The organism is Klebsiella planticola ATCC 33531, from assembly GCF_000735435.1.
In the GTDB taxonomy this organism is placed as follows: domain Bacteria; phylum Pseudomonadota; class Gammaproteobacteria; order Enterobacterales; family Enterobacteriaceae; genus Klebsiella; species Klebsiella planticola.
This window is the reverse complement of sequence record NZ_JMPP01000021.1, coordinates 1-56,773: the sequence shown is the minus strand read 5'-3', so window position 1 is coordinate 56,773 and position 56,773 is coordinate 1. Positions and strand designations below refer to the sequence as shown.

Annotated in this window: 55 protein-coding genes, 4 tRNA genes and 1 pseudogene (1 of these 60 cut by a window edge); 31 read left to right on the top strand and 29 right to left on the bottom strand. The window is 56.9% G+C overall.

The window, feature by feature from the left end; genetic code table 11:
* The 4 genes in view from GRPL_RS15665 to GRPL_RS15680 are tightly spaced (at most 33 nt apart) and all read left to right on the top strand, a layout consistent with a single transcriptional unit that may run on beyond the window.
* A protein-coding gene (locus tag GRPL_RS15665) for a TonB-dependent siderophore receptor (RefSeq protein ID WP_228134573.1) crosses the window boundary here: on the top strand, positions 1-135 show its end. It extends 1,965 nt beyond the left edge of the window; 135 of the gene's 2,100 nt are visible here — the last part of the coding sequence; its start codon lies beyond the left edge, outside the window; it ends in the stop codon at positions 133-135.
* 2 nt (positions 136-137) lie between these two features.
* Positions 138-995 (top strand): iron-siderophore ABC transporter substrate-binding protein, encoded by an 858-nt coding sequence (locus tag GRPL_RS15670; protein WP_032698984.1) that lies wholly within the window; start codon positions 138-140, stop codon positions 993-995.
* The gene (gene fhuB / locus GRPL_RS15675; RefSeq protein ID WP_032691052.1) at positions 988-2,970 is read left to right on the top strand and encodes a Fe(3+)-hydroxamate ABC transporter permease FhuB; all 1,983 of its coding nucleotides are present in this window, start codon (positions 988-990) and stop codon (positions 2,968-2,970) included. Before GRPL_RS15670 ends, fhuB begins: the two co-directional genes overlap by 8 nt.
* A gap of 33 nt (positions 2,971-3,003) precedes the next feature.
* Positions 3,004-4,596 carry a cyclic peptide export ABC transporter gene (locus GRPL_RS15680; protein WP_032698983.1) on the top strand — a complete coding sequence of 531 codons (1,593 nt, stop codon included), beginning with the start codon at positions 3,004-3,006 and terminating at the stop codon, positions 4,594-4,596.
* Positions 4,597-4,672: 76 nt separating this feature from the next.
* On the opposite strand, the gene GRPL_RS15685 is transcribed toward GRPL_RS15680, so the two are convergent.
* The gene (locus GRPL_RS15685; protein ID WP_032698981.1) at positions 4,673-5,434 is read right to left on the bottom strand and encodes a transporter substrate-binding domain-containing protein; all 762 of its coding nucleotides are present in this window, start codon (positions 5,432-5,434) and stop codon (positions 4,673-4,675) included.
* Positions 5,435-5,750: 316 nt separating this feature from the next.
* Here GRPL_RS15685 and GRPL_RS15690 point away from each other — a divergent pair, with 316 nt between their 5' ends.
* Genes GRPL_RS15690 through GRPL_RS15720 form a run of 7 tightly spaced genes read left to right on the top strand, consistent with a single transcriptional unit; the run spans position 5,751 to position 12,698 of the window.
* Complete coding sequence (locus tag GRPL_RS15690) at positions 5,751-6,620, top strand: MurR/RpiR family transcriptional regulator (RefSeq protein ID WP_004866702.1); 870 nt, start codon at positions 5,751-5,753, stop codon at positions 6,618-6,620.
* Between the two features lie 37 nt (positions 6,621-6,657).
* Positions 6,658-7,242 carry a D-alanyl-D-alanine dipeptidase gene (ddpX, locus tag GRPL_RS15695; protein WP_032698980.1) on the top strand — a complete coding sequence of 195 codons (585 nt, stop codon included), beginning with the start codon at positions 6,658-6,660 and terminating at the stop codon, positions 7,240-7,242.
* Positions 7,243-7,244: 2 nt separating this feature from the next.
* Entirely contained in the window at positions 7,245-8,801 is a 1,557-nt protein-coding gene (locus GRPL_RS15700) for an ABC transporter substrate-binding protein (RefSeq protein ID WP_369974013.1), read from the top strand.
* A 54-nt stretch (positions 8,802-8,855) separates the two neighbouring features.
* Positions 8,856-9,875: an ABC transporter permease gene (locus tag GRPL_RS15705; RefSeq protein ID WP_032698978.1), complete on the top strand. Its 1,020-nt coding sequence runs from the start codon at positions 8,856-8,858 to the stop codon at positions 9,873-9,875.
* Positions 9,876-10,772: a D,D-dipeptide ABC transporter permease gene (gene ddpC, locus GRPL_RS15710; protein ID WP_032698976.1), complete on the top strand. Its 897-nt coding sequence runs from the start codon at positions 9,876-9,878 to the stop codon at positions 10,770-10,772. It begins immediately after the preceding gene.
* Entirely contained in the window at positions 10,769-11,755 is a 987-nt protein-coding gene (locus GRPL_RS15715; RefSeq protein ID WP_032691047.1) for an ABC transporter ATP-binding protein, read from the top strand. Before ddpC ends, GRPL_RS15715 begins: the two co-directional genes overlap by 4 nt.
* Positions 11,748-12,698 carry an oligopeptide/dipeptide ABC transporter ATP-binding protein gene (locus tag GRPL_RS15720; protein WP_032698975.1) on the top strand — a complete coding sequence of 317 codons (951 nt, stop codon included), beginning with the start codon at positions 11,748-11,750 and terminating at the stop codon, positions 12,696-12,698. The genes GRPL_RS15715 and GRPL_RS15720 overlap by 8 nt, the downstream gene beginning before the upstream one ends.
* A gap of 6 nt (positions 12,699-12,704) precedes the next feature.
* On the opposite strand, the gene GRPL_RS15725 is transcribed toward GRPL_RS15720, so the two are convergent.
* From GRPL_RS15725 to exaC, 5 genes are all read right to left on the bottom strand, one after another.
* On the bottom strand, positions 12,705-13,811 hold the full coding sequence (locus GRPL_RS15725) for a fimbrial protein (RefSeq protein WP_032691045.1): 1,107 nt from the start codon (positions 13,809-13,811) through the stop codon (positions 12,705-12,707).
* Positions 13,812-13,828: 17 nt separating this feature from the next.
* A complete protein-coding gene (locus GRPL_RS15730; RefSeq protein ID WP_050500294.1) occupies positions 13,829-16,324 on the bottom strand; it encodes a fimbria/pilus outer membrane usher protein in 2,496 nt (831 codons plus the stop codon).
* Between the two features lie 77 nt (positions 16,325-16,401).
* On the bottom strand, positions 16,402-17,067 hold the full coding sequence (locus GRPL_RS15735; protein ID WP_032691043.1) for a fimbrial biogenesis chaperone: 666 nt from the start codon (positions 17,065-17,067) through the stop codon (positions 16,402-16,404).
* Positions 17,068-17,156: 89 nt separating this feature from the next.
* The gene (locus GRPL_RS15740) at positions 17,157-17,753 is read right to left on the bottom strand and encodes a fimbrial protein (protein WP_032691042.1); all 597 of its coding nucleotides are present in this window, start codon (positions 17,751-17,753) and stop codon (positions 17,157-17,159) included.
* A gap of 758 nt (positions 17,754-18,511) precedes the next feature.
* Entirely contained in the window at positions 18,512-20,032 is a 1,521-nt protein-coding gene (exaC, locus tag GRPL_RS15745; RefSeq protein WP_032691040.1) for an acetaldehyde dehydrogenase ExaC, read from the bottom strand.
* A gap of 250 nt (positions 20,033-20,282) precedes the next feature.
* Here exaC and GRPL_RS15750 point away from each other — a divergent pair, with 250 nt between their 5' ends.
* Positions 20,283-22,079, top strand: coding sequence for a sigma-54-dependent Fis family transcriptional regulator (locus tag GRPL_RS15750; protein ID WP_032698971.1), 1,797 nt, complete (start codon positions 20,283-20,285; stop codon positions 22,077-22,079).
* A 7-nt stretch (positions 22,080-22,086) separates the two neighbouring features.
* Here GRPL_RS15750 and GRPL_RS15755 read toward each other — a convergent pair whose 3' ends face one another.
* Both GRPL_RS15755 and GRPL_RS15760 read right to left on the bottom strand, forming a co-directional pair.
* Positions 22,087-22,683 carry an undecaprenyl-diphosphatase gene (locus GRPL_RS15755; RefSeq protein ID WP_032698969.1) on the bottom strand — a complete coding sequence of 199 codons (597 nt, stop codon included), beginning with the start codon at positions 22,681-22,683 and terminating at the stop codon, positions 22,087-22,089.
* An 88-nt stretch (positions 22,684-22,771) separates the two neighbouring features.
* Positions 22,772-23,059: pseudogene (locus GRPL_RS15760) on the bottom strand (LysR substrate-binding domain-containing protein); the annotation flags it as partial.
* Between the two features lie 79 nt (positions 23,060-23,138).
* On the opposite strand from GRPL_RS15760, the gene GRPL_RS15765 reads away from it, so the two are divergent.
* The 3 genes from GRPL_RS15765 (at position 23,139) to GRPL_RS15775 (ending at position 24,242) form a co-directional block, all read left to right on the top strand.
* Complete coding sequence (locus GRPL_RS15765) at positions 23,139-23,438, top strand: ArsR/SmtB family transcription factor (RefSeq protein ID WP_032696791.1); 300 nt, start codon at positions 23,139-23,141, stop codon at positions 23,436-23,438.
* Positions 23,439-23,447: 9 nt separating this feature from the next.
* Complete coding sequence (locus tag GRPL_RS15770; protein ID WP_032698966.1) at positions 23,448-23,969, top strand: rhodanese family protein; 522 nt, start codon at positions 23,448-23,450, stop codon at positions 23,967-23,969.
* A gap of 93 nt (positions 23,970-24,062) precedes the next feature.
* The gene (locus tag GRPL_RS15775; RefSeq protein WP_015585895.1) at positions 24,063-24,242 is read left to right on the top strand and encodes a hypothetical protein; all 180 of its coding nucleotides are present in this window, start codon (positions 24,063-24,065) and stop codon (positions 24,240-24,242) included.
* An 84-nt stretch (positions 24,243-24,326) separates the two neighbouring features.
* Here GRPL_RS15775 and stpA read toward each other — a convergent pair whose 3' ends face one another.
* The gene (gene stpA, locus GRPL_RS15780) at positions 24,327-24,728 is read right to left on the bottom strand and encodes a DNA-binding protein StpA (protein ID WP_032696790.1); all 402 of its coding nucleotides are present in this window, start codon (positions 24,726-24,728) and stop codon (positions 24,327-24,329) included.
* Between the two features lie 716 nt (positions 24,729-25,444).
* Between stpA and alaE the strand changes: the two genes are divergently transcribed.
* Positions 25,445-25,894, top strand: a complete 450-nt coding sequence (gene alaE / locus GRPL_RS15785) for an L-alanine exporter AlaE (protein WP_032691030.1) — start codon at positions 25,445-25,447, stop codon at positions 25,892-25,894.
* Between the two features lie 86 nt (positions 25,895-25,980).
* Here alaE and GRPL_RS15790 read toward each other — a convergent pair whose 3' ends face one another.
* Positions 25,981-26,343, bottom strand: coding sequence for a DUF2002 family protein (locus GRPL_RS15790; RefSeq protein WP_032691029.1), 363 nt, complete (start codon positions 26,341-26,343; stop codon positions 25,981-25,983).
* A 150-nt stretch (positions 26,344-26,493) separates the two neighbouring features.
* Here GRPL_RS15790 and GRPL_RS15795 point away from each other — a divergent pair, with 150 nt between their 5' ends.
* Positions 26,494-26,820 (top strand): DUF883 family protein, encoded by a 327-nt coding sequence (locus GRPL_RS15795; RefSeq protein ID WP_004866763.1) that lies wholly within the window; start codon positions 26,494-26,496, stop codon positions 26,818-26,820.
* A 124-nt stretch (positions 26,821-26,944) separates the two neighbouring features.
* On the opposite strand, the gene pdxR is transcribed toward GRPL_RS15795, so the two are convergent.
* A complete protein-coding gene (gene pdxR / locus GRPL_RS15800; RefSeq protein WP_032691028.1) occupies positions 26,945-28,315 on the bottom strand; it encodes a MocR-like pyridoxine biosynthesis transcription factor PdxR in 1,371 nt (456 codons plus the stop codon).
* A gap of 111 nt (positions 28,316-28,426) precedes the next feature.
* Here pdxR and GRPL_RS15805 point away from each other — a divergent pair, with 111 nt between their 5' ends.
* From GRPL_RS15805 to leuA, 14 genes are all read left to right on the top strand, one after another.
* On the top strand, positions 28,427-28,858 hold the full coding sequence (locus GRPL_RS15805; protein WP_032691027.1) for a carboxymuconolactone decarboxylase family protein: 432 nt from the start codon (positions 28,427-28,429) through the stop codon (positions 28,856-28,858).
* 183 nt (positions 28,859-29,041) lie between these two features.
* Complete coding sequence (gene nrdH / locus GRPL_RS15810) at positions 29,042-29,284, top strand: glutaredoxin-like protein NrdH (RefSeq protein WP_004866773.1); 243 nt, start codon at positions 29,042-29,044, stop codon at positions 29,282-29,284.
* Entirely contained in the window at positions 29,281-29,691 is a 411-nt protein-coding gene (gene nrdI / locus GRPL_RS15815; protein WP_032691026.1) for a class Ib ribonucleoside-diphosphate reductase assembly flavoprotein NrdI, read from the top strand. The genes nrdH and nrdI overlap by 4 nt, the downstream gene beginning before the upstream one ends.
* On the top strand, positions 29,664-31,808 hold the full coding sequence (gene nrdE / locus GRPL_RS15820; RefSeq protein WP_032698964.1) for a class 1b ribonucleoside-diphosphate reductase subunit alpha: 2,145 nt from the start codon (positions 29,664-29,666) through the stop codon (positions 31,806-31,808). The genes nrdI and nrdE overlap by 28 nt, the downstream gene beginning before the upstream one ends.
* A gap of 10 nt (positions 31,809-31,818) precedes the next feature.
* Complete coding sequence (gene nrdF / locus GRPL_RS15825) at positions 31,819-32,781, top strand: class 1b ribonucleoside-diphosphate reductase subunit beta (RefSeq protein ID WP_032691024.1); 963 nt, start codon at positions 31,819-31,821, stop codon at positions 32,779-32,781.
* 356 nt (positions 32,782-33,137) lie between these two features.
* Positions 33,138-34,340, top strand: coding sequence for a glycine betaine/L-proline ABC transporter ATP-binding protein ProV (gene proV / locus GRPL_RS15830; RefSeq protein ID WP_004866784.1), 1,203 nt, complete (start codon positions 33,138-33,140; stop codon positions 34,338-34,340).
* Complete coding sequence (gene proW / locus GRPL_RS15835) at positions 34,333-35,397, top strand: glycine betaine/L-proline ABC transporter permease ProW (protein WP_032691023.1); 1,065 nt, start codon at positions 34,333-34,335, stop codon at positions 35,395-35,397. The genes proV and proW overlap by 8 nt, the downstream gene beginning before the upstream one ends.
* A 71-nt stretch (positions 35,398-35,468) precedes the next feature.
* Positions 35,469-36,467 (top strand): glycine betaine/L-proline ABC transporter substrate-binding protein ProX, encoded by a 999-nt coding sequence (proX, locus tag GRPL_RS15840; protein ID WP_032698963.1) that lies wholly within the window; start codon positions 35,469-35,471, stop codon positions 36,465-36,467.
* Between the two features lie 209 nt (positions 36,468-36,676).
* On the top strand, positions 36,677-37,405 hold the full coding sequence (locus GRPL_RS15845; protein WP_032691022.1) for an AzlC family ABC transporter permease: 729 nt from the start codon (positions 36,677-36,679) through the stop codon (positions 37,403-37,405).
* The gene (gene ygaH, locus GRPL_RS15850) at positions 37,395-37,736 is read left to right on the top strand and encodes an L-valine transporter subunit YgaH (RefSeq protein ID WP_032696787.1); all 342 of its coding nucleotides are present in this window, start codon (positions 37,395-37,397) and stop codon (positions 37,734-37,736) included. The genes GRPL_RS15845 and ygaH overlap by 11 nt, the downstream gene beginning before the upstream one ends.
* Positions 37,737-37,820: 84 nt before the next feature.
* On the top strand, positions 37,821-38,351 hold the full coding sequence (mprA, locus tag GRPL_RS15855; protein WP_004866799.1) for a transcriptional repressor MprA: 531 nt from the start codon (positions 37,821-37,823) through the stop codon (positions 38,349-38,351).
* Positions 38,352-38,481: 130 nt separating this feature from the next.
* Positions 38,482-39,654, top strand: a complete 1,173-nt coding sequence (emrA, locus tag GRPL_RS15860) for a multidrug efflux MFS transporter periplasmic adaptor subunit EmrA (RefSeq protein ID WP_032691020.1) — start codon at positions 38,482-38,484, stop codon at positions 39,652-39,654.
* Between the two features lie 15 nt (positions 39,655-39,669).
* Positions 39,670-41,208: a multidrug efflux MFS transporter permease subunit EmrB gene (gene emrB, locus GRPL_RS15865; RefSeq protein ID WP_032691019.1), complete on the top strand. Its 1,539-nt coding sequence runs from the start codon at positions 39,670-39,672 to the stop codon at positions 41,206-41,208.
* A 146-nt stretch (positions 41,209-41,354) separates the two neighbouring features.
* Positions 41,355-43,031: a 2-isopropylmalate synthase gene (leuA, locus tag GRPL_RS15870; protein WP_032698961.1), complete on the top strand. Its 1,677-nt coding sequence runs from the start codon at positions 41,355-41,357 to the stop codon at positions 43,029-43,031.
* Here the strand turns inward: leuA and GRPL_RS15875 are convergent.
* The 18 genes from GRPL_RS15875 to GRPL_RS15960 form a co-directional block, all read right to left on the bottom strand.
* Positions 43,010-43,777: an AraC family transcriptional regulator gene (locus GRPL_RS15875; RefSeq protein ID WP_032696786.1), complete on the bottom strand. Its 768-nt coding sequence runs from the start codon at positions 43,775-43,777 to the stop codon at positions 43,010-43,012. The genes leuA and GRPL_RS15875 overlap by 22 nt on opposite strands.
* A gap of 51 nt (positions 43,778-43,828) precedes the next feature.
* Positions 43,829-44,344, bottom strand: a complete 516-nt coding sequence (gene luxS, locus GRPL_RS15880; RefSeq protein WP_004866815.1) for an S-ribosylhomocysteine lyase — start codon at positions 44,342-44,344, stop codon at positions 43,829-43,831.
* 163 nt (positions 44,345-44,507) lie between these two features.
* Positions 44,508-46,064, bottom strand: coding sequence for a glutamate--cysteine ligase (gene gshA, locus GRPL_RS15885; RefSeq protein WP_032691083.1), 1,557 nt, complete (start codon positions 46,062-46,064; stop codon positions 44,508-44,510).
* Between the two features lie 198 nt (positions 46,065-46,262).
* A complete protein-coding gene (locus GRPL_RS15890) occupies positions 46,263-46,691 on the bottom strand; it encodes a YqaA family protein (RefSeq protein ID WP_004866820.1) in 429 nt (142 codons plus the stop codon).
* Positions 46,688-47,254 carry a fructose-1-phosphate/6-phosphogluconate phosphatase gene (gene yqaB, locus GRPL_RS15895; protein WP_032691016.1) on the bottom strand — a complete coding sequence of 189 codons (567 nt, stop codon included), beginning with the start codon at positions 47,252-47,254 and terminating at the stop codon, positions 46,688-46,690. Before yqaB ends, GRPL_RS15890 begins: the two co-directional genes overlap by 4 nt.
* Positions 47,255-47,375: 121 nt before the next feature.
* Complete coding sequence (locus tag GRPL_RS15900; protein WP_004866826.1) at positions 47,376-47,690, bottom strand: BON domain-containing protein; 315 nt, start codon at positions 47,688-47,690, stop codon at positions 47,376-47,378.
* Positions 47,691-47,917: 227 nt separating this feature from the next.
* A tRNA-Arg gene (locus GRPL_RS15905) sits at positions 47,918-47,994 on the bottom strand.
* Positions 47,995-48,220: 226 nt separating this feature from the next.
* A tRNA-Arg gene (locus GRPL_RS15910) sits at positions 48,221-48,297 on the bottom strand.
* 198 nt (positions 48,298-48,495) lie between these two features.
* A tRNA-Arg gene (locus tag GRPL_RS15915) sits at positions 48,496-48,572 on the bottom strand.
* A gap of 4 nt (positions 48,573-48,576) precedes the next feature.
* Positions 48,577-48,669 (bottom strand) — tRNA-Ser (locus GRPL_RS15920).
* Positions 48,670-48,994: 325 nt separating this feature from the next.
* On the bottom strand, positions 48,995-49,180 hold the full coding sequence (csrA, locus tag GRPL_RS15925; RefSeq protein WP_000906486.1) for a carbon storage regulator CsrA: 186 nt from the start codon (positions 49,178-49,180) through the stop codon (positions 48,995-48,997).
* Positions 49,181-49,418: 238 nt separating this feature from the next.
* Positions 49,419-52,046, bottom strand: coding sequence for an alanine--tRNA ligase (alaS, locus tag GRPL_RS15930; RefSeq protein ID WP_032691014.1), 2,628 nt, complete (start codon positions 52,044-52,046; stop codon positions 49,419-49,421).
* Positions 52,047-52,300: 254 nt separating this feature from the next.
* Complete coding sequence (gene recX, locus GRPL_RS15935) at positions 52,301-52,801, bottom strand: recombination regulator RecX (RefSeq protein ID WP_032691082.1); 501 nt, start codon at positions 52,799-52,801, stop codon at positions 52,301-52,303.
* 68 nt (positions 52,802-52,869) lie between these two features.
* Positions 52,870-53,934 carry a recombinase RecA gene (gene recA / locus GRPL_RS15940; RefSeq protein WP_032691013.1) on the bottom strand — a complete coding sequence of 355 codons (1,065 nt, stop codon included), beginning with the start codon at positions 53,932-53,934 and terminating at the stop codon, positions 52,870-52,872.
* An 80-nt stretch (positions 53,935-54,014) separates the two neighbouring features.
* Positions 54,015-54,512, bottom strand: a complete 498-nt coding sequence (gene pncC, locus GRPL_RS15945) for a nicotinamide-nucleotide amidase (RefSeq protein ID WP_032691012.1) — start codon at positions 54,510-54,512, stop codon at positions 54,015-54,017.
* A gap of 138 nt (positions 54,513-54,650) precedes the next feature.
* Positions 54,651-55,529: a metal ABC transporter substrate-binding protein gene (locus GRPL_RS15950; protein ID WP_032691011.1), complete on the bottom strand. Its 879-nt coding sequence runs from the start codon at positions 55,527-55,529 to the stop codon at positions 54,651-54,653.
* A 9-nt stretch (positions 55,530-55,538) separates the two neighbouring features.
* Positions 55,539-56,402: a metal ABC transporter permease gene (locus GRPL_RS15955; protein WP_032691010.1), complete on the bottom strand. Its 864-nt coding sequence runs from the start codon at positions 56,400-56,402 to the stop codon at positions 55,539-55,541.
* Positions 56,399-56,773: ATP-binding cassette domain-containing protein (locus tag GRPL_RS15960; RefSeq protein ID WP_032698959.1), on the bottom strand; the 375-nt coding region annotated here is incomplete at its 5' end. The genes GRPL_RS15955 and GRPL_RS15960, both read right to left, overlap by 4 nt.

Sequence of the window (56,773 nt, the reverse complement as noted above, 5' to 3'; positions counted from 1 at the left end):
CAGTGGCGTGAATGGGGCGTGGCGCTTAACGCCGCCAACCTGACGGATAAAACCTATCTCGCCTCGTGTCAGGATAACGGCTGCGAATATGCGATGAAACGCCAGCTGATTGCCACCGTGAACTACAAGTGGTAGCCATGCTGTCACGACGCAGGTTGCTCACTGCTGCCCTGCTGGCCCCCGCTCTGTCGTGGGCCAGCAGTTCGCCTGTGCCACAGCGGCTGGCGGTACTGGACTGGGGGCTGACCGAAATGATCCTCGCTCTCGGCATTACGCCAGCGGGGGTTTCGGCGCCGGACTGGTATCGCAAACTGATCTCCGTTCCGACTCTGCCGGCAACGGTGCAGGATTTAGGCCTGTTGTTTCAACCTAATCTGGAAACGCTCTATGCGTTGAAACCGGACACAATTGTGATCACTCCCCAACACGCCCTGTTAAAACCGGCTCTGGCGCAGGTGGCCCCCCTCGTGACGCTGCCCGCCCACGGCCTCAGCGCCTTTATTAGCGCCACGCAACAGCTGGGTATCGTACTTAAACGTGAACCCCAGGCGGCCGCGCTGATCGCCGGTCTGTCCCAGCGCATTATCCGTGCCCGCGGCTATGCGCAGAAACTGCTTCAGCCGGTCTTGTTCGCTTCCCCGGTGGATGCGTTACACCTGCGGTTGTATACCGCCGGTAGTCTGCCGGGCGATGTACTGGCGGCCTGCGGGATGCGCAACGCCTGGCGTGCAAGCGGCGGCGCCGAAGGCAACGTCCTGGTGGAGCTCACCCGTATCGCCACCCTCGATGCCCGACCGATCCTGCTGGTCGCGGCGGATCAGCGTGAGGCGGTAGCGCACTGGCAGCAAAGCCGGCTGTGGCGAAGCCTGCCGCTGACCTCACGCTATCCACTCGCGCTGATTGAGCAGCCCATCAGCAACGCCGGCGCACTGATCACCGCCGGGCGTTTTGCCGATATTTTCAGCCAGCTGATGGCGGGGTGGCGCGATGCATGAGCCCTTTTCCCGTCATCTCTCCTGGGGCGTTATCGGCATGCTGTGGCTGGCTTCTCTGCTGCTGGCGGTCGGCGATGTGCGGCATCAGGGCGGGTTTGCCGCGCTGTTCGATGCCCACAACGTACAGCCGACGGCGATTATCCTGCACAGCATGTGGCTTCCACGACAGGGGATGGCCATCGTAGGCGGCGCGACGCTCGGGCTGTGCGGCTGGCTGATGCAACGCGCGCTGCGCAACCCGCTGGCGGAGCCGATCACCCTCGGGATGACTTCCGGCGCAACCCTGGCGATGGGCCTGGCGTCGCTGTGGCTACCGGCGCTGACCGGCGGAATGCGGATGGGGATGATTATCGGCGGCGAGCTGGTCGCACTGCTGCTGGTTCTGCTTCTGAGCTGGCGCCAGCGCCTCTCTCCGCTGGTGATGATTCAGGCGGGAATGATGATTAACCTGTGGTGCGGTGCGCTGACCATGCTGATCGCCATTATCAACGACCGTTTCCTGCTGACCGTGCTGATGTGGGGCGGCGGTTCGCTGGCGCAGGAGGACAGCCATCTGCTGCTGGCGCTGCTGCCGTGGCTGGCGCTGTGCGTCGGGCTACTGATGCTGCTATTTCGCCCGCTGGAACTGCTGCAGCTCCCGGAAACAATGGTGAATAGTCTTGGCGCTTCACCGCTGCGGATTCGTGCCGCCGCGGTGCTGCTGGCGCTGGTGATGAGCGCGCTTATCATCAATGCCGTCGGCGTCATCGGCTTCATTGGTCTTGCCGCACCGCATCTCGCCCGTTTTGGCGGCGCGCGCACCTCGCGCCAACTGGTGTTGCATAGCGCCCTGACCGGCTCAGGCCTGCTGTGGTTTACCGACCTTTGCGTTTCACGTGTTTCCCTGTTTAACGGCCAGCTGCTGCCGGTGGGGATGTTAACCGCTCTGACCGGCGGACCGCTGCTGATCCTGCTGGCACGCTTCGCCCGTCAGCAGAGTCTGGATACCGCCCCGCCGCCGCAGATGTCGTCCCACACCAGCCGTTGGATTCCCTGGGCGGCAGTGCTCGCCCTCGCGGTATCCGTGGCTATCTCGCTGTTTTTCGGCCACGGTCTGACCCACTGGCACTGGGCGCATTCGGCTGAGCTGGCTCATCTGCTGCCTTTACGGCTGCCGCGTCTGCTGGCGGCCATTAGCGCCGGCGCGTTGCTGGCTGGCGCGGGGGTACTGATGCAGCGGGTTAGCGGCAATCCGCTCGCCAGTCCTGAAGTGCTGGGTATCGGCGGCGGCGCGGCGATGGGGGTGACCGTGTATATTTTGCTGTTTCCCACCCACGGCAGCACTTTTTTGCTGTTCAGCAGCCTCTGCGGCGCGCTTATCAGCCTGCTGCTGACGATGTGGAACAGCCGCCGCAGCGCCTTTAATCCGCAGCGGGTGTTACTCAATGGCGTCGCCCTCAATGCCCTGTGCCAGGCGGCGGTGAGCATGGTCATGCTCAATAACCTTGCTGCCAGCTCGGTGCTGCTGCCGCTGATGACCGGCAGTACCTATTACATCAGCGCCCCTCTGGCGCAGTGGCTGTTTATTGCCACCCTGATTTTGCTGACCCTGACGTCGCTGTTCCGCCGCTGGCTGGTGCTGCTGCCGCTCGGCGGGGTTGCCGGTTCTCTGGGGCTTTCCCTGCCCCGCGCCCGTTTCGGGGTACTGACGCTGGCGGCGCTGATGACCGGGCTCGCCACGCTGCTGGTTGGCCCGGTGTCGTTTATTGGCCTGCTCGGGCCGCATCTGGCGCGTAAAACCGGTGTCAAAGGCGCGCTGGCGCAGCTCTACACCGCCGCGCTGCTCTCCGCCTGCATTATGACCCTCGCCGACTGGCTGGGACGCAACGCGCTCTATCCGCGCCAGCTTCCGGTCGGACTGGTGGCCTCGCTTATTGGCGTCCCGCTGCTGGTCTGGCCGTTGATTCGCGCAAAGGGCCAGCGTGGGGCTGAATAACAGATAAAAAGCCATGAAAAAAAGGAATGCCGCATGTCGGTTTTGTTGATTTTATTTCGTATGGTCGGCGGCTGGCTGCTGCTGGCGGTTGTCGCCGGGTTAATCAGCGGGTTTAGCAATGCGTCGCTGCTGGCTATGATTAACCACAGTCTGACGCTGCCGCAGGAGAAAAGCGCTCTCGCTCCGGGAATACAGTTTGCGCTGCTGGCGTTGCTGATGCTGGCGACCCGGATTGTCTCGCAGACCACGTTTATGTTTCTCGGGCAGAAAGTAAAGGCGCACCTGCGCGGCGAGCTCACCCGCCACGTCAGCGAGACCCGCTGGCTGTCGCTGGAACGTGCCGGGATGGCGAAAACGGTGTCAGTGCTGACTCAGGATCTCGACACCCTGGTGGTATTTTTTGTCAGCCTGCCAAACCTGTTTATCTACGGCGCGGTCATTATCGGCTGCCTGATTTACCTCGCCACCCTCTCCGCCAGCGTTCTCGCACTGGCGCTGGTGGCGATAGCCCTCGGCACTCTGGGCTATCGCGCCGCCCACGGCCGGGCGATCGGCCTGCTGCGCCGGTCGCGACAGCGGGAAGACACCTTGATTCAACAGTGCAAAAAACTGTTCGACGGCGGACGCGAATACCGGCTTAATGCCGCTCGCCGCCAGCGATTTGTGTATGGCGAGCTGGCGGACAACATTGAAGCCGTCCGCCGGGAACGGACCCGCGGGTATGTCCTCTACGGGCTGGCCACCAGCTGGGGAAGTATTCTGTTTTTTGCCTTTATCGGCCTGGTGCTGTTCGGCCTGCGGGACTCCCTGACGCTGGATCCGGCAGCCATCACCGGCTACGTCATGATCTTTCTCTACATGATTGTGCCGGTCGAAGGCGTGCTGTCATCGCTGCCAACGATTGCCAGCGCCCGGGTGGCGCTCCAGCGGGTGCAGCACCTGCGTGACCATCTGCCCCCGGAACAGCCGCAGCGCCCGCTGCCTGCGGTGCCCTTCCGCTCCCTGACGCTGCAAGAGGTTCGCTATCAGTACCAGGGAGAAGATGGCGAACGCTTTACCCTCGGGCCGCTGAATCTGCAGTTTACGCCCGGGGAACTGGTGTTTGTGGTCGGCGGTAACGGCAGCGGCAAAACCACGCTCGCCAATCTGCTGGTCGGCCTTTATCCTCCGGATAGCGGGGCCATTTTACTGAACGGCAGCAAGATTGCCGCCGACCAGCAGGCAGGCTATCGCCAGCTGTTCTCTGTGGTTTTCAGCGATTTTTTTCTTTTTGACGACGTGGCGTTTATCCATGAGCGGACGCCCGCGCAGGTGGCGCATTTGCTGCATCTGCTAAAGCTCAGTCATAAAGTACGTTTCCAGAACGGCCGTTTTTCGACGACCGCCCTCTCGCAGGGACAGCGCAAGCGGCTGGCGCTGCTGCAGGCCTGGCTGGAGGCGCGCCCGTTGTATCTGTTTGATGAGTGGGCCGCCGATCAGGACCCGGAGTTTAAGGCCGTGTTTTACCTGGAGCTGTTGCCAATGCTCAAATCCGAAGGCCGGACCATCGTCGCGATCACCCACGACGACCGCTACTTTTACCTGGCGGATCGGATTATCAAGCTGGAGTTTGGGCAGGTTGTGTAGTCCGCGCGTGCTCCGCGCAGGGGCGCGATTTCGCGGAGATATCTTTACCCGTCGGTAAGGTTATCTCCGCCGGCACCTATTCGTGAATCTTCCATTTTTGTTTGAGGATATTTTTATCCTGACTGTCCAGCCAGTGGTTCACCTTCTCCAGCAGCGGCTGATTATCTTTGTTCATCATATAGACTTTAAAACTGGCGGTGCCCGGGAAGGGTTTATCCGTCGCGACGCAGAAGACACCGGGCTCTTTGTTCTCGTAATAGACGCCTTCAATCAGGTCGGTGACCATCATATCGGCGGTTTTCTGGCGTAACGCCTCGAGGTTATCGACGTTATTTTTGACCCTGATAATCTGCGCATGTTTGAGATGAGCATCGACGTAGCTCTGATTGGTGCCGCCCGGGTTAACAATCACTTTCACATTGGGGCGGTCAATTTTTTCCAGGCTGCCGAGTGCCGGGGCCGCCATGCAGTTCGCCAGGGCGATTTTGCCGTTGGCCACCACCGGATGGCTGAGGGCGAAATCTTTAGCCCGCTCCGGGGTTTCAGTGACACCGCCCATCGCAATATCAAACTTATCGGCCTTCAGATCGCCGGAAAGCGTCGGCCAACTGGTCAGCACAAAGGTGACCTTAAGCCCCAGCTTCTGCCCCAGATCCTTTGCCATATCCACGTCGTAACCGCGCAGTTCGCCCGCTTCGTTGTGGAACGCCAGCGGAGCATAGTCGCCCGGCACGCCCACTTTCAACTCGCCGCTTTGTTGAATCGCCTGCAGATCCCGCGCCTGGCTACCGCAGGTAATACTCGCGAGTACGAAGGTCAGACAGACCTTTAAGTTCATACCATCATCCTTATCAATACGTGGGTTTTGTGAAGGTTTTGCGCGATTCCGCCGCGCTTTATGCCCGGCCAGTTTGTTGCACAGATTGCAGCATTGTTAATCGTATGTTTTATTTTTGTGATGCACAACCAGGAAACGTTGCACTTTCTTTGTGCATATTCTGGCGAAAATATACGCTCTTTGTTCGCCTGCCTCGCGCATTTTCCCAGTGATACCGCAAAAAACGGTTTTCCGGAACAGATGGCATGCATCGTGCTTTGTTAGTTGAGTAACACAATGCGGGTTCATGAGAGAGAAATCTCATTGAGAGGCGGGTATGAACGATAACTCCAGGCTGTTTCGCACCATCGAGTCGATATTTAGTCAGCTGACGCCAAGTGAAAAACGCATCGGCAGCTGGCTGCTGAGCCATCGGGAACATATTCCCTATGAAACGGCCGATAGCATTGCGCTGGCGACCGGCACCAGCGGGATCACCGTCGGCCGCTGCCTGCGTAAGCTCGGCTATCGTAACCTCGACGACGTCAAAAACGGTCTGAAAGATCATACCCCGGCGCCCTATAAACACTGGGGCGTCATCGACCGCCTCGACTCCTGGGCGCAGCAGCAAACCCAGCCCGATCGCGCCAGCCTGTCGCTACAGATGGAGCTGGATGCGATCCGCTATGTTTATCAGTTGGCGCAGGAAGAGACCTTCGCCCGAGTCAGCACGCGGATCGCCCAGGCCGATACGGTGATTGTGCTCGGGATCCAGTCAACGCGAGGCATCGCCAACAGCTTTTTTAGCCATCTCGAATACCTGCGCCCGCGCGTGACCTATGCCGACGGCAGCTCCGGTAGCTGGCTGGAGTCGCTGAACTCCGAATACGCACACCCTTACATCATCCTGACGGATACCCGCGCCTACTCCAGCACCGCCCGCCAGTTCTGTCGGGTTGCCGCCGAGCGGCGCATTGCCACCGCGCTGGTCACCGATATCTGGTGTCCGTGGGCCCGCGACTATCCGGTCGATCTGCTGCAGGTCAAAACCGATACCGGTCATTTTTGGGATTCCCTCGCCCCAATCAGCTGTCTTTTCAACCTGCTGCTCTCCGCGGTCGTCGAGCAACTCGGCCCGACGCTATCGCGCCGGCTGGCCGAAAACCGGGCGCTGCAGCAGGAATTTGGTCAATTTGAACGTGAATAAGCGCCTGCTCGTCAGGCTCCAGGACAGGAAACAACAGATGAATCAGCAAGTCACTCTGGTCGATATCCGCGCGCGCTTTCCGGCGCTGGCTATCGATCTCAAGTACGCCAGCGCCGATAACATTACCGGCCAGCCCATCTATGCCGAAGCCCGCTGCCTGCTGCACCCGGATGCGGCGGCGGCGTTGGAGAAATCGCTGCGCATCGCACAGCTGGCGGGCCTGAATCTGCAGGTTCTCGATGCCTATCGTCCGCAGCAGGCACAGCAGTTGCTGTGGAACGCCTGTCCGAACCAGGACTACGTGGTGCCGATTGCGCTGGGTTCGAACCACAGCCGCGGTACCGCTATTGATGTGACGTTAATCGACGAAAACGGCCAGCCGCTGGATATGGGCACCGCCTTCGATGAGATGGACGATCTCTCTCACCCTTATCACCCGGCAGTTCCCCAGGCCGCCCAACGTAACCGCCTGCTATTGAACGCCATTATGTTTGGCGGCGGCTTTAAGGGTATTTCCACGGAATGGTGGCACTTCGAATTACCGGATGCGGCCGGTTATCCGCTCCTTGACGATGTTTTCGCCTGCCTGTCCCCCGCTCACACTGACGGAGTCATTCCATGAATATGAGTCGCACCTCTTTTACCGGTTTTCGCCCGCTGCTGTTGGCCGTTGCGCTGGCAGCGGCTATCGCCCCGGCTTATGCTGCCGTGCCCAAAGATATGCTGGTGATCGGTAAAGCCGCCGATCCGCAGACGCTCGACCCGGCCGTCACTATTGATAATAACGACTGGACGGTCACCTACCCGGCCTATCAGCGGCTGGTCAAATACAAAACCCAGGACGGGAAAGGCTCAACGGACGTCGAGGGCGACCTGGCCGAAAGCTGGCAGGTCTCTGATGACGGTAAAACCTGGACCTTTTCACTGCACAAAAACATGCAGTTTGACGACGGCACGCCGGTCACCGCCGAAGCGGTAAAACTCTCTTTCGAACGCCTGATGCGCATTAAGCAAGGCCCTTCGGAAGCCTTCCCGAGCGGGCTGAAAATTGAGGCCGTGGATCCCGCCACGGTGCGCTTCATCCTGCCGGACTCGTTCGCTCCGTTCCTCCACACCCTGGCCAATGATGGCGCGTCGATCGTCAACCCGGCGGTCCTGAAGGCCAACGCCGCCGATGACGCCCGCGCCTGGCTGGCGGAACACACCGCCGGCTCGGGAGCCTATATGCTGCAGCGCTGGCAGAAAGGCCAGCAGCTGGTGCTGGTGCCCAACCCGCACTTCAGCGGCACGAAGCCGACCTTTAAACGGGTGACGGTGAAAATTATTGGTGAAAGCGCCGCCCGCCGTCTGCAGCTGACCAAGGGCGATCTGGATATTGCCGATGCGCTGCCGGTCGACCAGTTTGCGGCCCTGAAGAAGCAGGATAGCGTGGCGGTGTATGACTATCCGGCGCTGCGCGTGACCTACCTGTATCTCAACAACAGCAAAGCGCCGATGAATCAGGTCGATTTACGCCGCGCCGTCTCCTGGGCCACCGATTATCAAGGGATGGTCAGCGGCATTCTCGGCGGCAACGGCAAACAGATGCGCGGCCCAATCCCCGACGGTATGTGGGGCTTTGACCCGAGCGCGATGCAGTATTCCCTTGATATGGATAAAGCCAAAGCCGCGCTGGCCAACGTCGCCGATAAGCCAAAAACCCTGTCGTTCCTCTACTCCGATAACGACCCGAACTGGGAGCCCATCGCGCTCTCCACCCAGGCAAATCTGCAAACCCTCGGCATCCAGGTGAAGCTGGAAAAACTGGCTAACGCCACCATGCGCGAGCGCATTGGTAAAGGGGATTACGATATCGCTATCGGCAACTGGAGCCCGGATTTCGCCGACCCCTATATGTTCATGAACTACTGGTTCGAGTCAGATAAGAAAGGGCTGCCGGGCAACCGTTCGTTCTATGCCAACCCGCAGGTTGACGCGCTGCTCAAACAGGCCGTCGCCACTACCGACCAGACAGAACGCACCCGGGATTATCAGGCGGCGCAGAAAACCGTTATCGATGAGGCCGCCTACGTCTATCTGTTCCAGAAGAACTATCAGGTGGCGATGAACAAAGAGGTCAAGGGTTTCGTCTTTAACCCGATGCTCGAGCAGATTTTCAATATTGCCGATATGCACAAATAGCGCAGCTTAACCTTGTCATGCCGGGCCGTAGCGGGCCCGGCAGAGGGCGTCATCATGAGTTTCTGGGGTTTAATTCGACAACGCAGTTGGGGGCTGGTCCTCGTCGTCGCCGGCGTCTGCGTGATCACCTTTATTATTTCGCACCTCATTCCCGGCGATCCGGCGCGCCTGCTGGCAGGCGATCGCGCGAGCGACGAAATCGTCCGCCATATCCGCCAGCAGCTGGGGCTGGATTTACCGTTATGGCAGCAGTTTTTCCATTATGTTAACGCCCTGCTGCACGGCGATCTGGGGACCTCCATCCGCACCGGTCGCCCGGTGCTGGAAGATTTAAAGACCTTTTTCCCGGCCACGCTCGAACTGGCTTTCTGCGCCCTGTTTATCGCGCTGGTGGTCGGCATTCCGCTGGGGGTGCTTTCGGCGGTGTATCGCAACCGCTGGACCGATCACCTGGTTCGCCTGATGGCGCTGACCGGAATCTCTACCCCGGCGTTCTGGCTGGGGCTGGGAGTGATTGTCCTGTTTTACGGCAAACTGGACTGGTTGCCCGGCAGCGGGCGCCTTGACGACTGGTTTGACCCGCCAACCCGCGTGACCGGCTTTTATCTGATCGATTCGCTGCTGGAAGGCAACATCGATGTGTTCTTTAACGCGCTGCAGCATCTGATTCTGCCTGCAACCACGCTGGCCTTTGTCCACCTGGGGATTGTCGCCCGGCAAATTCGCTCCGCGATGCTGGAGCAGCTGAGTGAAGATTACATCCGCACTGCGCTGGCCAGCGGCCTGCCTAAATGGACCATCGTGATGCGCTATGCGCTGCCTAACGCGCTGATTCCCTCAGTTACGGTGCTGGGGCTGGCGCTGGGCGATCTGCTGTACGGCGCGGTGCTGACCGAAACCGTTTTTGCCTGGCCCGGGATGGGCGCCTACGTGGTCTCCTCTATTCAGGCGCTCGATTTCCCGGCGGTGATGGGTTTTGCCGTGGTGGTGTCCTTTGCTTACGTGCTGGTCAATCTGCTCGTCGACCTGCTCTATTTATGGATAGACCCGCGCATGGGTCGGGGAGGAAACTAAGTGATGATGACCCAGGAACGCCCCGGCGCTATCGAAAAAACCCGCCGCAACACCGCGTGGAAGCGCCGTCTGTGGCTGGTACGCAAAAGCCCGCTGACGCTGATCGGTGGCGCCATTATGTTGATCATGCTGTTTCTGATGATCTTCTCACCGTGGCTGGTACCGCACGATCCCAATGCTATCGATCTCACCGCCCGTCTGCAGGCGCCCTCGCTGTCCCACTGGTTCGGTACCGACGAGGTCGGTCGCGATCTGTTCAGCCGGGTGCTGATCGGCAGCCAGCAATCGATCGCCGCCGGTCTGGCGGTGGTGCTGATCGCCGGGATCAGCGGATCGCTGCTGGGCTGCCTTTCCGGCGTGCTCGGCGGACGCAGCGATGCGCTGATCATGCGGCTGATGGATATCATGCTGTCGATCCCTTCGCTGGTGCTGACGATGGCGCTGGCCGCCGCGTTAGGCCCAAGCTTATTCAACGCCATGCTGGCGATCGCCATTGTGCGCATTCCGTTTTATGTCCGTCTGGCGCGCGGACAAACGCTGGTGGTGCGCCAGCACAGCTTCGTCGAAGCTTCGGTGACCTTCGGCGCCTCCCGCTGGCACCTGATCAGCTGGCATATTTTACGCAACGCCCTGCCGCCGCTGGTGGTGCAGGCATCGCTGGATATCGGCAGCGCCATTCTGATGGCGGCGACGCTAGGCTTTATCGGCCTCGGCGCGCAGCAGCCCACCGCCGAGTGGGGGGCGATGGTGGCAAACGGGCGCAACTACGTCCTCGATCAGTGGTGGTACTGCGCCTTCCCGGGGGCGGCGATCCTGATCACCGCCGTCGGGTTTAATCTGTTTGGGGATGGGATCCAGGATTTACTGGATCCGAAGTCCGGAGGACGCAACGCATGAGTAATCGGGTTCTGACAATCGACAACGTCCGTTTGAGCTTCCCTGTCTACCAGGGGGAAGTACATGTCCTGAACGCGGTCTCGATGCATATCGACCGCGGCGAAATAGTTGGCGTGGTGGGTGAATCGGGCTCCGGCAAATCCGTCACCGCCATGCTGGCGATGCGTCTGCTGCCGCCGGCAAGCTATCAGATTCACAGCGGCCAGGTGACTCTGCTGGGCAACGATATTCTGCAAGCATCGGAAAAAGAGATGCGCGATATCCGCGGCCGCCGGGTGGCGATGATTTTTCAGGAGCCGATGACCGCGCTGAATCCCACGCGGCGGATCGGCAAGCAGATGGTCGACGTTATTCGTCAGCATCGTCCCCTCTCTGCCCGCGAGGCGCGCGCCAGGGCGGTCGCGCTGCTGGCGGATATGCAGATAGCCGATCCGCAGCGGGTGATGGAACGTTACCCCTTCGAACTCTCCGGCGGGATGCGCCAGCGGGTAATGATCGCCATCGCCTTTTCCTGCGAGCCCGACCTGCTGATTGCCGATGAACCGACCACCGCGCTGGACGTGACCGTTCAACGCCAGGTGCTGCGCCTGCTAAAACAGAAAGCGCTGGCCACGGGCACCGCGGTGCTGTTTATCAGCCACGATATGGCGGTGGTTTCACAGGTCTGCGATCGGCTGTACGTCATGTATGCCGGCGCGGTGATTGAAAGCGGTTTAACTCAGCAGGTGCTGCATCATCCTCTGCATCCCTACTCCGTTGGCCTGCTCGACAGCGCCCCGGATAACGGCGAGCCGCGTTCGCTGCTGCGCTCGATTCCTGGCACAGTGCCGAATCTGGCGCGATTACCGGGCGGCTGCGCCTTTCGCGAACGCTGCTTTGCCGCCGGCGAGGGCTGCGGCATCACGCCGATGCTCCGCCCGATAGAACAGACCGGGCAGCAGGCGGCCTGCTGGTACCCGCAACGGGAGAAAACGCATGTCTGAGATGCTGCTGCAACTGAACGATGTTCATCTTAACTTCCCGGCGCGCAAGAACTGGCGCGGCAAAGTCGTCGAACGGGTATATGCGCTAAACGGGCTGGATATCACGGCGTATCGCGGTGAAACCTTAGGTATCGTCGGCGAATCTGGCTGCGGAAAAAGTACCCTCGCCAGGCTGCTGATGGGCATGCTTAAGCCTTCTCACGGCCAGTTTGAGCGCGCGACGGCGTCCGGCAGCGGGCGTATGCAGATGGTGTTTCAGGACCCGCTCTCCTCACTGGATCCACGGCTGCCGGTCTGGCGCACCATCACCGAGCCGGTGTGGATCCAATCGCGCCCCAGTGAAAAGGCCCGACGTCTTCTGGCAGAGCAGCTGGCGTTGCAGGTAGGTATCCGCCCGGAGTATCTCGACCGCTTACCGCACGAGTTTTCCGGCGGCCAGCGTCAGCGCATTGCCATTGCCCGCGCGCTGTCGGCAAAGCCGGATATTATGGTGCTGGATGAGCCGACCTCGGCGCTGGATATTTCGGTACAGGCGCAGATCCTCAACCTGCTGGTCGAGCTGCAAAAACAGCAGAACCTGACCTATATCCTCATTTCGCATAACGTTTCCGTAGTGCGCCATATGAGCGATCGCGTCGCCGTGATGTATCTCGGGCAAATCGTCGAGATGGGCGAGGCGCGTCAGGTCCTCGATAACCCGGCCCATCCCTATACCCGGCTATTGATGGACTCGGTGCCGCGTATCGGCTTGGCGCTGGGCGACGCGCCGCGCAACACGGAATTACCCGGCAATCGCCATCTGCCCGAGGGCTGCTACTTCCGCGATCGCTGTCCGTTCGCCGGCGCGGGTTGCGAGAAACCGCAGCCGCTGCGCCCGTCTGGTAACGGGACCGCCACCCGCTGCTGGAAAGCGGAAACTATTGCCAGTCGCGGCGCAAACTAAGGGCGCTTAGTTATATTCGAGCGCAAAGGTCGCCAGGCTATTCGCCCGTCCGGGGGTTACCGCATCTCCCGTCTGCACATACTGGGCGGTAAAATTGATACTCTCGGCAGCGGCGGCGCTGCTGGCGGTAACATGTTTCAGCACCGGTAGATTACTGGAGACATTCATTTTCACACCGGTTCCCGCGGGCGGCGCCGGGGCCGGATTGTTACCATAGCTCAGTTTTATCCCCACCCCGCTGGCAGCGCCGTCAACCTGGGCCAGCGCTAAGGAATCGCTGATGCTGGGGTCGGCGGTGACGCCAAAAAAACCAATCCGGATATCGGTCGGCGTGCTGCAATATACCGGAATGCTAAAGGTCTGCGCCGCGCCGGCGGTGCTGGTTTTGCCTTTGAACTCCGCTTTATTCACCGTGCCCAGATTGACGCCGATAGACGCGCGGGTCACCTGACAACTGCCGCTGGCGCCAATATCAACGTTGAGGGCAGCGAGATCGATACTGACCGGCGCGCTAGCCACGTGGGAGGCGTTGCCAGCGTCCTGTTTTTCAATATATAAATTTCCCACCTGCGGCTGCCCCGGGACGCTGGCGTGATTGCCGCTGACCAGCGCAACATCGCCGGTTTTATAAAAGATGATATATGCTTTCACCACCACCTCCCGCTGGGCCAGCAGCGTCGACTGCTGCGAACTCTCGCAAACCGTTACGGATTCACTTCCGGCAGGCGCATCGCTGCCGTCAATATAGTGAATCGGGCCGCCGCCGCACTGAAAACCCAACGAATAGCCCATGCCGCTAAGCGCGGAGGCATACACATGCTGGCCGTTAATCACCCGTGGCGCACCGGTGGTGGCGCGCTGTTGATACACGATGCGTTTCCAGCCCGCGGTCGGCAGCTGTAGATCGCAGACGAAGTGAATACCGCCGCCGTTATCGGCCATCGCGTTGGTCATCTGCGTATCGGCGCGTAGCGTCGGCAGATAGCGAATATTCGGCACGTTAATCGTCATCTGCCCGACGCTGCCGCCGCAGCTCTCGGCCCAACCGTGTTGGCTATACATCCCCGCGATCAGCAGGAACACAAACTGTAATAAGCGAAAGCCACGATGCATCGCTCTTTCTCCTCGGTTTACGAACACAGGCCAGCGACGGTTTTCACCGTGTTCTGCTGTTGTTGATCGGCAATGTGGAAATGCAGCGAGCATTGCCGCGCGATATTGTTTTGCAGCCAGCTCACCTCAAGCACGCCCTCCTGAGGGATGCCGCTGAGATACGCCTGTCCGCCATCGGCCACCATTCCCTGCGGCGCGGCGCCCGTATCGTCCTCCTGCTGACGCAGCTGTACGCTGGCGCCGAACGGGACCGCCCCGTCGCGATTACGCAGCGTAAACAACACCCGGTTGCCGATATGGGTCTGGTAATTCGCCAGTACCACCGCGCCGCCGCCAGGGATGACGGTTTGACCTTGTAGATCCACGTCGGTGTCATTGCTCATTGATTCGGTATCCAGCGTGATGGTGTTTTTGCGGTATACCGTTAAGGTCGGTACCACGGCATAGCCGCGCCCGTCGGTATGCACGTTAGTACCGTCCTCAATCGCCACATCCGCCGCTCCTGGAGCACGGACGATGGCGAAACTGTCGCCGACGGGTTGCCCCAGCGTGACGCCATGCGGGTGCGCCACTACGGAGCCCGAAGCTCCCCAGGTCAGCTGGTTGCTGGCGCTATCATGGCGATAACCCAGCTGGGCGCTGCCATATCCGCCGTGATAATCCAGCGCAGCGCTGCTGTTGCTCCCCTGCCCGGCGTTAGCATGGCCCTGCTGCAGCGAGTAATCGAGATCGCCGCGTCCAGGCACCGCGCCGTACAGCGAAACCTGCTGCGATGAGTGGCCGTTATTATCGGAGGTGGTGCTGTAGCCGACCGAGCTCTCGTCCAGCCAGCCGCCCAGCGGGATGTTGAGGTTAAATGACCACGAGCGATCGGCTTTTTCCCGGTCGGAGGATTGGGTGTAGTAATAGCCTACGCCCCACGACACGCCTTTCCAGGCGCTATAGAACCCGAGATGTACCGTTTCATCATTGCTGTTGCTGTGCCAGTACGTTTGTGAATAAGCGGAAATCGCCAGGCTACTGACGGCGCCAAAGGACTGCGCGACAGAGATCTCTTCGCGTTGACGCTTGTTGTCCAGTCGCTCGCTCTGGCTTTCCAGGGCGTTAGCCTCGCTGAAGCCATAATAGCTGCCGGAGGAGTAGCGATAGCTGGCGAGGCTGAACGAGGTCCCCGTCGAGGCAAAATCCTTTTGATACTGGACGCGCAATGAATGTCCGGCGTAGTGTCGATCAGAGGGCGTCGCAGTATTGGCCCAGGTCACATCGCTCCCCAACGACCCCAGCTCGCCAAAACCACGGCCAATTCCCCACGCCCAGGCCTGATAATCCTGCGCCAGCTGAGTACCGCCATACAGAGTGAACTCCGCAGGCAAACCATAAAATAGCGTCCCCTGAACAAACTGCGGCGATCTGACCTGATGCTGACTCGAATGATAACGCCCTGCGCTGAGGCTAAATTTGCTTCGCCCTTCGCGGAGCATAAAAGGGACCGTGGAGTATGGTTGGGTAAAAGAGCGTACCGACCCATCGCTCTCTTTAACCTGGACCTCAAGATCGCCGCTCTGCGCCGTAGGGTAGAGATCGTTGATCGCAAACGCCCCCGGAGAGACAAAGGTTTCGTAGATAACATAGCCGTGTTGCGAAACCGTCACTTTGGCGTTGCTGTGCGCCATGCCGCGAATCACCGGGGCAAAACCGCGCTGGCTGTCAGGCAGCATTTCATCATCGGACATCAGCTGCACGCCGCGAAACTGCACGCTATCGAAGACCTCGCCGCTGGTGAAGGTGTCACCAATCCGCAGCAGGCTTTTGACCGATTTCACATCGCGCTGTAGCCAGGTGCTTTGCGAATGCCAGCGGTAATGCTGGTCATACTGCATGGATGAAATATTACGCAAACGCCACGGCCCCAGGTTGGCCCCGTTGCGTAAATTCAGGTAGCTGGAGCGGCTTTGCGTTTCAGACTGGCGAGTCTGTGAGCCGGTCAGGTTGTAGTTCACAAATGCCGCCGGGATCCCATCATCCCAGCGCGCCGGATCGACGTAGCCACGGCTTTGCACATTCATCGCCGCCTGCGGAATACTTAAGTTCAGGCGCTGTGTAGCAAAATCGAAACGGCTGCTGGCATCCGGAATAAACTGTTCAATCCGGGTAAACGTTTCGCCATCATGCAGCCGGGTCAAGGTGGAAAAAGCGCTAACGTTGACCCCATATTCCGCCAGCTTAGCAGAGGTCAACTCCGGCTGCAGGACCCCACGATCGTCGACGAATACGATCGGCCCCTCGGCAACCTGCTGGTTGTTAACCCAGATAGTCACCGGATAGGTTCCCGGCTGCTGTCCGCCCGATTTGGCAAAATAATGCAAATCCGCCATCTTTTGCTGTGGGTTAGCAAACTCTAAGGCCGCAGGATCGAAGTAATCGTCTGCCCACGCCGTAGCGCTCTGGCAGAGAAAAAACAGCAGCGTCGGAAGCGCCGCCGCGCCTAAGGCGCCCCGGATGGGGACAGCCATGACGGAATAGTCATGAAGGAAAACGGGGGCCTTTTTGTTCACAATATCCTGACCGACGAGGGAAAAAATAGAAACAATTACTGCTGCGTATAATCTGTGATGCCGCCAAAATCATTGATGGCGCGCCATTTCACCGTCCCCGAGCCGTTAACCGGCCACTCTTTACGGGTCAAAGGTCCGATCATTCCCGGTTCATCAATATCGTGCCCACCCACCGAGAGGGTAAAAAAGGAGACAAAGTATGGCGTCGGGTTCTGCGCCACCAGCCGGTTGCCAACAATCTTAAACGTTAACATCTGCCAGGCTTTCTCCGGATCGCCCGCCAGACCATGTGGCCGATAGAAAATTTTAAATTTAGATTTAATATTGACCTGTAATTTATTCGCATCGCCTTTTTGCGTCGGGGAGATACTTTTCACATTCAGCCAAAAGACGGATTCACGGTCATGAGGCAAGTCGGCGCCGATGAAATTAATTCGCAATACGTTTTCTTGCTCTGGGTCGAGGCGAAATAGCGGCGGCGTTACAATAAAAGGCACCTTGCTTTTATCATTTTCCGCATAGTTCTCTATCCATGACTGCACTAAATAAGGCGAATGGACATCGGCATTGGTGACAGAAATTGAGGCCTCGCGCTTCCCTTCCTGATAAATAACACGGGTCCCTCCCATGACAATACCGGCCTGTACCGTTGTGGATAACAGTAAAAAGGCAGCAGCCGCCGCCGCGATAATATGTTTCATAATTGCAACCATCAGCTAAGGTCTGAAATACAACTAAAGGAGAATGAGTTCTCAATAATAATGAGCAGGTGCTCCTGCTCATTTATTTCTTAGTTGTAAACCATATTGAAGTTTGCCGTGCCGTTTGCCGAACCGGCGGATACCGCACTGGTAGAGATATAATCAGCAAAGAACTCCAGATCCGCCGTCCCACTGTTGCTGCCGCTGGTCCCGGCGATCACCGCCTGATCCTTTGACTCTGTGCCGAGGTTAATTGGCGTTGCTTTATCATCTTCATACAGTTTAATCGCCACCCCCTGCGCCCCGCCATTTACCGCCAGCAGATTACTGTTATTGCTGTCGCGGGTGCCATCAAACAATACCGACACTTTAGTCACGGTGGCAGGGCAATCTTTCACTTTAATATGGAAAGCGGTTTTGGTGGTTTCAGAACCGGCGCCCGTAAAGTAGCTGCTCGCCCATTTCCCCAGATCGACAATCTGGTTGGCGCTGGTGCTATCGATATTACAGGAAGTATCGGTAATCGAACCGGAGAATTCGATCTGGCCACCGGTGCTTTGCGTACCGGCGCTGGCGCCCGGATTGACGGTTAATGTAGAATGGGCAGGTTGTGAAGGCATTGCTACGACAACGCCGGATACCAGAATACCGACTACAGTTGCCATAATACGAAGTTGGGTTTTCATTATTTATCTCATCTCAAACATATATTTATGACAGATTAATCACAGGGTCATAATGAGCCTGAAGCAATCTGCTGACGCTCCTCCTTGTTAATGATATTGGCGTTCCATCCGCAGGATATTAAACGCATAGCAGGAAATTCCGTCTGATTGCTTACGCGCATCGGCGGCAACGCTTCATCAGGCGGGAATTTATTCGCGGCATTTAATATTAAAACAAATACTATTCTTAGAATAAATCAAACGCAATGATTTATTTTGTTAATGAAATAATGTTTTACTTTACATGTCGAGTGGATTGCACAAATATCAAGAAAGTTATTAATTATAAAAACAAAGAAAAGCAACCCACCAATAACAATCCTCAACAAAACAATATGTCATTTGACAAAATTAACAAAAAAACATCATTTTATGCCGGATTATCCGCTGTGCTGGCGTCCACGGGCCCAGCAAAAAAACTAAGATTTTTCCTAATAAGTTTTATTTTCTTTTTGTCACCCCCGAAATAATAATAACACTAACCAATGAAGGATATCATTTTTCCGGCAAAATGATTTTCAAATGAAAGTTATTATTGAATAAATTTCATGTTCGTCGAAATAGCAACTGTCAGGGTGCCTGAGGTTTCCTCTTTTTTTTTATTAAAAAAGCAAAGTTCAAAAATCAACCAATCGTCAATCAGCGATAAAAAAACCGCAACCTCAGCATAAGGTCGCGGTTTTTGTCAGACCGATAAAGTCAGATAATGAGACGCCCGGTTAAAACAGGCCGAGCGGCGCAGTTCCGTAACTCACCAGCAGGTTTTTCGTCTGTTGATAGGCATCAAGGGCCATTTTATGGGTTTCGCGGCCAACGCCCGACTGTTTATAGCCGCCAAACGCGGCATGGGCCGGGTAGACGTGATAACAGTTGGTCCAGACGCGACCGGCTTTAATCCCACGCCCCATTCGGTACGCCAGATTGCTGTCGCGGGTCCAGACGCCGGCGCCGAGCCCAAACTGAGTCTGGTTGGCTATTTCCAGTGCTTCTGCCTCATCTTTAAAGGTGGTGACGCCGATGACCGGGCCAAAAATCTCTTCCTGGAAGCTGCGCATATCATTGCGCCCCTTAATCAGGGTTGGCTGAATGTAGTAACCATTATCCAGTTCAGCCGCGATACTGGCGCGCTCTCCGCCGGTCAGGATCTGCCCCCCCTCTTCGCGGGCAATCTTAATATACGACAGGATCTTATCGAACTGCTGGCGTGACGCCTGCGCCCCGATCATGGTGTCGGTGTCAAAGGGATCGCCGCGCCGAATCTGGGCCACTTTCGCCATCACCCGCGCCATAAACGGCTCGTAGATCGATTCATGGATCAGAGCACGCGATGGACAGGTACACACTTCGCCCTGGTTGAAGAAGCCCAGCACCAGCCCCTCTACCGCCTTCTCGATAAACTCTTCTTCTCCGTCCATCACATCGGCAAAATAGATATTTGGCGACTTGCCGCCCAGCTCAACGGTTGCGGGAATAATATTCTCCGCCGCACAGGCCAGAATATGCCGTCCGACGGGCGTTGAGCCGGTAAAGGCGATTTTGGCAATACGCTTGCTGGTTGCCAGCGCTTCACCGGCCTCTTTACCGAAGCCCTGCACCACGTTGAGGACGCCTGCCGGGAAGAGGTCGCCAATAATTTCCAGCAGCAGCGTGATACTCAGCGGCGTCTGCTCTGCCGGCTTGAGCACCACGCAGTTCCCCGCCGCCAGCGCCGGCGCCAGCTTCCACGCCGCCATCAACAGCGGAAAGTTCCACGGAATAATTTGCCCGACCACGCCCAGCGGTTCATGGAAGTGATAGGCCACGGTGGTTTCATCAATTTCCGCCGTGCTTCCCTCCTGGGCGCGCAGACAGCCGGCAAAATAGCGGAAGTGATCGACCGCCAACGGCAGATCGGCATTCAGCGTTTCGCGCACCGGTTTACCATTGTCCCAGCTTTCAGCAATCGCCAGATATTCCAGGTTCTCCTGAATCCGGTCGGCGACCTGGAGCAGCAGGTTGGAACGATGCTGTACCGATGTTTTCCCCCACGCTTCCGCGGCACGGTGCGCGGCATCAAGAGCAAAGTCGATATCTTTGGCATCGGAGCGGGGAAATTGTGCAATGTCACTCCCGTCCACGGGGGAGGTATTCATAAAGTATTCGCCGCCGAGTGGTTCGACAAATTGACCGTCAATATAGTTACCGTAGGCGGACTTGAATGAAACTAAGGCGCCCGGGGTGCCAGGATGTGCATAACGCATTGCAATCTCCTTCTGTAGGGTTGAGGCGCAGCGGGGTATTGGTTTTTTGCTGTTGCCTGCTGCACAGAAGCTTATGCAGAGGTTATGCCAGATTTATTGAAGGAATAAATATACAAATAATTCAATATCTTAATACGTAATCCTGTATCGCATGGGAACGTAATTTTGCTTATGTGTCGCAAATCGCAACACATGAGAAACCATAAAGCTACAATATTGCAACATCAGCCATCCGACCACGAGGTGCTCCGTGCAAGGCAATTCGTTTACCCTCGATCCCGAGGTAAAAACCAGCCCGTTGCTCAGCGATTCCTGGTTTCGTAGCCAGCAGTACGGCCTGGATCCCGCGACGGATGATTTCCCGCGCCTGGGTTCCGGCGAACTGGCGGATGCGCTGGCCAGCCATGCCCGGTTACAGCAGTTGACCCAGCCGGTGGTGAACACCCTGTCGCGTAAAGTGAGCGATCTCCAGTCGGTGGTGATCCTCTCTGACGCCAGCGGTCTGGTGCTGCAAACCTTCGGCAACCTGCACGCGATGCAGAAAGCGCAAAGCTTCGCGCTGGCTCCGGGAAATCTGTGGAGCGAGAGCGGGCGCGGTACCAACGCCATCGGTACCGCGCTGGCCATTGACGACAGCTGCGAAATCGACGGCCGCCAGCACTTCCTCACCCGCAATCAGGATCTCTATTGCGCCGCAATGCCGGTTCAGAGTCCGGATGGAAAAATTGCCGGGGTGCTGGATATTTCCGGCCCGGCCCACTTACCCCACCCCCACACGCTGACGTGGGTAAAAGAGGCCGCGAAGCAGATTGAATATCTGTGGGTAAAACAGAGTCTCCATCCGCAGCAGTGGCTGATGAGCCTGCACCCTCAACCCCACAAACTCGACAGCGTTGAAGAGCTGCTGCTGGTCTTTTCCGATAACGTGCTGACCGCCGGAAACCGCCTGGCGATGCGCGATCTGGGTCTGGATCCCGGACAACTCGGCCATATCACCTTTCAGCAGCTGTTTCCTCAGCTGACGCAAACGGCGGTAAATGTTCCGCTGCCGCTAACTCTGCAGCGACAAACCTATTACTACCGTTTGCGCGCGCCGACCCGCACCCACGTTGCGGTACCAGCGCCGGCCCCGGCGCCGACGCTGCCGGCCATTGAGCTGCCTTTCGCCAGTCAGCGTGAAGGAGAGAAGATGGTGCGTCTGCTGAATGCCGGCATTGCCCTGTGTATTGAGGGCGAAACAGGATGTGGCAAAGAGTTTGTCAGCCGCACGCTTCATCAGCACAGCCGCTGGCGTGACGGTAAATTCGTGGCGATCAACTGCGCGGCGATACCCGAATCGCTGATTGAATCGGAGCTGTTTGGCTATCAGCCTGGCGCCTTTACCGGCGCCAGTAAGAATGGCTATATCGGTAAAATTCGCGAGGCGGACGGCGGCGTGCTATTCCTCGATGAGATTGGCGATATGCCGATGCTGCTTCAAACCCGGCTGCTGCGGGTGCTACAGGAAAAAGAGGTTACGCCGCTCGGCGCCAGCCAGAGCGCCCCGGTCAGCTTTGCGCTTATTTGCGCCACCCACCGTAACCTGATGCAACATGTTGCCGACGGGACGTTTCGCGAGGACCTGCTCTATCGCCTGCGCGAATTCGCCCTCACTATTCCACCGCTGCGGGAGTGGCCCCAACTGCCGACGTTTCTTCAGCAGCTATGGCAAGCCCTCGGTGCCGAAGCACGACACGTCCAGCTCTCGCCTGCGCTCCTGACACACCTCTCCACCCTTCCCTGGCCAGGCAACGTGCGCCAGCTACAAAGCCTGATGAAGGTGCTGTTGGCGCTGGCCGACGAAGGAGAACAACTGGAAGTGGAGGATTTACCGGCAGAGTACCAGTCGGCCCCGGCTCCGGCCCCGTCGCGCGGGTTGCAGCAGCACGATGCGCAGCTGATTGCCGACACGCTATCGACGTATAACGGTAATGTCAGTAAAGCGGCGCAGGCTCTGGGCGTCGCGCGCAGCACGCTCTACCGACGCGCCGCGCGGACAAGAAACTAAACGTGAGCTACGGCGTAAAACGGGCCGGCAGCCAGGAAAACATGCGCTGGCTGATGGCTTCGCAAATCCGCACCATTGCCGGCCCAAAGGCCTGCCAGACCCCTTTACTCACCCAGACGGCAACCACCGCTACCGCCGCCGCGCCCACCATATCCAGCGGGAAATGGACCCCGAGGAAAATGCGTGACCACGCCACCGGCAGCGATGCGAGCAGGACAAACAGCCCCAGGCTGCGTAGACGCAGAGAAAGCAACGCAAACGCCGCACTGAACATCACCAGACCGTGATCGCTCGGGAAGCCGTTATCCGCCGGATGACTGATCCAGGTATGGCCCAGCGGCATCATAAACGGCCGGGGGTGGAACCACAGCGAGCCGCACAGATAGCCCAACGCAAGCGCCATCAGAATACTCAGCGTGCAAAACAGCGCCTGCCGGTGCCCCTGGCGACCGCCTAAAAACCACAGACCGAGCAGAATAGCCGGAACGATAAAGATCATTCCGCTTGCGCAGAAGCGGGCCAACGCCAGAAGGGTATCCGACGTCCCCGGCTGAGCATTCAGCGCCAGAAAAGCGCTTTGGTTAACCGTTTCGAGTACGTTCATTGCAAGGGTCCATGCCAGTCATATTACTGTCATTATCGCAACTCTCTCTTAAGTTACGCTTAACCCCGCGGCGAAGAGGTGACTCGTTTTATTGCTGGCCTCCGGTCTGGCGGATCGCCTGCGGCAATCCGGCGAGCAGCGCATCGATGGTGACCCGAATTTTCTGCGCCACCCACGGCGCCTCGGGCCAGAAGGCGGCGATCGGAAAGGTGACGCCGGCGCTTTGCGGCAGAATACAGCGCAGCCGTTCCTGTTCAACCTCCTGGGCAGCCAGCCAGTCCGGAATCCTGGCAATGCCCAGCCCGCTCACCGCCGCTGCCGCTATCGCCGTAAAATCATCCATCACCAGGTGCGCCTGCGGCGGCCAGGCCACGGGACCGCGACGGCATTTTCTGCGCTGGCGCCGCGGCGTTTTTTATTTTAGACTTATCTAAATTTAGAAAAGACTAAAATAAATGAATACACCAGAACAGCTGCAGTCCAGCGCCGGAGAAGCCGCCGCCCTGTTGAAAGCCATGAGCAATCCGAACCGGCTGATGATTCTGTGCATGCTGTGCGAGACGCCGCGCGCCAGCGCCGGCGAACTAGCACGGGTCACCGGTCTGAGCCCTTCGGCCACCTCTCAGCATCTGGCGCGCATGCGCGATGAAGGCCTGATCGGCAGTGAGCGCGAGGCGCAACGTATCCACTACTTCATCACCCACCCTGCGGTTCAGCAAATCATTACCACGCTGAAGACCATTTATTGCCCATAAGGAGCCGTCATGACTATCGTCACTCTTTCTCCTGAAGAGGCCCGGGCGCAAATCGCGCAAGGGGCCAGATTAATCGATATTCGCGATGCCGATGAATACGCCCGCGAGCACATCCCCGATGCCGAGCTGGTGCCGCTGGCGGCCCTGAATAACGGCGCAACGCTGCACACCGCCGCGGACGAAACGGTCATTTTTCATTGTCAGGCGGGATCGCGTACACAAAATAATGCCATTCGTCTGCTGGCTGCGGCGGCTCCGGCCCAGGTGAAACTGCTGGCTGGCGGCATTCAGGCCTGGAAAGCAGCGGGATTGCCCGTCAAAGAGGATAAAACCCAGCCGCTGCCGTTAATGCGCCAGGTGCAAATCGCCGCGGGCGTACTCATTCTGTTGGGCGTGGCGCTGGGCTATAGCGTCAGTAGCGGATTTTTCCTGCTCAGCGCTTTTGTCGGCGCCGGCTTAACCTTCGCCGGTATCACCAGTTTTTGCGGAATGGCGCGCCTGTTGGCCGTCATGCCCTGGAACCGACGCTGACGCCTGCGGCATCAGGCCTGTTGTATGCGGATATCCAGCTACGCTAAAGTGAAGGCGAACAGCGGCATTTATCCATGCCAGAGGAGATAAACGATGTATTCAGTAGGTGATCTGGTTCAGCCTCGTATGGGCGGACCCAAACTCAAGATTGTGGCCGTCGGTGAAGATCATATTGTCGCCGTGCAGGCCAGTAATGAACAGGGTGAGAAATATACGCTGAAGCCCGCAGACGTCACACCTTATAAAGAAGAAGGTGATTTTGGCGTTTGCTAATACACACGGTGGGATTCCCCACCGTTATTTTTTCGCTATCCGACAACAGCCTTAACTCCTGCCGAATATCACTTTCGCTAACGCTTAAATCAGAAAACTTTCCAGCGTCGCACCGGCCGCAATCGCACGGGCGATCGGCTTCGGCATACGCCCCTGGCCGGTCCAGGTTTTTTGGGCTCCGGAAAAATCGGTAAACCGATATTTTGCCGGACGCGGCTGGCGTTTTTTCGCCTCCTTCGACGGGCCTGCATTCTGCGTGACCAGCTCATCAGGCGTTATGCCGTCGGCAATCATCAGTTCCAGCCAGGTATTAATTTTTTCCTGGTATTCTGCCTGCTGTTGCAGGGCAGACTGCTGCTCTGACCGTTTTTCTTCAGTGACGACCCTGAGTTTTTCCAGCATTTCTTCAAGTACGTCAATGGAGAATTCACGCGACATTGCCCGCAGTGAACGGATATTATTCAACTTCTGTAACATTAAAGACATAAATTATTAAACGTTCCTAAATTGCATATAAGACAATAGCACCGGGTACTTTAATATATGAAGCCATTTATTACCACCTTTAATGATGTTTGATAAATATATTCAGACCACAATCTTAAATTTTTATTTAAAATAACCACAGCGGCTATCCAGTCAATACCCGGAATTAATTCAGCGATAATTTGAATAGGGTAAAAAAGCCACAAAAATATCATCAGTCCGTATATTACCTGCATGGTCAGCAGGTTAGCGGGATATGTCCGATGGATAGAGGATGTCACAACGACCCGCCAGTGAATGAACATGCATGAAAAACGAATACGCACCAACGACAGAAAACAGAATCCAATGCTATTTAAAGCGCCTTTGTGGCATAAATTATTCTAAAAGTGACGGAAATCACACTGAAACCTGACTTCAGGCGGTAGTCGGCACAATCGTGGCCTGGTGCGATCCTCACGCCCGCCCGCAAAAAAAAACATAAGACATTAATAAATAAACAAAAAATAAAGCATCAGGACAAAAGTAGCGCAGAGAAGACAAAACTACCTTTCGCAGAGTATTTTATCGACAAAAAGCCATTAAATAAAAATTTACAGCTAGTTGTCTCTTTCGATGCAGAGAGATAATCTACGCACATCAAAACAGGCAACCCAAAACGCTTTAGAAGAGCGCATTTTGTGGCGTATCAGACTTCATTTTCGAGGAGCACACCGATGTTCTCTGCGCAGTCCCGCTTGCGTCATGCGGTAGCAGACACCTTTGCGATGGTGGTTTACTGCACCGTTGTGAACATGTTGATCGAAATTTTTCTCTCCGGAATGACCTTTGAGCAGTCGTTATCTTCACGCCTGGTGGCGATTCCGGTGAACATTATTATTGCCGTGCCGTACGGATTTTACCGCGACCGCGCCATGCGCCTGGCACGTCACCTCAGCCCTTCCGCTTGGATGAAGAGTATTGCCGATGTTGTGGCTTATGTGACATTTCAGTCGCCGGTGTATGTTGCTATTTTATTTTCCGTCGGTGCCGACTGGCATCAAATTGCCGCGGCGGTGAGTTCAAATATTGCGGTATCAATGATGATGGGGGCGGTTTACGGCTACTTCCTCGATTACTGCCGCCGACTGTTCCGCGTCAGCGCTTACCAGCAGGCTAAAGCCTGAGTTTCAACACAACCTGCGACTGACCGCTGTCAGTCGCCTGCTCGTCTGTTTCCCCGCTTCACATCCCGGCACAAGTCATCATACGGTTAGTTATGCGACAGGCTCGGCTGCGCTTCGCCATATAATCCCTGCAAAAAACGCTCAAGCGCCATGCGCGAACTGAAGCCGTGTGGAATACCATAATGCTGCTGCGCATCTCCGGCCAAATACAGCGGAAACTGTTCATAATGATCGCAGGTTTTGATATCCGAGGCGGGTTCCGCCAGCGAATTACTGCGCTCTTTTAGCGCCGGATGAATAATTAAAGCGGTCCGCCCCATGCGCGCTTCGCGGTTCACATAAACATAATTATCGCCACGGCGATAGCCGTACGCTTTTTGCGTCACAACATCCATGGTGAAGCCGGCTTTTTCAAGAACACGCGCCACCTCATCGGGTCTTAAATACATACTCATTCCTCTTTATCTTTTACCGCACATTTACCTTACCTTATTCATCTTTGATAGTGCTTTCGGAAAATTCCAGAAATGGCACTGCAAAAGCATAATTCAAAATCTTGTTCTACACTTAATGACTCAATGGAATTAAGGGAGAAATCGATGGCTAACCGTCTGAACCGCAACAATGTCGATGAAAGCGCTGAAGATATTCATAACGATGTCAGCCAATTAGCGGATACGCTGGAAGAAGTGCTGAAATCATGGGGCAGCGATGCGAAAGATGAGGCTGATGCCGCACGGAAAAAAGCCCAGGCGCTGCTGAAAGAGACGCGTGCCCGTCTGAATGGGAACAACCGTGTGCAGCAGGCCGCTCGCGATGCCGCAGGCTGTGCCGATAGCTATGTGCGGGATAAACCGTGGCAGAGCGTCGGGGCCGCTGCCGCAGTTGGGCTATTTATTGGCGTATTATTGAATTTACGTCGATAATATAAACGATAAATGAAGATAACAAATACGCGTCTGCCCCTGTGTGCCTCTGGCCCAGGGGCTTTTTGTTGTCTTAGCGCATATTGACGTGAATCGCTACTTTAGGGATGACCTGAATCCTCAGTCAGCGGCTGTATTTATCAGCCGAAAACAGCGCTACTTTGAGTAGACGCACCGCCTCCGTTGCCATCGCCATCGATGTCAGATTGGTAAAGCTCACCAGCAGTCCCCCTTCGCCGCGGCTTTGCATACGCCAGTCGCTCAGCGCCTGTACCGACAGTCCGGCCTGTCGGGCTTTCACAGCCAGCGCCCGATCGTCACCGTTCACCGTAATAACCAGCTGAATACCCCCCAGCTGAGGGACGACGCTAAACCCCTGCGCCAACAGCGCGGACTCCAGCCACTGCCGGCGCTGCGCATAGCAGGTACGCATTTTCTTCAGATGACGCCAGAAATGGCCTTCGTGGATAAAGTCAGCCAGCGTCTGCTGCCACAGCGTCGGTACGCTACAGCTCATCAATTCGGCCTGCTGGCGAAAGGCAGCGACCTGCGGGAGCGGTACCACCAGCCAGGCGGCGCGTAATGCCGGAAACAGCGATTTACTGAAGCTGCCGGCGTAAATCACCCGCTGCGGGGCATCAAGACTTTTCAGCGGCGGCAGCGGCTTCCCGCGATAGCGAAATTCGCTATCGTAATCATCTTCAATAATCCAGGCGTCGTGTCGGGCAGCCCATGCCAGCAGCTGCCTGCGTCGGGACAGCGACAGCGCAACGCCCAGCGGACTCTGGTGCGCGGGAGTCAGAAGCGCGAAATGCGCATCGGGGTAATGGCGTTGCGCCCACGCCACATCCATCCCCTCTTCATCAACGGGAACCGGATCGATAACCCCTCCTTCCCCGGTTATCACCGGTCGAATCAGCGGGAAACCAGGATCCTCCATCCACATATGCTGACCTGGCTGCGCCAGAGTGCGGAGCAGCAGCCGCATGGAAGCAGCATAGTTGCCGGTCACCAGCACCTGTTCGGGCAGGCATTCAATACTGCGGGAAAGACGCAGATAATCGACAATGGCCCGACGCAGGATCATCTCGCCGCACGGATCGCCTGGCGCCAGGTCAAAACGCGTTTGCGTTCGCAGTCGCCGCCCCATCACCCGCGCCCACAGGCCTCGGGGAAAAAGATCCAGCGCCGGCAGCCCCAGCTGAAACGGCTGCGGCGCCGTCGGCGCAATGTCCGTCGGGCGACGCGCCGGTTCCCCCCGCAGCGGACTCAGACGCTCGCTGACAAAGGTGCCCGCCTGCCCTCGTCGCTCCAGCCAGCCCTGGGCCACCAGCTCACCCCAGGCATTCTCCACGGTTGCGCGGGAGACGCCCAGCTCCTGGGCATAAACCCGGCTGGCGGGCAGGCGGCTACCGGGCGCGAGTTCGCCGTGTTCAATCGCAGACTTGAGCTGTCTGGCAATGCGCTGATAGTGGGGGACTTTTTTGATTTCCATTATGGTCTGCTTTTTTCATTAAAATATGGCTATCTTTTGCAGTCCATTATAGTGCTATTTTGCTGCGGTCTTAGAACCCATTCCCCGCGGTTCATCATTGAGGAAAACATCATGAGCACACTCCGTCAGCCCTATAACGAACTGAGTCCGGAAGTCTATAACGCGCTGGTGCAGGCCAAGATTGCGCTGGAAAAAAGTGAGCTGGACGGCGCCCTGCTGGAACTGGTTTACCTGCGGGTATCACAGATTAATGGCTGCGCTTTCTGTCTGGAAATGCACAGTAAAGCGCTGCGTAAATCCGGCGTGGCGCAGACTAAACTGGATGCGCTGGCCGGCTGGCGGGTAAGCGGGCATTTCAGCGCCGCGGAACAGGCGGCGCTGGCCTGGGCGGAATCGGTGACGCATATTGCCAGCACCCATGCAGAAGATGACGTTTACCTGCCGCTGCTGGAGCATTTCAGCGCCCGTCAGATCAGCGATTTGACCTTCGCCATCAGCCTGATGAACGCCTTTAACCGCCTTGCCGTCAGCATGCGTCAGTAATTTCAGACCACGCGCCCTCCCCCTCGCCGGATTGGCCGGTGAGGGCATCACTTATCTAAAAACGCTATATATTGCGTGGTTGAACTTTTAGATAACTACATCTAGTATTTCCTGAACAGTTAACCGATAGCGGCCGTCGCACTTTTTTGCGCCGTCCTGTTATCTTAAATGGAAATACGAATCATGCGCATTACTATTTACACTAAAAATGACTGCGTCCAGTGCCATGCCACTAAGCGGGCAATGGAAAGCCGCGGATTTGCCTTCGAGATGGTGAATGTCGAGCATCATCCGGACGCCGCTGACATGCTGCGCGAACAGGGCTTTCGTCAGTTGCCGGTCGTGATAGCCGGTGAAACCCGCTGGTCCGGTTTTCGCCCGGATATGATTAACCGTCTGCGCCCCGAACCGGTGGCCAACGCATGAGCCTGATCGTCTACTTCTCCAGCAGTTCCGAAAATACGCATCGGTTCGTCCAGCGTCTGGGGCTGCCCGCGGTGCGCATTCCGCTTAACGAGCGGGAGCGCATCCAGGTAGACGCCCCCTACATTCTCATTGTCCCCAGCTACGGCGGCGGCGGCACCGCTGGCGCGGTGCCCCGGCAGGCGATCCGCTTTTTAAACGACCCGCATAACCGCCAGCGGATACGCGGCGTGATTGCCGCCGGTAACCGTAACTTCGGCGACGCCTACGGCCGGGCCGGCGACGTCATCGCACAAAAGTGCGGCGTACCGTATCTGTATCGCTTTGAGCTGATGGGCACCCCAACCGATGTCGATAACGTGCGTAAAGGAGTAAGCGAATTTTGGCAACGACAACCGCAGAACGTCTAACCACCGGAGCGGCGGATTTCCACGCCCTCAACGCGATGCTGAATTTGTACGACAGCAATGGCCGTATTCCGTTTGAAAAAGACCACCAGGCGGTAGACGCCTTTATGGCGACGCACGTGCTGCCCCATACCGTCTCTTTCACCACGCAGAATGAAAAACTGGAATGGCTGATCGCCGAAGGCTATTACGATGCCAGCGTGCTGGCACGCTACGATCGTCGTTTTGTGCTGGCGCTGTTTGACCACGCGCACGGCGACCCGTTCCGCTTCCGGACCTTTCTCGGCGCCTGGAAATTCTATACCAGCTATACGCTGAAGACCTTTGACGGCAAACGCTACCTTGAGCATTTTGCCGATCGCACCTGTATGGTCGCCCTCACCCTCGCGCAGGGGGATGAAACCCTGGCCCGGCAGTTGACCGATGAGATCCTCAGCGGGCGCTTCCAGCCGGCGACCCCCACCTTCCTCAATGCCGGGAAGCAGCAGCGCGGCGAGCTGGTCTCCTGCTTCCTGTTGCGTATCGAAGACAATATGGAATCGATCGGTCGGGCGGTAAACTCGGCATTACAGCTGTCAAAACGCGGCGGCGGCGTGGCGTTTTTGCTCTCTAATCTGCGTGAAGCCGGCGCCCCGATTAAGCGCATTGAAAATCAATCTTCCGGCGTAGTGCCGGTGATGAAGATGCTCGAGGATGCTTTCTCCTACGCCAATCAGCTTGGTGCGCGCCAGGGGGCCGGGGCGGTCTACCTGCACGCCCATCACCCGGATATTCTGCGTTTTCTGGACACCAAACGGGAAAACGCCGACGAGAAAATTCGCATCAAAACCCTGTCGCTTGGGGTCGTCATCGCGGACATTACCTTCCAGCTGGCAAAAGACGACGCCCAGATGGCGCTGTTCTCACCCTATGACGTCGAGCGCCTGTACGGTAAGCCGTTTGGCGATATCGCCATCAGCGAGATGTATGCGCAACTGGTCGCCGACGAGCGGGTCCGCAAACGCTGGATCCGCGCCCGCGATCTGTTCCAGCGGCTGGCGGAAATTCAGTTCGAGTCCGGCTATCCCTACATCATGTTTGAAGATACCGTCAACCGCGCCAACCCGATTGCCGGGCGCATTAACATGAGTAACCTGTGCTCGGAAATTTTGCAGGTCAACACCCCGTCGACCTTTGATGAAAATCTGGATTATGCCAGCGTAGGCCAGGATATCTCCTGCAACCTGGGGTCGCTGAACATTGCTCATACCATGGATTCGCCAGATTTTGCCCGCACGGTCGAGGTGGCGGTGCGCGGCCTGACGGCGGTCTCTGACATGAGCGACATTCGCTCGGTGCCATCGGTGGCGGCGGGCAATGCCGCCTCCCATGCCATCGGTCTTGGCCAGATGAACCTGCACGGCTATCTGGCCCGGGAAGGCATCGCCTATGGCAGTCCGGAAGGGCTGGACTTTACCAACTTCTATTTTTATACCGTCACCTGGCACGCGCTGCACACCTCGATGCAGATAGCCCGCGAGCGCGGTGAGCATTTTGCCGGATTTGAACAATCGCGCTATGCCAGCGGCGAATACTTCGAACGCTATTTGCAGGGTGACTGGCAGCCGAAAACGGCAAAAGTCCGCGCGCTCTTCGCCCACGCCGGCATCCGCCTGCCCGACCGCGACATGTGGCTGAAGCTCCGCGATGACGTCATGCGCTACGGTATCTATAACCGTAATTTGCAGGCCATCCCGCCTACCGGATCTATCTCCTATATCAACCATGCGACCTCGAGCATCCACCCGATTGTCTCAAAGATAGAGATCCGTAAAGAGGGAAAAACCGGGCGGGTTTACTACCCCGCGCCATTTATGACCAATGACAATCTGGCGCTCTATCAGGATGCCTGGGAAATCGGCCCGCAAAAGATTATCGACACCTATGCCGAAGCCACGCGGCACGTCGATCAGGGGCTATCGCTGACGCTCTTTTTCCCCGATACCGCCACCACCCGCGATATCAATAAGGCGCAAATCTACGCGTGGAAGAAGGGCATCAAGACGCTGTATTACATCCGTCTGCGCCAGCTGGCGCTGGAAGGTACCGAAATCGAAGGCTGCGTGTCCTGCGCGCTGTAAGGAGAACAGGATGACCCATTTAACGCGTATTCGCGCTATTAACTGGAACAACATTGAGGACGATAAGGATCTGGAGGTCTGGAACCGTCTGACCAGCAACTTCTGGCTGCCGGAGAAAGTACCGCTGTCCAACGACATTCCCGCCTGGCAGACGCTGACGGCAGTGGAACAGCAGCTCACCATTCGCGTGTTCACCGGACTGACGCTGCTCGATACGATTCAGAATACCATCGGCGCGCCGGCGCTGATGGCGGATGCGCTGACCGCGCACGAAGAGGCGGTGCTCTCCAACATCAGCTTTATGGAGGCGGTGCATGCCCGCTCCTACAGCTCAATTTTCTCCACCTTGTGCCAGAGCAAAGATGTCGATGCCGCCTATGCATGGAGCGAAGAGAACGCACCGCTCCAGCACAAAGCCCGGCTGATGCTGGAGTATTATCAGGCGGATAATCCGCTGAAGAAGAAAATCGCCAGCGTGTTTCTCGAATCCTTCCTCTTCTATTCCGGATTCTGGCTGCCGATGTATTTCTCAAGCCGCGGTAAAATGACCAATACCGCCGACCTGATTCGCTTGATTATCCGCGATGAAGCGGTGCACGGGTATTACATCGGCTATAAGTACCAAAAGGGGCTGGAAAACATCGCGGCCGACGAGCGGGAACAGCTGAAGAATTTCGCCCTCGATCTGCTGATGGATTTATACGATAACGAACTGGCCTACACCCGGGATCTGTACGCCGACAGCGGCTGGATTGAGGAGGTGAACGCCTTCCTGTGTTACAACGCCAACAAAGCGCTGATGAACCTGGGCTACGAGGCGCTGTTTCCGGCAGAGATGGCGGCGGTCAACCCGGCGATTCTGGCGGCGCTTTCGCCAAACGCCGATGAAAATCATGACTTTTTCTCCGGCTCCGGTTCCTCGTATGTGATGGGCAAAACGGAAGAAACTGCCGACGACGATTGGGATTTTTAACCTTACTTTCACCAGGAAAATATTGCCCGGTTTCCTGGTGATCTATTTCACATTATTAACTTTTATCACACAAAAAAAACCACATGATATTTCACTGACATTCTGCCGGAATATTAAGCAAGAATCGCGTGGTTCACCAATTATTCCCCTGTCATCTGTAAAAAATATTACCTGCTGATCATCAACGCTCAGCCCTTCTATCATGGGGAATACGCCGCAGTGCCCTCCTCTCATTTCGATGCCAATGGGACATTGAGGGTTGTCACAGAATCTGAGTATGTTAGGGTGTAAAAAGGTAATTATCTCCACCAGGTACTATATTGACATAATACAAATAACAGGAAACTCTCTATTGCATGGCAATTAAATTAGAAATTAAGAATCTCTATAAGATATTTGGCGAGCATCCACAGCGAGCGTTCAAATATATTGAAAAAGGATTTACCAAAGAACAACTACTGGAAAAAACGGGACTTTCGCTTGGCGTAAAAGACGCCAGTCTGACCATTGAAGAAGGCGAGATATTCGTCATCATGGGGCTTTCCGGCTCAGGAAAATCCACCATGGTTCGCCTTCTCAATCGCCTGATTGAACCCACCCGCGGGCAGGTGCTGATAGATGGCGTCGATATCGCCAAAATCTCAGAAGCCGAGCTGCGTGAGGTGCGCAGAAAAAAGATCGCTATGGTATTTCAGTCATTTGCGCTGATGCCGCATATGACCGTGCTCGACAATGCCGCCTTTGGTATGGAGCTGGCGGGTATGTCGACCCAGGAGCGCCAGCAGAAAGCGCTGGAGGCGCTGCGTCAGGTCGGCCTGGAGAATTACGCGCATGCTTACCCGGATGAGCTCTCCGGCGGAATGCGCCAGCGCGTCGGCCTCGCCCGCGCGCTGGCCATCAACCCTGATATCCTATTAATGGACGAAGCCTTCTCCGCCCTTGACCCATTAATTCGTACCGAAATGCAGGATGAGCTGACAAAATTACAGGCGAAACATCAGCGTACCGTGGTCTTTATTTCCCACGATCTTGATGAAGCCATGCGTATTGGCGATCGGATTGCCATCATGCAAAATGGCGAAGTGATTCAGGTTGGTACCCCGGATGAAATACTGAATAATCCCGCCAATGATTATGTCAAAACCTTCTTCCGCGGTGTCGATATTAGCCAGGTGTTCAGCGCTAAAGATATTGCCCGTCGAAGCCCGGTGGGCTTAATTCGTAAAACGCCAGGTTTCGGCCCGCGTTCGGCATTGAAATTATTGCAGGACGAAGACCGCGAATATGGTTATGTGATTGAACGTGGTAATAAGTTTGTCGGTATTGTCTCTATTGATTCACTGAAATCCGCCTTGAGCGAAGGTCAGGGAATTGATGCGGCGTTACTCGCATCCCCGCAGGCGGTAGATGCGCAAACGTCGCTCAGCGACCTGCTCTCCCACGTCGGCCAGGCACCGTGCGCGGTTCCGGTTGTGGATGAAGGGCACCAGTACATCGGCATTATTTCTAAAGGAATGCTGCTGAAGGCTTTAGATCGCGAGGGGGCAAACAATGGCTGATCAATCTAACCCGTGGGATACCGCACCGGCGGCGGATAGCGCTGCACAATCTGCCGATGCCTGGGGCACTCCGGCATCCGCACCGACCGATGGCGGCGGTGCGGACTGGCTAAACAGCGCGCCGGCGCCGCAGGCGGAACATTTCAACATCATGGATCCGTTTCATAAAACGCTGATCCCGCTCGACAGCTGGGTAACGCACGGTATCGACTGGATCGTGGTGCACTTCCGCCCGCTGTTCCAGGGCATTCGTGTGCCGGTGGACTATATCCTCAGCGCTTTCCAGCAGCTGTTATTAGGCATGCCGGCACCGGTTGCCATTGTGCTGTTTGCCCTTATCGCCTGGCAAATTTCCAGCGTGGGGATGGGCGTGGCAACGCTGATCTCGCTGGTTGCGATCGGCGCTATCGGCGCCTGGTCGCAGGCGATGGTGACCCTGGCACTGGTCCTGACCGCACTGCTGTTCTGTATGCTGATCGGCCTGCCGCTGGGGATCTGGCTGGCGCGTAGCCCACGGGCGGCGAAAATTATCCGCCCGCTGCTGGATGCCATGCAGACAACGCCGGCGTTCGTCTACCTGGTGCCGATTGTCATGCTGTTCGGGATTGGTAACGTTCCAGGCGTGGTGGTGACCATTATCTTCGCCCTGCCGCCTATCGTCCGTTTGACCATCCTCGGGATTAACCAGGTGCCCGCGGACCTGATTGAGGCTTCGCGCTCATTCGGCGCCAGCCCGCGTCAGCTGCTCTTTAAAGTGCAGCTCCCGCTGGCGATGCCGACCATCATGGCCGGGGTTAACCAGACGCTGATGCTGGCGCTGTCAATGGTGGTGATCGCCTCGATGATCGCCGTGGGCGGCCTTGGTCAGATGGTCCTGCGCGGGATCGGCCGCCTCGATATGGGGCTGGCGAGCGTCGGCGGCGTCGGGATCGTCATTCTGGCGATTATTCTCGACCGTCTGACCCAGGCCGTTGGCCGCGATTCCCGCAGCCGCGGCAACCGTCGCTGGTACGCAACCGGTCCTCTGGGGCTCATTACCCGCCCTTTCTGTAAATAGACTTCTCATCGCCCGGCGGCACTGCACCTGCCGGGCCCGCAGCTCTCCCTTCTCATTGATAAGGAATAACGATGCGACATAACACGATTATTGCCACAACGTTTGCCACTCTGCTCACCACCAGCGCTGCCTGGGCAGCCGACCTGCCGGGAAAAGGCATCACCGTCAAACCGATTCAAAGCACCATTACGGAAGAGACCTTCCAGACCCTGCTGGTGAGCCGCGCGCTGGAAAAACTGGGCTACACCGTCGATAAGCCCAGCGAAGTGGACTACAACGTTGGCTATACCTCGCTTGCCTCCGGCGACGCGACCTTCACCGCCGTCAACTGGCAGCCGCTGCACGACGATATGTACGCTGCCGCCGGTGGTGATAAAAGCTTCTACCGCGAAGGCGTTTTTGTTAACGGCGCGGCGCAGGGCTACCTGATCGACAAAAAAACCGCCGAACAGTACCACATCAAATCCATCGATCAGCTGAAAGATCCGAAAATCGCCAAACTGTTTGATACCAACGGCGACGGTAAAGCCGATCTCACTGGCTGTACGCCGGGCTGGGGCTGTGAAGCGGTAATTAATCATCAGATTGATGCTTATGGCCTGAGCAAAACGGTGGTGCACAACCAGGGGAATTATGCGGCGATGATGGCCGATACCATTGCCCGCTTTAAAGAAGGTAAGCCGGTTATCTACTACACCTGGACGCCGTACTGGGTCAGCGACGTGCTGAAGCCGGGCAAAGATGTGGTCTGGCTGCAGGTTCCGTTCTCCTCTCTGCCGGGCGTGCAGAAAAATATCGATACCAAACTGGCGAACGGCGCGAACTATGGCTTCCCGGTCAGCACCATGCACATCGTAGCGAACAAAGCCTGGGCTGAGAAAAACCCGGCGGCGGCAAAACTGTTTAGCATCATGAAGCTGCCGATTGCCGACATTAACGCCGAAAACGCCATGATGCATGAAGGTCACGCCTCAGAAGCGGATATTCAGGGTCACGTTGATGGCTGGATCAAAGCCCACCAGCAGCAGTTTGACGGCTGGGTGAAAGAAGCGCTGGCCGCGCAGAAGTAACCTTCCCTCAGCCCCGGATAGCGACGTGCAGTCCGGGTGCCTGATTGGCCACTCTGTTGCCCCGGCGCCGGCCGGGGCAACTTTCAGCCAGTCCCGTTCTCCCGGCGAGCACCGCTTAACAAGGTGTCAAAGCGCCCCGCTCTCTGCTAAGGTAACCTCACCTGTTCAATCATGTGATATTCACGTGAATTATCAATAAATAACGCGCTATGGAAAAACCTGCCCCTGCCAGTGAGGCCACGCTGTCTGAAGGGATTAAAGACAGTCTGCCGATTGTGATTAGCTACCTTCCCGTAGCCTTCGCCTTTGGCCTGAACGCCACCCGACTCGGCTTCACGCCGCTGGAAGGCCTGTTCTTTTCCTGCATCATCTACGCCGGCGCCAGCCAGTTCGTCATCACCGCGATGCTCGCCGCAGGCAGCTCGCTGTGGGTGGCGGCCCTCACCGTGATGGCGATGGATGTGCGTCACGTTCTGTACGGCCCTTCGCTCCGTAGCCGCATTCATCGCGCGCTGGATAAACGAAAAACCGCGCTCTGGGCTTTTGGTCTGACCGACGAAGTTTTCGCGGCGGCCACCGCCAGGCTGGTTCGCGACAACCGCCGCTGGAGCGAAAACTGGATGCTCGGCATCGCTTTCACCTCCTGGATATCATGGGTGTTCGGCACGCTGATCGGCGCCTACTCCGGTAGCGGCCTGCTGGTCGGTTTTCCGGCGGTGGAGGCCGCGCTGAGCTTTATGCTACCCGCGCTGTTTATGAGCTTCTTACTGGCCTCGTTCCAGCGTAAACAGTCTCTTAGCGTGACGGCCGCCCTGGCGGGTGCGCTGGGCGGCATTATTCTGTTCTCTATTCCAGCGGCCATCCTCGCCGGGATTGTCTGCGGCTGTCTGGCCGCGCTGATTCAGGCCAGCATTCAGGGGATGCCCGATGAACAATAACGTGCTGATTATCGGGATAGTGGTCGGCTGCGTGAACTATCTGTTTCGCTATCTGCCGCTGCGCCTGCGCGCAGGAAACGCGCGCCCGACGCGTCGCGGTCCGCTCAGCGTGCTGCTCGATACCATCGGCATCGCTTCTATCTGCGCCCTGCTGATCGTCTCCAGCGTGCCGGAAATCCTCAGCGATTCCAGACGGCTGCTGCCTACGTTGGTTGGATTCACGGCGCTGGGACTGGCGTTCTGGAAGACGCGCAGCATTATTATGCCCACGCTGCTGAGCGCGTTGGCCTATGGAATAGCATGGAAAATCACCACTTTTTTATACTTTTAAAGTATCAATTTTAGTCAATAATTGATTTGATTTATTTGTCACAATAGTTATTATATCGGCTGTAATTAATGAGGTCATACCCAAATGGATAGTTCGTTTACTCCCATTGAGCAAATGCTCAAGTTCCGCGCCAGCCGTCACGAAGATTTCCCTTTCCAGGAGATTCTGCTCACCCGCCTCTGTATGCACATGCAAGGTAAGCTACTGGAAAACCGCAATAAGATGCTGAAAGCGCAGGGGATTAACGAGACATTATTTATGGCGCTGATCACCCTGGAGTCTCAGGAAAACCACAGCATTCAGCCCTCCGAGCTGAGCTGCGCGCTGGGATCGTCACGCACCAACGCAACCCGTATTGCCGATGAACTGGAAAAACGCGGCTGGATTGAGCGTCGCGAAAGCGACAACGATCGTCGCTGCCTGCATCTGCAACTCACCGACAAAGGTCATCAGTTTTTACGCGAAGTTTTACCGCCGCAGCACAACTGCCTGCATCAGCTCTGGTCTTCCCTGAGTACCAGCGAGAAAGACCAACTCGAGCACATCACCCGCAAACTGCTTAGCCGCCTTGACCAGATGGAAGAGGATGGCGTACTGGCGGAGTCGCTGCGCTAAGCGCGGGAACTGCTCAAAACTTTTTCTGGATTGACAAGGAAAAACAGACAGGCCAGCAGATCATCTGCTGGCCTGTCTGATAAACAGGTCGGCTCAGCCGATGTGAAATAATAAGATCGTGGAGAATAACATGAGCGCAAATGCGGAGAGCCAAACCCCGCAGCAACCGGACAGCAAGAAGGGCAAACGCAAAGGCGCCCTTCTGCTACTGACATTGCTCTTTATTATTATTGCCGTGGCATACGGAATTTATTGGTTTTTGGTACTGCGTCATTATGAAGAAACCGATGACGCTTACGTGGCAGGGAACCAGGTGCAAATCATGGCGCAGGTGTCCGGCAGCGTGACGAAAGTCTGGGCCGACAACACCGATTTCGTGCAGCAAGGCGATCCGCTGGTCACTCTTGACCAGACCGATGCCCAGCAGGCATTTGAAAAAGCGAAAACCCAACTGGCCGCCAGCGTTCGCCAGACGCGTCAGCAGATGATCAACAGCAAACAGCTGCAGGCGAATATCGACGTCAAGAAAACCGCGCTCTCTCAGGCACAGACCGACCTCAACCGTCGTATCCCGCTGGGCGCCGCCAACCTGATTGGCCGCGAAGAGCTGCAGCACGCTCGTGATACCGTCGCCAGCGCCCAGGCCGAGCTGGATGTCGCCATCCAGCAATTCAACGCCAACCAGGCTATCGTGCTGAATACCCGCCTGGAGCAACAGCCGGCGGTTCTGCAGGCGGCGACGGATGTCCGTAACGCCTGGCTTGCGCTGCAGCGTACGCAAATCGTCAGCCCGATTAGCGGCTACGTTTCCCGTCGTGCCGTGCAGCCCGGCGCCCAGATTAGCCCGACCACGCCGCTGATGGCGGTGGTGCCGGCCACCAATCTGTGGATCGACGCCAACTTTAAAGAGACCCAGCTGGCGCATATGCGCATCGGCCAGGAAGCGACCGTCATCAGTGATATTTACGGCGATGATGTGAAGTACACCGGCAAGGTCGTCGGGCTGGATATGGGGACCGGCAGCGCGTTCTCACTGCTGCCGGCACAAAATGCCACCGGTAACTGGATCAAAGTGGTCCAGCGTCTGCCGGTACGTATTGAGCTCGATGCCAAACAGCTGGCTGAACATCCGCTGCGTATTGGGCTTTCAACGCTGGTTGAGGTGAACACCACCAACCGCGACGGCGAAATGCTGGCTAACCAGACGCGCAAATCTCCGGTTTATGAAAGCAATGCCCGTGAAATCGCCCTTGAGCCGGTGAACAAACTGATCGACGGTATCATCCAGGCTAACGCGGGATAATTCGGAGTGAGCGTAATGCAACAGCAAAAACCGCTGGAAGGCGCGCAGCTGGTCATCATGACCATTGCGCTGTCGCTTGCGACCTTCATGCAGGTGCTGGACTCCACTATCGCCAACGTGGCCATTCCGACCATTGCCGGGAACCTTGGCTCATCGTTGAGCCAGGGGACCTGGGTTATCACCTCCTTCGGGGTGGCGAATGCCATCTCAATTCCGATCACCGGCTGGCTGGCAAAACGCGTCGGGGAAGTGAAGCTGTTCCTGTGGTCGACGGTGGCGTTCGCCATCGCCTCCTGGGCCTGTGGGATGTCCAACAGCCTGACGATGCTGATTTTCTTCCGCGTGATTCAGGGGATCGTCGCCGGTCCGCTGATCCCGCTGTCGCAAAGTCTGCTGCTCAGCAACTATCCGCCGGCCAAACGCTCTATCGCGCTGGCGCTGTGGTCGATGACGGTGATCGTCGCGCCGATTTGTGGCCCTATTCTCGGCGGCTATATCAGCGATAACTACCACTGGGGCTGGATCTTCTTCATCAACGTGCCGATCGGCATTGCGGTCGTGGTGATGACGCTGCAAACCCTGCGCAGCCGCGAAACCCGTACCGAACAGCGGCGGATTGACGGCGTTGGCCTGGCGCTGTTGGTGATCGGTATCGGCAGCCTGCAGGTGATGCTTGACCGCGGTAAAGAGCTGGACTGGTTCGCCTCCAACGAGATTATCGTGCTGACAATCGTGGCGGTGATCGCCATCAGTTTCCTGATCGTCTGGGAGCTGACCGACGACAACCCCATCGTCGACCTCTCGCTCTTTAAGTCGCGAAACTTCACCATTGGCTGCCTGTGTATCAGCCTCGCCTATATGCTCTACTTCGGCGCTATCGTGCTGCTGCCGCAGCTGCTGCAGGAGGTCTACGGCTATACCGCCACCTGGGCCGGTCTGGCTTCCGCGCCGGTGGGGGTTATTCCGGTGATCCTGTCGCCGATTATCGGTCGCTTTGCCCATAAGCTCGATATGCGCCGGCTGGTGACCTTCAGCTTCATCATGTACGCAGTGTGCTTCTACTGGCGCGCCTGGACCTTCGAGCCTGGCATGGACTTCGGCGCCTCGGCGTGGCCGCAGTTTATCCAGGGCTTTGCGGTGGCCTGCTTCTTTATGCCGCTGACCACCATCACCCTGTCCGGCCTGCCGCCGGAACGGCTGGCGGCGGCATCAAGCCTGTCGAACTTCACCCGTACGCTGGCAGGGTCAATAGGCACCTCGATTACCACCACCATGTGGACTAACCGCGAGGCGCTGCACCATGCGCAGCTCACCGAGTCGGTGACGCCCTATAATCCCAACGCCCAGCAGATGTATGACCAGCTGCAGGGATTAGGGATGACTCAACAGCAGGCGTCCGGCTGGATAGCGCAGCAGATAACTAACCAGGGGCTGATTATCTCCGCCAACGAAATTTTCTGGTTCTCGGCGGCGATATTTATCCTTCTGCTGGGGCTGGTGTGGTTTGCCAGACCGCCGTTTAGCGCCGGGGGCGGCGGCGGCGGCGCGCACTAAGGTTTGACCTGAAGGGATCTGCGGATCCCTTTTTTATTGCCGGTTCTACGCCAACCTTGTCCAGTTCTCGCTAGTTTCTGTCCAGTTTGCTAAAGCAGCCCGCTCTGCGCTTCGGCAGGATAAAGATCCGACACAAGGAGAGAACTATGCTGACAAATCCCGGTGAAAAATATCGCCCCTGGCCGCCCATTTCCCTGCCCGACCGCCGCTGGCCGGATAACCCGATAACCCACGCACCGCGCTGGCTCTCTACCGACCTGCGCGACGGCAATCAGGCGCTAGCCGAACCGATGGACAGCGCACGTAAGCTGCAGTTTTGGGAGCTGCTGCTGGAGTGCGGATTTAAAGAGATTGAAGTCGCCTTCCCCTCGGCATCGCAGACCGACTTCAACTTCGTCCGTCAGCTGATTGAGGAACGGCGCATTCCAGAAGATGTCACCATCCAGGTGCTGACCCAGGCGCGAGAAGATCTTATCCTGCGGACCTTTGAATCGCTGCGCGGCGCCGATTGCGCCACCGTCCATCTGTACAACGCCACCGCTCCGCTGTTCCGCAAGCTGGTTTTCGGGATGGATAAATCACAGGTCATTGAGCTGGCCACCCGCGCCACTCGCTTGATTCGCCAGCAGTGCGAAGAGCAGCCGCAGACCCGCTGGCAGTATGAATACTCCCCGGAAACCTTCTGCTTTACCGAGCCGGAATTTGCCCTGGCTATCTGCGAGGCGGTAGCGGATATCTGGCAGCCCTGCGCACAACGACCGATGATTATCAACCTGCCCGCCACCGTCGAGGTCAGTACCCCGAACGTTTACGCTGACCAGATTGAGTTTTTCTGCCGCCATTTCTCCCGCCGGGCCGATGTCTGCATTAGCGTTCATCCGCATAATGACCGGGGGACCGGCGTTGCCAGCGCGGAGCTGGCGGTGATGGCCGGCGCCGACCGCGTAGAAGGCTGTCTGTTCGGTAACGGCGAGCGTACCGGCAACGTCTGTCTGGTCACCCTGGCCATGAATCTCTACAGCCAGGGGATTACGCCGCGGCTCAGCTTCCCGGAGATGAAACGGGTAGTCGAAGTGGTGGAGAATTGCAATCAGCTGCCGGTTCACCCGCGCCATCCGTGGGCCGGCAGCCTCGCCTACACCGCCTTTTCCGGTTCTCATCAGGATGCCATTAAGAAGGGATTCGATGCCCGTCAGCCCGGCGATCGCTGGGAGATGCCCTACCTGCCCGTCGACCCGCAGGACATCGGCTGTAGCTATGAAGCGGTTATCCGCGTCAACAGCCAGTCCGGTAAGAGCGGCAGCGCCTGGTTAATCGAACAGAATCACGGACTGAAGCTGCCCCGCGCGCTGCAGCAAGATTTCAGCCTGCACGTTCAGCGAGAGACCGATACACATGGCAAAGAGATGACGCAGAATGCCCTCTGGCAGCTGTTCCGTTCCCGTTACGGGCTGGTTGCGCAACCGCCGCTGGCGCTGCTGGAGTATAAAACCGACAGCCGACAGGACGGCCAGCTTGCGTTGCAGGGGACGCTACGGGTCAACGGTGAGACGCGTCGTCTTCAGGCTCACGGTAATGGCCTGCTCTCCGCGGCCGCCAGCGGCCTCAGCGCGCTGCTGAAGCAAGCGTTCGTCATTAAGGACTATCACGAGCATACGCTCGGTGAACGCAGCGACAGCCGCTCAGTGGCCTATATTCGCTGTATTTTCCCCAATGGCGACAGCCGCTGGGGCGTTGGAATCGATAATGATGTGGCGCGCGCCTCATTGCAGGCGCTGTGTCATGCGGTCGGCGCAGATGCTCAAGCCGGCGGACGGAAGTAATCGCTGGGGGCGACGCCCATCACCCGACGAAACATCGCGCTGAAAGCGCTATGGCTGCCATAGCCCAAATCCAGCGCCACCCGCAGCACCGATTGTCCCTGCGCCAGGCGAACCAGCGCTTCCATCAGCTTCGCCCGGCGCACCCATTCACTCCAGGTGAGCGTGGTCTGCTGCTGGAAATGACGGTTGAGCGTGCGTTCGCTCATATTGCTCTCTTTCGCCGCCTGCTGGCTGCTCCAGACTTCCCCTGGCATTTCCCGCACCTTGTGACATAAACGGCGCAGCGCCTCGCTCCGGGGCTCCAGCAGGCCAAACGGCAGCACCGTCATACCGCGAATCTCATCGAGAATGAGTTCATAAATGCGCTCGTCGCGACTGCCGGGTTCATAGCGCTCCGCCAGAGCCAGCGAGGAGACGATCAGCTCACGCAGCAGCGGCGTGATCTGCACGATCTGGCACGAGGACGGTAGATCGGCCCGGGCGAGCGGATCGATAAACAGCGTGCGGGCCGCGACCTGCCCGGTGATACGCAGCGCGTGGGGCGTACCTGCCGGCAGCCAGACGCCGCGTCCGGGCGGGACGACCCAGTAGCCCACCGGCGTATCAACCCGCACCACGCCGCTGAGGATATGCAGCAGCTGGGCGCAGTCATGCTGATGCCACGGTTCGCTATCACCGTGAGCGTAATCATGGGCAAACGGCACCAGGGCGCGGTATTGAAACGAGAAGGTTAAGGTCGTCGACATAGCGGCGCAGGAAGAGCGGCCCGGCGGAAATCGCCGGACCGACAAGCAGAACTAAATGTGCAGTTCTTGCAGGGTTTCTTTCGGCAGGGCCAGCTCATCGTTGCTGTTGATGCGCACATCGCGCTCGATGATATGGCGTGCGATCTCCTGAGCTTCTTCCAGCGAGTGCATGGTATAGGTACCGCACTGGTAGACGTTCAGTTCCGGGATCTGCTTCTGATCTTTCACTTTCAGCACATCGGCCATCGCCGCTTTCCAGGCGTCGGCTACGCGCTGCTCATCCGGCGTACCAATCAGGCTCATATAGAAGCCCGTACGGCAGCCCATCGGAGAGATGTCGATAATTTCCACACCATTGCCGTTCAGGTGGTCGCGCATAAAGCCCGCGAACAGGTGCTCAAGAGTATGGATCCCTCTTTCCGGCATCACTTCCTGGTTTGGTACGCAAAAACGCAGATCGAAAACGGTAATTTCATCGCCGTGCGGCGTGTTCATTTTCTTCGCAACGCGCACCGCCGGTGCTTCCATGCGGGTATGGTCGACTGTGAAACTATCTAACAACGGCATTCTTCACCTCCGATAGTGATTTTTTTTAAAATAAAATGAACTCTTCTTACACCCGCGAGTCTGAGTATATGAAAGACGCGCATTTATTATCATCATCATCCCTGAATCAGAGATGAAAGTTTGGCCACATTGATGTGGCCTTTTTCTTTTGTACCGCTTTTTGCTACGCGTGTCTTGCTAACAGGGCTTCAAACGGCTCGCTATCTTCCGCTTCCACCTTCTGCTGGCGCTTCACTGAAGCTTCACGTTCAGCGATAAAATCGTCTTCACGTAAAATTTCCAGCGGCTCTTCCCGCAGCATCGTACGATATTGATCGGCCAGCTCCCTACCGGTGCCGCCAATCCCTTCTTCAAGCATAGAACGCAGAATGCGGGCTGAGAAAGTTAATTCCGGATCGTCGAAGCTGGCAACCAGCTCGTCACACACCTGCTGGTAGGCTTCGCCACCGTGGATGCTATCTAACGTCTGCGCCACGCGACGCAAATCACGGAACAGATCTTTACCCACTTTAGCCAGCGGGAACTGCGCGCTTTCGCAGCCGATACCCAGCGTCAGGCCCGGCTTACGGCCTTCCAGAATCACGCGATTCCAGTTGGTGCGCGTGCACAGCAGCTCATCGCTGCTCATTTCCGGCGCATCGGCCAGCACGCACCAGACCATAAACAGGTCGAGGAAACGCACCTGCTGCTCGTCAACGCCAATCGGCGAGAACGGGTTGATATCCAGCGAGCGGACTTCGATATATTCAATACCGCCGCGCAGCAGCGCATCGGAAGGGGTCTCACCGCTGCGGGTCACACGCTTCGGCCGAATTGGCGCGTAGAGTTCGTTCTCAATCTGCAGAATATTGCTGTTGATTTGCAGATGCTTGCCGTCTTTCTCGAGGCCAATCCGGGCATACTCTTCCGACGGCGTTTTAATCGCCCGCTTCAATCCTGCCACATACTCGTGGAGATCGTTAAACGTAATCCCGAGATTGCTTTGCGACTTATTGGTATAACCCAGATCGCTCAGGCGCAGCGAGGTCGCATAAGGCAGGTAGTACATGCCATTTTCCGCTTTCTCAAACGGCAGCGTCGTCGGTTTGCCCTGCAGGAACGAAGAGCAGATGGCCGGGGAGGCGCCGAACAGGTATGGGATCACCCAGCCAAAGCGGTAATAGTTACGAATTGAACGGAAATAGCCGGCGGAAATCGCCTCTTTGCCGCTCTCCGCATCGTCAACGCCGCACTTCGCCTGCCAGAAAGCCATCGGCAGCGAGAAGTTATAGTGCACGCCGGAGATAGTTTGCATCAGCGCGCCATAGCGGTTCTTCAACCCCTCGCGGTACAGCGTTTTCAGACGGCCAATATTCGAGGTGCCATACTGCGCCAGTTCGATGTCCTGACCAGGAGCAATGTAGCAAGGCATGCTCAGTGGCCACATCCGCTCATCGCCCAGCTGGCGAGCGGTATAGCGATGAACATCGCGCATAATGGTGAGCATATGCTGAATGTCGCCATCAACCGGCGTAATAAACTCCAGCAGCGCTTCAGCAAAGTCGGTAGTAATCCATTTATGGGTCAGCGCCGAGCCAAGGGCCTGAGGGTGACCGGTCGTCGCCAGTGAACCATCGGCATTGACGCGCAGCGTTTCACGCTCAAGACCACGTTGGATACCCTGAAGAGCCTGTGGATTTTTTTCCAGCCAGGCCAGCGCCTGTGATACATCCGGGATCAATTTGACCTCCCGCCTGTCGAAATCGTTTGAATAAGCATAATTGTAATGGTGACCATACAGGTTATCCCAGAAGACGTTACTGTTGCCGGTTCCGCGCACGAAAACCGGAGCGCACTGGCAGTACGTGCGGATTTCGGGCACAGCCCAGGTGCAAAATAACCGCTAACACGGCCTGCCGGGATAGTCTTAGTTCCACAATTAGTGCCACCACGTCATGCCCTGAAGCGTTACCACCGCAATGACGATATAGCGTAACGCTTTGCCAAGGCATAAGAAAAAAAGTACCGGCCCCCAGGAGATGCGCATCCATCCCGCCAGCAGACACAGTAAATCGCCGATAACCGGCGCCCAGCTTAATAATAATGTGACCGCGCCGTAGCGCTTTAACCAGCCGGTTGCTTTTTCCTGCCAGCGCGATGTTTTGCGCAGCGGAAACAGGCGCCCCAGAATAACGTTAGTTACCCCTCCAAGGCTATTGCCGATTGTTGCTATTAATACCAGGGCCCACGGTTGGCTTGCCCCCGTAAGTAGCATAGCAACCAGCACAACTTCCGAATTGCCGGGAAGTAAGGTGGCGCTCAAAAAACTACTGGCAAACAGCGAGATCAGCGACAGTGCGTCGCTCACAACAAGCGCACGTCCACGGCATCCATCCCCGCACGCTTCGCCGCCTGCAGACCAAAATCAGCATCTTCAAAAACGACGCATGTTTCCGGCGCGACACCCATGCGCTCCGCGCAAAGCAGAAAGGTATCGGGCGCGGGTTTATGATTCTGGACATGATCGGCGGCAATCACCGCCGCAAAGTAATGACGCAGGCCGAGGTGCGCCAACAGCGCCTCAGCTACCGCGCTTTCGCTGCCGGTACCGACCGACATCGGACGGCGCCCGTGCCATGCCTTCACCACCTCTATCAGCGGTAAGGGGCGCACGCTATCCAGCAGCATGGCCTTCACGGCCACGGTTTTTTCCTCCGCCAGGCGGTGGGGATCTAAATCAGCGTGATTCAGTTCGATAATCGCCTGGGCTATACGCCAGGTCGGAGAACCATTGAGCGCGACCATCGCCTGCTCGTCGAAACGCATTCCGTATCGGCCCAGGACCTCGTGCCACGCCTTACGATGCGTCGGTTCGGTATCAAGGATGGTGCCATCCATATCAAAGATCAGTCCTGCGTAACGTTCGTACATCGTGTTCTCACAAACCGGGTAAGAAAACGTTACTTTATCGCAAAAGGCGCATGTTGTCGCGGCCAGCGCCTCAGGCAATAAAGGCGCCTTCGGGGCGCCTTTATATGACTCACATCGTGATTTATTTGATTTTTAAATCATTCTCAACCAAACGAACGCCCTGCACTCTGCGGGTGACTTCTACCGCGCGGCTGGCATCCTTCGCTGATGAGACAAAACCACTCAGCTGAACACGTCCTTTAAAGGTCTGTACGCTAATTTCAGAAGACTTAATGTCTTTTTCGTTAAACAGCGCCGTTTTAACCTTCGTGGTGACGACGGTATCATCAATATAGCCACCGGTACTTTCCTTTGTGGGCGATCCCGCACAGCCAGCTAACGATACGGCTACCAGAAGCGTCGCACAAAACGCAGGTATTGCTTTGAACCATTTCATGGATTTCTCTCCTTGCACTCATCTCACCCAAATCAGATCGATACATACGGGTAAATTATAGTGGAAAGAGTCACTTGCCAATAAAAAAAGTTCACTAAGCGGCGTTGAAAGAGATCCGCCGCCGGAATGGTGTAAGCAGCTTTTGCCAGAAAAGGCAGACAAGGAACGGATAAATGGTTTGGGGTTTGGGGTTTGGGGTTTTACGAAAAAGGAGGATCTGAAGAAGATGGTGCATCCGGGAGGATTCGAACCTCCGACCGCTCGGTTCGTAGCCGAGTACTCTATCCAGCTGAGCTACGGATGCATCAGGGAGAACTGCTTTACTACATTATCTTCGCTGGTACTGGCGATTATCTCGTAGACCGTGAAACAACAGTTCGGCTGTCATTTCGGAGAAGATGGTGCATCCGGGAGGATGACTCACTTCGCTCGCCCTACGGGCCGTTGCTTACGCAACGTTATCCTCCCTGGTACTGGAGATTATCTCGCAGACCGTGAAACAACAGTTCCGGCTGTCATTTCGGAGAAGATGGTGCATCCGGGAGGATTCGAACCTCCGACCGCTCGGTTCGTAGCCGAGTACTCTATCCAGCTGAGCTACGGATGCATCAGGGAGAACTGCTTTACTACGCGTCAGTGTCACATCTAACACTTGCCACACTGAGTAAGATGGTGCATCCGGGAGGATGACTCGGCTGTCGCCTCGCCCTACGGGCCGTTGCTAATGCAACGTTATCCTTCCTGGTGCTTGCGGTTATTACCGCTACCTCAACCACCCCTTCATCGCTGAAGAAATGGAAAAATATGGTGCATCCGGGAGGATTCGAACCTCCGACCGCTCGGTTCGTAGCCGAGTACTCTATCCAGCTGAGCTACGGATGCAAAATGGCGGTGAGGCGGGGATTCGAACCCCGGATGCAGCTTTTGACCGCATACTCCCTTAGCAGGGGAGCGCCTTCAGCCTCTCGGCCACCTCACCACACGCCTCTTACGAGTGCTTCGAAGAACTTGTTTCTGCTCTTCGTCGCTGCGATGGCGCACATATTACTTTCTGGTACTTATAAGTCAAACAATTTTTCGAGACCTTTTTCCGTTTGCACACTTACCGCGCAATTAGCCTGCAAAAACGGCAAAAAGAGTGTTTTATCAACAGGAATTCAGGGGTTTCGGCCAGCGGCAGGCAAAAGATAAATGTTGCGAACGATGGGCTATAAACAAAAAACAAGGTAGCAGAAGAAGAAAAGTCAGAAAGAAAAACGGGAGCTGGGGGGGTGCGCCTCACGGAATCGCGAGGCGCGAAAACCTTAGTAACTGGACTGCTGGGATTTTTCAGCCTGGATACGCTGGTAGATCTCTTCACGATGCACGGAGACTTCTTTAGGGGCATTAACGCCAATACGTACCTGGTTACCCTTAACCCCTAAAACTGTCACAGTGACCTCATCTCCAATCATGAGGGTCTCACCAACTCGACGAGTCAGAATCAGCATTCTTTGCTCCTTGAAAGATTAAAAGAGTCGGGTCTCTCGTATCCCGGCATTATCCATCATATAACGCCAAAAAGTAAGCGATGACAAACACCTTACGGTGTAAGCAGTCACGGCATCACATTCTGTTAAACCTAAGTTTAGCCGATATACACAACTTCAACCCGACTTTATCGTTATCAGTGCTTCTCTCGCAAGCTACCGTTATCCGAGGATAACGGTAGCTATGCATTTATAGTTATTACAGTTTTGCGCTGACCCAGCCTTTCACACTGGCTAACGCTGCAGGGAGAGCAGACGCATCGGTACCGCCGGCCTGAGCCATATCCGGACGACCGCCCCCTTTGCCACCCACCTGCTGGGCGACCATACCAACCAGCTCCCCTGCTTTCACGCGATCTGTCACATCCTTAGACACACCGGCAATCAGAGAAACCTTACCATCCGCCACCGTGGCTAACACAACGACCGTAGAACCCAGTTGGTTTTTCAGGTCATCAACCATGGTACGCAGCATTTTCGGTTCAACGCCGGCCAGCTCGCTGACCAGCAATTTGACGCCGTTAATCTCTTCTGCTTTGCTGGAGAGGTTTGCGCTCTCCTGCGCCGCAGCCTGCTCTTTCAGCTGCTGCAGCTCTTTTTCCAGTAGGCGAGTACGTTCCAGCGCGGCACGCACTTTATCGCCAAGGTTATGGCTGTCGCCCTTCAGCAACTGTGCAATATCGCCCAGCAGATCGCTCTGCGCGTGCAGATACGCAATTGCGCCTTCGCCAGTCACCGCCTCAATACGGCGAACGCCGGCAGCGGTACCGGATTCAGAGGTAATACGGAACAGGCCAATATCACCGGTACGTGAGGCGTGAGTACCGCCGCACAGCTCGGTGGAGAAATCGCCCATGCTCAGTACGCGAACGCGATCGTCATATTTCTCGCCGAACAGCGCCATCGCGCCGGACTCTCGTGCCGCATCGATATCCATAATGTTGGTTTCAACCGGCAGGTTGCGACGGATCTGCGCGTTGACCAGATCTTCCACCGCGCGAATCTCTTCCGGCTTCATGGCTTCGAAGTGAGAAAAGTCAAAGCGCAGCGCTTTGTCATTCACCAGCGAGCCCTTCTGCGCCACATGCGTACCCAGAACCTGACGTAATGCCGCATGCATCAGGTGAGTCGCCGAGTGGTTCAGACGAATACGCTGACGGCGAGCCCGATCGACATCAGCCTCCAGCGCATCGCCCACTTTCAGCGCGCCATGGGTCAGTTTACCGATATGACCAATGGCCTGGCCGTATTTCTGCGTATCGTTGACCGCGAAGGAGAAGCCAGCGCCTTTCAGTTCGCCTTTATCGCCCACCTGGCCACCGGATTCTGCGTAGAACGGCGTTTGATCCAGAATGACAACCGCTTCCTGGCCCGCCGTTACGCTATCAACGGCTTTGCCGTCGATGAACAGCGCGGTCACTTTCGCGTTCAGTTCCAGGTGGTCATAGCCTTTAAATTCAGAAGCGCCGTCAACGCGAATCATCGCATTGTAGTCTGCGCCAAAGCCGCTGGACTCGCGCGCACGACGACGCTGCTCTTCCATTGCGGCTTCAAAGCCGGCTTCGTCGACTTTAATATTGCGCTCGCGGCAAACGTCAGCGGTCAGGTCAACCGGGAAACCATAGGTATCGTACAGGCGGAAAGCGGTTTCGCCATCCAGCGTGTCGCCCTTCAGCTTGCTCAGCTCTTCATCCAGCAGCGCCAGACCGCGCTCCAGCGTACGCGCGAACTGCTCTTCTTCGGTTTTCAGCACATGCTCAACCTGAGCCTGCTGCTGCTTCAGCTCTTCACCGGCGGCGCCCATCACCTCAATCAGCGGAGCAACCAGTTTCCAGAAGAAGGTCTCTTTCGCGCCCAGCATGTTGCCATGACGCACGGCACGACGAATGATACGACGCAGCACGTAGCCACGGTTTTCATTCGACGGGATGACGCCATCGGCAATCAGGAATGCGCAGGAACGAATATGGTCAGCGATAACACGCAGCGATTTGTTCGTCAGGTCGGTTGCGCCGGTGACTTTCGCGACGTTCTCAATCAGAGTGCGGAACAGGTCGATATCATAGTTGGAGTTGACGTGCTGCAGAACGGCAGCAATACGCTCCAGGCCCATACCGGTGTCGACGGATGGCTTCGGCAGCGGCTCCATGGTGCCGTCGGCCTGACGGTTAAACTGCATGAAGACGATGTTCCAGATCTCAATGTAGCGATCGCCATCTTCTTCCGGGCTTCCCGGAGGACCGCCCCAGATGTGGTCGCCGTGGTCGAAGAAGATTTCGGTACACGGACCGCACGGACCGGTATCGCCCATCTGCCAGAAGTTGTCAGAAGCGAACGCCGCGCCTTTATTATCGCCAATGCGGATAATACGCTCACGTGGAACGCCGACCTCATTCGCCCAGATATCGAAGGCTTCGTCATCGGTTTCGTAGACGGTAACCCACAGTTTATCTTTCGGCAGCGCGAACCAGTTTTCCCCGGTCAGCAGTTCCCATGCGTATTTGATGGCATCCTGCTTGAAGTAATCGCCGAAGCTGAAGTTACCCAGCATTTCAAAGAAGGTATGGTGACGCGCGGTGTAACCGACGTTTTCCAGATCGTTGTGTTTACCACCCGCACGAACGCAACGCTGCGCGGTCGTCGCGCGAGAATAATGGCGTTTGTCGAGACCCAGGAAAACATCCTTGAACTGGTTCATCCCGGCGTTGGTAAACAGCAGGGTCGGGTCGTTGTGCGGCACCAGGGAGCTGCTCGCAACGACCTGGTGTCCCTTGCTATGGAAAAAATCGAGAAACGCCTGACGGATCTCAGCAGTGCTCTTGCTCATAATTATCCTGAAATCAAGCTATACACTTCACCTTTCACGCTGCCTCTACGCGGGCTGCGCTCGTTCACCTCGGCCACGTACCTCTGTACGATCCAGGTGACTCACTCCCCTGCTGCCTTGACGCAGCGCGAATGATTTTGTGTATAAGGAATAATCGTCGTGGGCGCTGATTGCCTGTTAACAGCCAGCGACCGGACGGAATAAAGTGGGAATAAGATAAGTTTTCTTTACTGGGAAGTAAAATACCCGATGGGTCAATCTGCAAAATTTCGCCAGATTTCCTGAATATCTTCCATCAGGTAGCCACGGTACAGCAAAAACCGCTGGATTTTGACTTTATCAGCAAATGCCGTCGGGAGCGGTTCGCCATATTTGCGCTGCGCCTGCTCTTTCGCCAGCGCGGCCCAGTCAATATCACACTCGCGCATCGCGCTTTCGCTGACGTCGCGGGGAATACCTTTCTGATTGAGCTCCTGGCGGATACGCGCCGGGCCATATCCTTTGCGGCTACGGCTGCCAATAAACTGGCGAACAAAGCGACCGTCGTCCAGGTAACGGTTCTCAATGCACCAGGCGACAACGGTGTCTACCTCTTCCGGCGTGACGTCCAGCGTCTCCGGGCCATTTTTGCCCAGTACCGGAGCAGCGAGTTTACGCCGCAGCTCCTGTTCGCTATGGTCGCGCATCGCCAGGATGCGGATTGCGCGGTCCAGCAGGCGGGCATAGCCGGAACGGCGGGATGAAGGTTCAGTCACGGGCACCTCGACAATCAAAAAGCAAAAGGGCTGCATCCGCAGCCCTTCGTTATCTTTTAATGAGATTATCAGAAATCTTCGTGGGTTTCTTCTGCACCCGCGCCGTTACCGTCAACCACGAAGTCCGGTGTGGAGTCCTGGTTACTCAGCAGCAGCTCACGCACTTTTTTCTCAATCTCTTTTGCCGCCGCCGGGTTATCTTTCAGCCACGAGATAGCATTTGCTTTACCCTGGCCGATCTTATCGCCGTTGTAGCTGTACCATGCGCCCGCTTTCTCGATCAGCTTCTCTTTCACGCCCAGGTCAACCAGCTCGCCATAGAAGTTGATACCTTCGCCGTAAAGAATCTGGAACTCAGCCTGTTTAAACGGCGCGGCGATTTTGTTTTTCACGACTTTGACGCGGGTTTCACTGCCGATGACGTTGTCGCCATCTTTTACCGCACCGATACGACGGATATCGAGACGCACAGAGGCATAGAATTTCAGCGCGTTACCACCGGTGGTGGTTTCCGGGTTACCGAACATCACGCCAATTTTCATACGAATCTGGTTGATGAAGATCAGCAGCGTATTGGACTGCTTCAGGTTACCGGCCAGCTTACGCATCGCCTGACTCATCATACGCGCCGCGAGGCCCATGTGAGAGTCGCCGATTTCGCCTTCGATTTCCGCTTTCGGCGTCAGCGCCGCCACGGAGTCGACAACGATAACGTCTACGGCGCCAGAACGCGCCAGCGCGTCACAGATTTCCAGCGCCTGCTCGCCGGTGTCCGGCTGAGAGCACAGCAGGTTGTCGATGTCGACGCCCAGCTTACGCGCATAAACAGGATCCAGCGCGTGCTCTGCATCGATAAATGCACAGGTTTTACCTTCACGCTGCGCGGCGGCGATAACCTGCAGGGTCAGTGTCGTTTTACCGGACGATTCAGGCCCGTAGATTTCGACGATACGGCCCATCGGCAAACCGCCGGCGCCCAGGGCGATATCCAGTGAAAGCGAACCGGTGGAGATAGTTTCCACATCCATGGAACGGTCTTCACCCAGGCGCATGATGGAGCCTTTGCCGAACTGTTTTTCAATCTGGCCCAGTGCTGCCGCCAACGCTTTCTGTTTGTTTTCGTCGATAGCCATTTTTACTCCTGTCATGCCGGGTGAAACCGGGTGGTGAATTCTGTTCTGTTGAGGCAATTATACTGTATAGTCATACAGTATCAAGTATTTTGTAGAAATTGTTGCCAGAGGAGATTTAGCGCATAAGCCGTTGCCTGACGACGCACCGCCTCCCGGTCTCCGGCAAAACATTCACGCCGGGTAACGCCCTGCCCGTTCGCGCAGGCCACGCCAAACCACACCGTTCCGACAGGTTTTTCCGCACTGCCACCATCCGGCCCGGCGATGCCGCTTACCGAAATAGCATAGGTGGCACGCGCCGCACGCAGCGCGCCAACGGCCATCTCAACTACCACCGGCTCGCTTACCGCGCCATGGCCGAGGAGCGTGACCTCGCTGACGCCGATCATCTGCGATTTGGCTTCATTGCTGTAGGTCACGAACCCTCGTTCAAACCACGCTGAACTGCCGGCGATGTCGGTGAGCACTTTCGCGACCCAACCGCCGGTACAGGACTCCGCCGTGGTCACCGTCGCACCGCGAGCTTTTAATGCCAGCCCGACCTGCTCACTCAGTTGCTTTAATTCAGAATCTGTCATTATCGCCCCGTTTAAGCCAGATAAAGAGGCCATCAAAGATAGCACTTTCAGCACAGATATGGGGATGAGGTCATGAATTTACGAGGGGGCTTCCGAAAATGAGCGGCCCCGACGACGTCGGGACCGTCAACGCGCGGGTTACTTCATACTGGCGGCGATCAGTTCGACGTTATGACGTAACATTTTCACGTAGCTATCCGCCACGCCGCCGGGTTTCGAGAGCGCTTCCGGATAGAGCTCTCCCCCCGGCTGCGCGCCAGTAGCGGCCGCAATTTGTTTCACCAGACGCGGATCGAGCTGGTTTTCCATAAACCAGGTATGGACGCCGTCGGCTTTAATTTGTTGAATCAACGCCGCCACCTGCGCCGCGCTGGCTTCGCTTTCTGACGACAGCCCCTGTGGTGCCAGGAAGGTCACGCCATAGGCGCGGCCAAAGTAGCCAAACGCATCATGGCTGGTGAGCACTTTGCGTTTTGCCAGCGGAATTGCCGTAAACTGTTTTTTTGCCCAACCGTCGATTTCAGTCAGTTGGCCGATATAGCGTTGCCCGGATGTCTCCAGCGCAGCCTTATCCTGCGGATCGGCTTTGATCAGGCCGTTGAGAATATTTTGCGCGTAAAGCGCGCCGTTAGCGGCGCTGTTCCACGCATGAGGATCGGTAACCGTTTTCCCCTCCTCATTGAGCGTGTGCGTTTTTACGCCGGTAGACGCCACCACCAGTTCGCCTTTAAAACCCGAAGCTTTGATTAATCTGTCGACCCAGCCTTCCAGTCCCAGACCATTAACCACCACCACATCGGCTTTGCTCAGCAAGGCGCTATCCTGCGGTGAAGGTTCAAAGGTATGCGGATCGCCGTCCGGTCCCACCAGCGTATCAACATGGACATGTTCGCCCCCCACCTGCTGCACCATATCGCCCAGCACGGAAAAACTACTCACCACGTTGAGCGTTTTCGCCATCGCACCCTGCGTTGCGAGGCCTAGCGCCAGCGCCAGAATGACTGCGGTACGTTTCATCATATTTCCTTACCCCATTAATTTACGCCAGCTGACGACCAGTCGGCTGCGCGTGCCAAAAAACACCGAAATAAAAAAGATCCCGCTGGCGGTCAACACGATGGACGGCCCGGCCGGTAAATTCGCCGTCCACGACAGGCTTAACCCCATCCAGGCGCAAAAGCCGCCCATCAGCGCCGCCAGCAGCAAGGTACCCGGCAAGGTTCGCGCCCAGCAGCACGCCGCTACCGCCGGCAGCATCATCACGCCAACCGCCATCAGCGTCCCCAGCACCTGGAATCCAGCGACCAGATTGAGCACCAGCAGCGCCAGGAACAGACCGTGCAGCAGGGCCGGGAGCCGAGGATGGTTCACCTGCAGCCAGGCGCTATCAAAGGCTTCGCTAACCAACCCACGATAAAGCAGCGCGATGCAGAGCAGCGTCAGGCTGGCGACCCCGCTGACAAACAGCGCCGCGTCGTTATCCACCGCCAGAATCGAGCCAAACAGCAGATGCAGCAGATCAACGCTGGAGCCGCGAAGCGACACCAGCGTCACTCCCAGCGCCAGCGACCCGAGGTAAAACCCGGCAAAGCTGGCATCCTCTTTCAGCGGCGTGCGTCGGCTGACCCAGCCCGCCACCAGCGCCACGGCAATTCCGGCGATAAAACCGCCGATAGTCATGGCCAGCAGCGACATGCCGCTCACCAGGTAGCCCACCGCCACGCCGGGTAAAATGGCGTGCGACAGCGCATCGCCCATCAGACTCATGCGTCGCAGCAGTAAGAAGACGCCAAGCATGGTCGTGCTCAGAGAGAGCGCGAGGCACACCAGCAGCGCGCGGCGCATAAAGCCGAATTCAATGAAGGGCTGGAAAAAGGTATGCCAGATCATGCCAGCCTCGCAGAGCCGAAAGCGGGCAGCACGTCGTCCGTATTACCCCAGCGGGCGCGCTGCGGTTCCAGCAGCAGCGTTTCCGGGAAGTATTCAGCGACGCGCTGGTTATCATGCAACACCGCCAGTACCGTCTGCCCCTGCTGATGCATCTCAAGGATCAGCCCCATCAGCTCGCGGCTGGTGGCTTCATCAATGCCGGTAAAGGGTTCATCCAGCATAACCAGCGGCGCCTGTTGCACGATGACTCTGGCAAACAGCATTCGCTGGAACTGCCCGCCGGAGAGCGCCTCAATCGGCGTTTTCGCCATCGATGTCAGCCCCACGCGCTCCAGCGCGGCGCCGATACGCCGCCGGAACTCGCTACGGAT

What these genes read in the sequence shown, in the direction of transcription:
- GRPL_RS15730 (WP_050500294.1), bottom strand. Translation starts at nt 16,324, where the DNA reads ATGGCTGTCCCCATCCGGGGCGCCTTAGGCGCGGCGGCGCTTCCGACG.
- ygaH (WP_032696787.1), top strand. Translation starts at nt 37,395, where the DNA reads ATGAACAATAACGTGCTGATTATCGGGATAGTGGTCGGCTGCGTGAAC.
- nrdI (WP_032691026.1), top strand. Translation starts at nt 29,281, where the DNA reads ATGAGCCTGATCGTCTACTTCTCCAGCAGTTCCGAAAATACGCATCGG.
- GRPL_RS15805 (WP_032691027.1), top strand. Translation starts at nt 28,427, where the DNA reads ATGAGCACACTCCGTCAGCCCTATAACGAACTGAGTCCGGAAGTCTAT.
- GRPL_RS15700 (WP_369974013.1), top strand. Translation starts at nt 7,245, where the DNA reads ATGAGTCGCACCTCTTTTACCGGTTTTCGCCCGCTGCTGTTGGCCGTT.
- ddpX (WP_032698980.1), top strand. Translation starts at nt 6,658, where the DNA reads ATGAATCAGCAAGTCACTCTGGTCGATATCCGCGCGCGCTTTCCGGCG.
- nrdH (WP_004866773.1), top strand. Translation starts at nt 29,042, where the DNA reads ATGCGCATTACTATTTACACTAAAAATGACTGCGTCCAGTGCCATGCC.
- GRPL_RS15775 (WP_015585895.1), top strand. Translation starts at nt 24,063, where the DNA reads ATGTATTCAGTAGGTGATCTGGTTCAGCCTCGTATGGGCGGACCCAAA.
- alaE (WP_032691030.1), top strand. Translation starts at nt 25,445, where the DNA reads ATGTTCTCTGCGCAGTCCCGCTTGCGTCATGCGGTAGCAGACACCTTT.
- GRPL_RS15680 (WP_032698983.1), top strand. Translation starts at nt 3,004, where the DNA reads ATGTCGGTTTTGTTGATTTTATTTCGTATGGTCGGCGGCTGGCTGCTG.
- GRPL_RS15670 (WP_032698984.1), top strand. Translation starts at nt 138, where the DNA reads ATGCTGTCACGACGCAGGTTGCTCACTGCTGCCCTGCTGGCCCCCGCT.
- yqaB (WP_032691016.1), bottom strand. Translation starts at nt 47,254, where the DNA reads ATGTACGAACGTTACGCAGGACTGATCTTTGATATGGATGGCACCATC.
- GRPL_RS15715 (WP_032691047.1), top strand. Translation starts at nt 10,769, where the DNA reads ATGAGTAATCGGGTTCTGACAATCGACAACGTCCGTTTGAGCTTCCCT.
- emrA (WP_032691020.1), top strand. Translation starts at nt 38,482, where the DNA reads ATGAGCGCAAATGCGGAGAGCCAAACCCCGCAGCAACCGGACAGCAAG.
- GRPL_RS15950 (WP_032691011.1), bottom strand. Translation starts at nt 55,529, where the DNA reads ATGAAACGTACCGCAGTCATTCTGGCGCTGGCGCTAGGCCTCGCAACG.
- proV (WP_004866784.1), top strand. Translation starts at nt 33,138, where the DNA reads ATGGCAATTAAATTAGAAATTAAGAATCTCTATAAGATATTTGGCGAG.
- fhuB (WP_032691052.1), top strand. Translation starts at nt 988, where the DNA reads ATGCATGAGCCCTTTTCCCGTCATCTCTCCTGGGGCGTTATCGGCATG.
- alaS (WP_032691014.1), bottom strand. Translation starts at nt 52,046, where the DNA reads ATGAGCAAGAGCACTGCTGAGATCCGTCAGGCGTTTCTCGATTTTTTC.
- emrB (WP_032691019.1), top strand. Translation starts at nt 39,670, where the DNA reads ATGCAACAGCAAAAACCGCTGGAAGGCGCGCAGCTGGTCATCATGACC.
- GRPL_RS15955 (WP_032691010.1), bottom strand. Translation starts at nt 56,402, where the DNA reads ATGATCTGGCATACCTTTTTCCAGCCCTTCATTGAATTCGGCTTTATG.
- GRPL_RS15690 (WP_004866702.1), top strand. Translation starts at nt 5,751, where the DNA reads ATGAACGATAACTCCAGGCTGTTTCGCACCATCGAGTCGATATTTAGT.
- GRPL_RS15740 (WP_032691042.1), bottom strand. Translation starts at nt 17,753, where the DNA reads ATGAAAACCCAACTTCGTATTATGGCAACTGTAGTCGGTATTCTGGTA.
- GRPL_RS15705 (WP_032698978.1), top strand. Translation starts at nt 8,856, where the DNA reads ATGAGTTTCTGGGGTTTAATTCGACAACGCAGTTGGGGGCTGGTCCTC.
- GRPL_RS15845 (WP_032691022.1), top strand. Translation starts at nt 36,677, where the DNA reads ATGGAAAAACCTGCCCCTGCCAGTGAGGCCACGCTGTCTGAAGGGATT.
- GRPL_RS15765 (WP_032696791.1), top strand. Translation starts at nt 23,139, where the DNA reads ATGAATACACCAGAACAGCTGCAGTCCAGCGCCGGAGAAGCCGCCGCC.
- proX (WP_032698963.1), top strand. Translation starts at nt 35,469, where the DNA reads ATGCGACATAACACGATTATTGCCACAACGTTTGCCACTCTGCTCACC.
- recA (WP_032691013.1), bottom strand. Translation starts at nt 53,934, where the DNA reads ATGGCTATCGACGAAAACAAACAGAAAGCGTTGGCGGCAGCACTGGGC.
- luxS (WP_004866815.1), bottom strand. Translation starts at nt 44,344, where the DNA reads ATGCCGTTGTTAGATAGTTTCACAGTCGACCATACCCGCATGGAAGCA.
- pncC (WP_032691012.1), bottom strand. Translation starts at nt 54,512, where the DNA reads ATGACAGATTCTGAATTAAAGCAACTGAGTGAGCAGGTCGGGCTGGCA.
- proW (WP_032691023.1), top strand. Translation starts at nt 34,333, where the DNA reads ATGGCTGATCAATCTAACCCGTGGGATACCGCACCGGCGGCGGATAGC.
- nrdF (WP_032691024.1), top strand. Translation starts at nt 31,819, where the DNA reads ATGACCCATTTAACGCGTATTCGCGCTATTAACTGGAACAACATTGAG.
- GRPL_RS15790 (WP_032691029.1), bottom strand. Translation starts at nt 26,343, where the DNA reads ATGTATTTAAGACCCGATGAGGTGGCGCGTGTTCTTGAAAAAGCCGGC.
- leuA (WP_032698961.1), top strand. Translation starts at nt 41,355, where the DNA reads ATGCTGACAAATCCCGGTGAAAAATATCGCCCCTGGCCGCCCATTTCC.
- GRPL_RS15770 (WP_032698966.1), top strand. Translation starts at nt 23,448, where the DNA reads ATGACTATCGTCACTCTTTCTCCTGAAGAGGCCCGGGCGCAAATCGCG.
- GRPL_RS15685 (WP_032698981.1), bottom strand. Translation starts at nt 5,434, where the DNA reads ATGAACTTAAAGGTCTGTCTGACCTTCGTACTCGCGAGTATTACCTGC.
- GRPL_RS15795 (WP_004866763.1), top strand. Translation starts at nt 26,494, where the DNA reads ATGGCTAACCGTCTGAACCGCAACAATGTCGATGAAAGCGCTGAAGAT.
- GRPL_RS15875 (WP_032696786.1), bottom strand. Translation starts at nt 43,777, where the DNA reads ATGTCGACGACCTTAACCTTCTCGTTTCAATACCGCGCCCTGGTGCCG.
- pdxR (WP_032691028.1), bottom strand. Translation starts at nt 28,315, where the DNA reads ATGGAAATCAAAAAAGTCCCCCACTATCAGCGCATTGCCAGACAGCTC.
- exaC (WP_032691040.1), bottom strand. Translation starts at nt 20,032, where the DNA reads ATGCGTTATGCACATCCTGGCACCCCGGGCGCCTTAGTTTCATTCAAG.
- mprA (WP_004866799.1), top strand. Translation starts at nt 37,821, where the DNA reads ATGGATAGTTCGTTTACTCCCATTGAGCAAATGCTCAAGTTCCGCGCC.
- GRPL_RS15725 (WP_032691045.1), bottom strand. Translation starts at nt 13,811, where the DNA reads ATGCATCGTGGCTTTCGCTTATTACAGTTTGTGTTCCTGCTGATCGCG.
- csrA (WP_000906486.1), bottom strand. Translation starts at nt 49,180, where the DNA reads ATGCTGATTCTGACTCGTCGAGTTGGTGAGACCCTCATGATTGGAGAT.
- stpA (WP_032696790.1), bottom strand. Translation starts at nt 24,728, where the DNA reads ATGTCTTTAATGTTACAGAAGTTGAATAATATCCGTTCACTGCGGGCA.
- GRPL_RS15900 (WP_004866826.1), bottom strand. Translation starts at nt 47,690, where the DNA reads ATGAAATGGTTCAAAGCAATACCTGCGTTTTGTGCGACGCTTCTGGTA.
- GRPL_RS15755 (WP_032698969.1), bottom strand. Translation starts at nt 22,683, where the DNA reads ATGAACGTACTCGAAACGGTTAACCAAAGCGCTTTTCTGGCGCTGAAT.
- GRPL_RS15720 (WP_032698975.1), top strand. Translation starts at nt 11,748, where the DNA reads ATGTCTGAGATGCTGCTGCAACTGAACGATGTTCATCTTAACTTCCCG.
- GRPL_RS15735 (WP_032691043.1), bottom strand. Translation starts at nt 17,067, where the DNA reads ATGAAACATATTATCGCGGCGGCGGCTGCTGCCTTTTTACTGTTATCC.